Origin of the sequence: Streptomyces sp. NK08204, assembly GCF_020400585.1 — a bacterium.
Taxonomy (GTDB): domain Bacteria; phylum Actinomycetota; class Actinomycetes; order Streptomycetales; family Streptomycetaceae; genus Streptomyces.
The window spans coordinates 57,672-113,604 of sequence record NZ_JAINVF010000020.1 but is presented as its reverse complement, the minus strand read 5'-3'; the positions used below and the strand labels follow the sequence as shown (position 1 = coordinate 113,604).

The window sequence follows — 55,933 nt, the reverse complement described above, 5'->3', positions numbered from 1 at the left end:
GGGCCGGGTGGGCGCCCGCGCGCTCCAGGCGGGCCAGGACGCGGTCGTACGACCCGCCCCCGCGCCCCAGGCGCATCCCGCGCTCGTCCACCGCGAGCCCCGGCAGCAGGACCGCGTCGGCCGACGTCACCGCGTCCGGGCCGAGGCGCTCCCCCGAGGGCTCGAACAGCGCCATCTTCCCGCCGTGTTGAACCCTCGCGAGGGAGTCCGGGCCGGTGTACTCGCCCCAGTCCAGGTCGTTGTCGGGCAGGAGCGCGGGGAGCAGCACACGGACGCCCTGCGCGCGCAGCGCGTCCAGCAGGGCACGTGTGCCCGGCTCGCTGCCCACGGAGACGTACGCCGCCACCGTGCGCGCCCGCGCCAGCTCGGGCAGTTCCAGGGCCCGTACCGCCAGCGTTTCGCCCGCTTCCCGGACGACATCCTCCGTCAACCTGTTCCTCACCGCGAGGAGCTCCCGCCGCAACATTCGCTTGTCAGGCTCGGCCGTACGTCCGACGTGTTCCACAGGTCGTTCTCGCATCCTTCTCACTTTGTGCTCACACAGCGCTCACTGCCCGGAGCCACAGAATCCCCACAAAGGCACCGGATAAGGTTGCGGGCATGACTCAGTCGCACCCCAGGATCAGCAAGGCTGTCATCCCCGCAGCAGGGCTCGGTACCCGGTTCCTGCCGGCCACCAAAGCCACTCCCAAGGAGATGCTGCCGGTCGTGGACAAGCCCGCGATCCAGTACGTGGTCGAGGAGGCCGTGTCGGCGGGGCTCGACGACGTTCTCATGATCACCGGACGCAACAAGCGCCCTCTCGAGGACCACTTCGACCGCAACTACGAGCTCGAATCGGCGCTCGAGAAGAAGGGCGACGCCGAACGCCTCGCCAAGGTGCAGGAGTCCAGCGATCTCGCCACCATGCACTACGTGCGCCAGGGCGACCCCAGGGGCCTCGGCCACGCCGTGCTCTGCGCCGCCCCGCACGTCGGCCATGAGCCCTTCGCCGTGCTCCTCGGTGACGACCTGATCGACCCGCGCGACCCACTGCTCCAGCGCATGATCGAGGTACAGGAGCGCAGCGGCGGCAGTGTGGTCGCCCTCATGGAGGTGGCTCCCGAGCAGATCCACCTCTACGGCTGCGCGGCCGTGGAGGCCACCGCCGACGGTGATGTCGTCAAGGTGACCGGCCTGGTGGAGAAGCCGGACCCGGCCGACGCCCCCTCGAACTACGCGATCATCGGCCGCTACGTCCTCGACCCCCACATCTTCGACATACTGCGCACCACCGAGCCGGGCCGCGGCGGCGAGATCCAGCTCACCGACGCGCTCCAGCAGCTCGCTCAGGACGAGAAGGTCGGCGGTCCGGTGCACGGCGTCGTCTTCAAGGGCCGCCGCTACGACACCGGCGACCGTGGCGACTATCTGCGTGCCATTGTCAGACTCGCGTGCGAACGTGAAGACCTGGGCCCGGACTTCCGGACCTGGCTTCGCAGTTACGTAGCCGAGGAGATGCAGCAACGTTGAGCAGCGCCGCGACCCGCCCCGCCGGCCCGGACCACCTGTGGTCGGTGGACGAGCACCTGGAGGACATCCTCTCCACCGTCCGCCCCCTCGACCCGATCGAGCTGCAACTGCTCGACGCCCAGGGCTGTGTCCTGGTCGACGACGTCACGGTGCCGGTCTCCCTGCCGCCGTTCGACAACAGCTCGATGGACGGGTACGCGGTGCGGGTCGCGGACGTCGCCGGCGCCGGTGAGGAGTTCCCGGCCGTCCTGGAGGTCGTCGGGGACGTCGCGGCGGGCGCGGCCGACCTGGTCCGGGTCGGCCCCGGGCAGGCCGCCCGGATCATGACCGGCGCGCCGCTGCCGCCCGGCGCCGAGGCCGTCGTCCCCGTCGAGTGGACCGACGGCGGGCTCGGCGAGGGCCCGGTCAGCGGGATGCGGGCACGCAGCCTGGCCCCCGGGGGCGCCGCGGGGCACGTACGGGTGCACCGCCCCGCCGAGGCACGCGCGCACGTGCGCGCGAAGGGCAGCGACGTGAAGGCCGGAGACCTCGCCCTGGAGGCCGGGACGGTCCTCGGCCCGCCGCAGATCGCGCTGCTCGCCGCGATCGGCCGCGGCACGGTACGCGTGCGCCCGCGCCCGCGCGTGGTCGTCGTGTCCACCGGCAGCGAACTCGTCCCGCCCGGCGAGGAACTGGCGGGTGGACAGATCTACGACTCCAACAGCTTCGCGCTCACCGCCGCCGCGCGGGACGCGGGCGCCATCGCCTACCGGGTCGGTGCCGTCGCCGACGACGCCGACATCCTGCGCTCCACCATCGACGACCAGCTGGTCCGCGCCGACCTGTTGGTGACCTCGGGTGGGGTCAGCGTCGGCGCGTACGACGTCGTCAAGGAGGCGCTGGCGTACGTCGGTGACGAGGACGAGGCGGGCAGCGGCATCGACTTCCGCAAGGTCGCCATGCAGCCCGGCAAGCCCCAGGGCTTCGGCTCCATCGGCCCCGACCACACGCCGCTGCTGGCCCTGCCCGGCAACCCGGTGTCGTCGTACGTCTCCTTCGAGCTGTTCGTCCGCCCCGCGATCCGCGCCATGATGGGCCTGGAGGACGTCCACCGGCCCCGCGTGCGAGCCGCTCTCAGGGCCGACGAGGCGCTTCGCTCGCCCAAGGGGCGTCGGCAGTTCCTGCGCGGCAGGTACGCCGACGGGGAGGTGACCCCCGTGGGCGGCGCCGGCTCCCATCTGATCGCGGCGCTGGCGCACGCCGACGCGCTGATCGTGGTCCCGGAGGACGTGGAGTGCGTCGAGCCCGGCACCGAGGTGGAGGTCGTACTCCTCGGCTGACCCCGCACGCGTCATGCACCACAGCACCACGTGCACTGCGGGCACCGCACCACATGCACCACATGCACCGCACCACATGCACCGCGGGCACCGCGCCGCACGCAGGCGCGCGTGCCCCGTCCGCCCGGCCGGTCCTGGTCCGGTGCGCGCGCCGGCTTGGCGGTACCGTGTCGCGCACAGACAGGCCTGTGCACCGCACTGCAACGGGCCCGGACCGGGAGCGCCACACCATGACTGAGCCTCTCCGGGGGGAGACCCCCGGATCCCCTGTGCAGCAACGGCTGACGCACATCGACGAGGCGGGCGCGGCCCGCATGGTCGACGTGTCCGGGAAGGACGTGACCGCGCGCACCGCCCGCGCCGGCGGCCGGGTCCTCGTCTCGCCCCGCGTGGTCGAGCTGCTGCGCGGCGAGGGGGTACCCAAGGGCGACGCCCTGGCCACCGCGCGTATCGCGGGCATCATGGGCGCCAAGCGCACCCCGGACCTGATCCCGCTGTGCCACCCGTTGTCGGTGTCCGGTGTGAAACTGGACCTGACGGTCACGGACGACGCCGTGGAGATCCAGGCCACCGTGAAGACGACGGACCGGACGGGCGTCGAGATGGAGGCCCTCACCGCGGTGACGGTCGCCGCACTCACCGTGGTCGACATGGTCAAGGCGGTCGACAAGGGAGCGGTCATCACCGACGTACGGGTGGAGGAGAAGACGGGCGGCAAGTCGGGCGACTGGAGCCGGTCATGAGCTACCGCGCTCTCGTGGTCACCGCCTCCAACAGGGCTGCCGCCGGGGTCTACGAGGACCGGGGCGGCCCCCTGGTCGCGGACGGCCTGCGGCGCTTCGGGTTCGTCGTGGAGGGGCCCCGGGTCGTGCCCGACGGCGACCCCGTGGAGGCGGCCCTGCGCGCCGCCGTCGACGCCGGGTACGACGTCGTCGTCACCACCGGCGGCACCGGCATCTCGCCCACCGACCGCACGCCCGAGGCGACCCGCAAGGTGATCGACCGCGAGGTGCCGGGCGTGGCGGAGGCCATCCGGGCCTTCGGCCGGGAGAAGGTGCCGACCGCCGCGCTCTCCCGGGGGCTCGCCGGAGTCGCGGGATCGACGCTGATCGTCAACCTGCCCGGGTCCAGCGGCGGGGTGAAGGACGGGCTGGCCGTCCTGGAGCCGCTGCTGGTCCACGCCGTCGACCAGATCCGCGGCGGGGACCACCCCGGACCGAGCAGTGGGGGTGCGAGCTGAACAGCCCTTCCTGGCCCGTCGTGCTGGCGGACGGAGACATCGTCCTCCGGCCGATAAGGCTGCGCGACCAGGGGCCCTGGCGCGAGGTGAACCGGCGCAACCGGGACTGGCTGCGCCCCTGGGAGGCGACCATTCCGCCGCCCACGCCGAGCGGGCCGGTCACGCACCGGCCGACCTACCGCCAGATGGTGCGGCACCTGCGCGCCGAGGCCAACGCGGGCCGGATGCTGCCGTTCGTCATCGAGTACCAGGGGCGTCTCGTCGGGCAGTTGACGGTCGCCGGGATCTCCTGGGGATCGATGTGCTCGGGGCACATCGGCTACTGGGTGGACGAAGCGGTGGCCGGGCACGGGGTGATGCCGACGGCCGTCGCGCTCGTCGTGGACCACTGTTTCCGCACCGTCGGGCTGCACCGCATCGAGGTCTGCATTCGCCCCGAGAACAGGCCCAGCCGCCGGGTCGTGGAGAAACTCGGATTCCGCGAGGAGGGGCTCCGGCCGCGCTATCTGCACATTGACGGCGCCTGGCGCGACCACCTCGTCTTTGCGCTCACGGCGGAAGAGGTGCCCGAGGGGTTGCTCGCGCGCTGGCGGCGGGCACGCTCTCAACGGAATCCGCAGGGCACCGCGGGGAATGCCGGCTAGCCGGCTCCCGCCGACCCGGAAATTGAATACATGTTCGAAATTGACCGGCCGGTGACCGCCGCTCGGGGCTTTGAATTCGCGGCTCCGACGGTCCGCTGATCGCAGCGGTCGCAAAAAAGCTGGAAATATCAGCCAGATCGTGCGACACACCGGCGCAATTGGCAGATGGCCTCACGCAAACCCCTCTACCGTGTGAGACGTGAGCAGCAGCGGCCTCATCTACGCAGTCATTGTCGGGGCCTGGGCCGCCTACTTGGTGCCGATGTGGCTCCGTAGGCAGGACGAGCTGAACGAGGCCCGTCCGACTGAACGCTTCAGTACCGCCATCCGGCTGCTGTCCGGACGGGCGGGGATGGAGCGTCGGTACGCCAAGGACCTGCGGGCGCGCTCCGCCCAGGAGGGGGAGCCGGACGCCGTCGATCCGGACGCCGTCACCGATTCGGTGGACGTCCGGGCCTTCGCCGTGCCTCCGACCCGCCGTCAGGTCCGTACGGAGGCCGAACCGGAGGCGCCCGGGACGGCGGAACCGGCGCGCGAGCAGGACGCCGTCCCGGCGTCCCAGCCGCCCTCCGCCTCCGCGTCGCAGCGGGTGCCGTCGGCGCAGGCCGCCGCCGCGCGCGACCAGCGCTCGAAGGTGCTCGCACGCCGACGGCGCACCACCGTGCTGCTCTTCCTCGCCTTCACGCTCGGCGCGATCGTCGCCGCCGTCGGGGGGCTCGCCTTCCTGTGGGCGCCCGGCGTGCCCGCCGTGCTGCTCAGCGCGTACATCGCCCATCTGCGCTCGCAGGAGCGGCGCCGTTTCGCGTACCAGATGGACCGCCGTCGCGCCGAGGCCGCCGCGCAGCGCCTGCGCGAGCGCCAGCCGCGCCGGCGCGCGTCCCTCGACACGGACCCCGGCGCGGACGAAGCGGACGAGGGCGCAGAGCCCGCGACCGACCCCGGCCTCTCCGCGGCGCTCGCCGCGGACCGGCGCGCCCTCGTCGAGCAGACCGACCACGCCGAGTGGGTCGACCAGCAGCGCGAGCGGCAGCGGCGGCCCGGCCACGGGGACAGCTGGGATCCCGTGCCCGTGCCGCTGCCGACGTACGTGACCGCGCCGGTCGCCCCGCGGGCCACCTCCGACGTGGACCTGGGAGCACCCGGCACCTGGAGTTCGGCGCGGTCCAGTGCGGTTGCGCCGGAGCATGAGGCGGACCACGCGCCGCAGACCGAGGCGGACGAGCCGGCGCCCGCGTCCGGCGACAGGCCGGCGGACGGACGCAGCGACGCCCGCCGTGCCGCCTCCGCGCGCCGGGCACGTGAGCGCGGACGCACCCCTCTGTTCGACCAGTACGAGGACGGCGACCGCCCGCGCGCGGCCAACGAGTGATCGGCAGGTGACCGCCGTCACACCACTGGAGCCCGCCTCTGACCAGTCAGGGAACGGATTTCCAAGCACCCCGGCGGGGATGCTAGAGTTTCACTCGTTGCAAGGGCCTGTGGCGCAGTCCGGTAGCGCACCTCGTTCGCATCGAGGGGGCCAGGGGTTCAAATCCCCTCAGGTCCACGCAGCATGAAGCCCCGATCGGCGGAAGCCGACCGGGGCTTCATCGTGTCTACAGCTTCTTCGCGAAGCAGCGGCTCTCCGGGTAGTGGCGGTAGTAGCCGAAGGGCGTGCAGGGCTCGTAGCCGGACGAGGCGTACAGGGCGATGGCCTCCGGCTGCTTGGTGCCGGTCTCCAGGACCATGCGGACCCGGCCGGCCGCGCGGGCGTCCTCCTCCAGTGCCCCCAGGATGCGGCGGGCCAGTCCCCGGCCGCGCATCTCCGCCACGACGAACATGCGCTTCAGCTCGGCGTCCCCGTCCTCGTTGCCCTCCTCGTTGCGGTCCTGGCTGCGCCAGCCACCGGTGGCCACGGGGCGGTCGAACTCGTCATAGGCGATCAGGTAGACGCCACGGGGCGGGTCGAAGTCCATCGCGTGGAGGACGGTGGCATCGCCCTCGTCGCCGTAACGCTCGGCGTACTCGGCCTGGACCTCGTCGTTGAGCTTCACGGCGTCGGGGTGATCGAAACGGACACGGCGGATGTTCATGCTGGGTATCGAACCTCTGTGCAGCGGGTTGGCGGACTCAGACCAGTGTGCCGGTATCGTGCCCTGGTGCTGACTGTGACCTCCGTGAACGTGAACGGGCTGCGGGCCGCCGCCAGGAAGGGCTTCGTGGAGTGGCTCGCCCAGACCTCCGCGGACGTCGTGTGCCTGCAGGAGGTCCGCGCCGAGCCGCACCAGCTGCCCGAGGAGGTACGGCAGCCCGACGGCTGGCACGTCGTGCACGCCCCGGCCGCCGCCAAGGGCCGCGCCGGCGTCTCCCTCTACACCCGGCGCGAACCCGACCGGGTCCGGGTCGGCTTCGGCTCGGCCGAGTTCGACGGCAGCGGGCGCTACGCGGAGGCCGACCTGCCCGGGGTCACCGTCGTCTCCCTCTACCTGCCCTCCGGTGAGGTCGGCACCGAACGGCAGGACGAGAAGATGCGCTTCATGGGCGAGTTCCTCGCCCACCTCAAGCAGCTGCGCGAGCGGGCCGCCGCCGACGGGCGGGAGGTGGTCGTCTGCGGCGACTGGAACATCGCCCACCGGCAGGCCGACCTGAAGAACTGGCGCGGCAACACCAGGAACTCCGGCTTCCTGCCCGAGGAACGCGACTGGCTGACCCGGGTGTTCGACGCGCAGGACGGCGGCTACGTCGACGTCGTACGGGCCCTGCACCCCGATACGGAGGGGCCGTACACGTGGTGGTCGTACCGCGGACGGGCCTTCGACAACGATTCGGGATGGCGCATCGACTACCACGTGGCCACGCCCGGCCTCGCGGCCAAGGCGGTCAAGGGCTTCGTCGAACGCGCGGCCACACACGCCGAGCGGTGGTCCGACCATGCGCCGGTCACCGTGGTGTACGACCAGTAGGGCCGTCGGCCGGCAGGGAGGACGGGGCGGCTCAACCGCGCTTGCTCAGGCGGCGGTCCAGCGCCAGGGACAGCTCCGCCTCCACCACGCTGCGGGCGAGGGGGCGCAGGCGGTGCAGGTCCTCCTCGGGGGCGTGGCGCAGGATCAGGTCGGCGAAGAGTTCGGCGAGGGCGTCGGCGTGCTCGCGGACGCGGGCGCCGGCCGCGAGGACCTCCGCGAGCGGAATGCCCTCGCGGACCAGCGCGGAGGAGACGTCCAGCAGGCGGCGGCTGATGTGGACGATCTCGTCGCCGTCGGTGCCGAGGTAGCCCAGCTCCATGGCGGCGGCCAGGTTCTCCGGGGTGACCTCGCCCTCGAAGCGGGCGGCGAGTTCCTCGGGGGTGAGCCGGACCGGTTCCTCCTCGGTGGGGGTGCCGACGCCGAGGACGTCGGCGACGTCGCGGCCCTGGTCGAGGGCCTCCGCGAGTTCGGCGATGCCGCTGAGGGTGTGACCGCGCTCCAGCAGCGCCGCGATCGTGCGCAGGCGGGCCAGGTGGTGGTCGTCGTACCAGGCGATACGGCCCTCGCGGCGCGGTGGCGGGATCAGCTTGCGTTCGCGGTAGAAGCGCAGCGTGCGCACGGTGATGCCGGCCAGGCGCGCCAGCTCCTCCATCCGGTACTCGCGCCGTTCCCCCGGGTGTCCCGCTTCCTCTGCCACGTGCGCAGCCTATGTTGTACCGCCGGTAACTTTCCTTCCGTGACCCCTATCGCTCGGTACGGAGCTGCTCTACAGTCCCATTGCGCCAGTAATCACTGGCATGGTTTCTAGGTGATGCGTGGAGGCTTCGTCGATGGCCGAGCACGAGCATGTACGGGTGGCGGTGATCGGGTCCGGGTTCGGCGGGCTGGGAGCCGCCGTGCGGCTGCGCCGGGAAGGGATCACCGACTTCGTCGTCCTGGAGCGGGCGGACAGCGTCGGAGGCACCTGGCGGGACAACAGCTACCCGGGCTGCGCCTGTGACGTGCCCTCGCACCTGTACTCCTTCTCCTTCGCGCCCAATCCCGACTGGCCGCGGACCTTCTCCGGGCAGGAACACATCCGTGCCTACCTGGAGCACGTCACCGACGTCTTCGGCCTGCGCCCGCACATCCGCTTCGGCTCCGAGGTGAAGCTGATGAGCTGGGACGGAGGGAAGCTGCGCTGGAACATCGAGACCACCCGCGGGCCGCTGTCCGCCGATGTCGTGGTCTCCGCCACGGGGCCGCTGTCCGACCCCAAGGTCCCGCAGATCCCGGGGCTCGAGTCCTTCCCGGGCAAGGTGTTCCACTCCGCCCGCTGGGACCACGACTACGACCTGCGCGGCAAGCGCGTCGCCATGGTCGGCACCGGTGCCTCAGCCATCCAGATCGTGCCCGCCGTCCAGCGCGAGGCCGGCCGGCTCACCGTCTTCCAGCGCACGCCCCCGTGGGTGATGCCCCGCATGGACCGCGCCGTCAGCGGCGTCGAGCGCCGGCTGCACCGGGCGCTGCCCTTCACCACCCAGCTCCGCCGCGGGCTGCTGTGGGGCATCCGGGAGCTGCAGGTTCAGGCGTTCACCAAGCACCCCGACGAACTGGGCCTGGTCGAGAAGCTGGCCAGGCGGAACATGACCCGCGCGATCAAGGACCCGGTCCTGCGCGCCAAGCTCACCCCCGACTACCGCATCGGCTGCAAGCGCATCCTGCTGTCCAGCGAGTACTACCCGGCGCTCGCCAAGCCCAACGTGGATGTCGTCGCCAGCGGGCTGAGCGAGATCCGCGGCTCCACCGTCGTCGCCGCCGACGGCACCGAGGCCGAGGTCGACGCGATCATCTTCGGTACGGGCTTCCACGTCACGGACATGCCCATCGCCGAGCGCGTGGTCGGCGCGGCCGGCCACACCCTCGCGGAGTCCTGGAAGAACGGCATGCAGGCGCTGCGCGGCGTCTCGGCCGCGGGCTTCCCGAACTGGATGACGATCATCGGGCCCAACACCGGCCTCGGCAACTCCTCCATGATCCTCATGATCGAGTCCCAGCTGAACTACATGGCCGACTACCTGCGCCAGCTCGACGTCCTCGGAGGCCGTACCGCCCTCGACGCCCGGCCCGCCGCCGTGGACGCCTGGAACCACAGGGTCCAGGAGCGCATGAAGCGGACCGTGTGGAACACCGGCGGCTGCACCAGCTGGTACCTGGACGCGAGCGGCCGCAACACCACCATCTGGCCCGGCACCACGACCGAGTTCCGGCGTGCGACCCGGCATGTGGACCTGTCGGAGTACGAGGTCGTCCGCGAGCCGGAGGCGGACGAGCCCGAGGGGAAGAACGCGCGCACGGCCGGGAACACCGCCAGGAACTCGGCCGGGAAGAAGAGCGGGGCCGCCGCATGAGCCGTCCCGCCGCCGTCACCAGCGGGCCCTACGCCCCGCCCGCCCCCGCCCGGGAAATCACCGTCGTATCCGCCGACGGCGCACGGCTGCACGTGGAGGTGCACGGGCCCGACAACGCGCCGCCCGTCGTCCTCGCCCACGGGTGGACCTGTTCCACCGCCTTCTGGGCAGCCCAGATACGGGACCTGGCGACCGACCACCGGGTCATCGCATACGACCAGAGGGGGCACGGACGCAGTCCCGCAAGCCCCGTGTGCACCACCCAAGCGCTGGCGGACGACCTCGAAGCAGTGCTCGCCGAGACGCTCGGGCCCGGGGAGAAGGCCCTGATCGCCGGGCACTCCATGGGCGGCATGACGGTCATGGCCGCCGCCACGCGCCCGCGCCTGCGGGAACACGCCGCCGCCGTCCTGCTGTGCAGCACCGGCAGTTCACGGCTGGTCGCGGAGTCGAGCGTGGTGCCGATACGCGCCGGGCGGGTGCGCACCTGGATCACCGGGCGCATTCTCGGCTCGCGCGCCGCGCTCGGACCGGTCACGCCGGTCGCGAAGAGCATCCTCAAGAACGCGACCATGGGGGCCGGTTCGGCCCCGCACAGGGTGGAGGCGTGCGCCCGGATCGTGCACGCCTGCCCGCGCGCCGTGCGCCAGGCGTGGGCGCGCGTGCTGGAGGCGCTCGATCTCGACCACGGCGTACGGGAGTTGCACATGCCGACGGCGATCGTGCACGGCGCGTCCGACAGGCTCACGCCCCTCGTGCACGCCCGCACGCTGGCCGCCGCGCTGCCGCAGTGCGTGGGCCTGACCGAGCTGACCGGCGTCGGACACATGAGCCCGGTCGAAGCCCCCGAACTGGTGACCGGCAGGATTCGGGAGCTCGTCACCACGTACGTCGCCACCACCCGGTCCGCCCCGGGTTACACCCAGCCCCACCCCCGCCCCCAGCCCCACACCCAGTCCACCCCCGTGCACAGCGAGGAGAGCGCATGAGCAGGGTCAGCCTCGAAGGGCAGGTCGCCGTCGTCACCGGAGCGGCGCGCGGCGTCGGCGAGCTGCTGGCGCGCAAGCTCTCCGCGCGTGGCGCGAAGGTCGCGCTGGTCGGCCTGGAGGAGGAGGCGCTCAAGGACGTCTCCGGACGGCTCCACAGCGACAGCGCCTACTGGTACGCCGACGTGACCGACCACGAGACGATGAGCCGGGTCGCACGGGAGGTGAAGGAGCGCTTCGGGAAGGTCGACATCGTGGTCGCCAACGCCGGGGTGGCGGCCGGCGGGCCCTTCGTCGACTCCGATCCGCAGGCCTGGCGGCGGGTGATCGAGGTGAACCTGATCGGCTCGGCGGTGACGGCTCGCGCGTTCCTGCCGGCGCTGACCGACAGCCGCGGCTATCTGCTCCAGATCGCCTCGCTCGCCGCGATCACCCCGGCGCCGATGATGACGGCGTACTGCGCGTCCAAGTCGGGCGTGGAAGCGTACGCGCACAGTCTGCGCGCCGAGGTCGGCTACCAGGGCGTGCGCGTCGGCGTCGGGTACCTGTCCTGGACCGACACCGACATGGTGCGCGGCGCCGACCAGGACGACGTCATGCGGGAGCTGCGCCAGCGGCTGCCGTGGCCGTCGAACAAGACCTACCCGCTGGGCCCGGCGGTGGACCGGCTCGTCGCCGGGATCGAGCGGCGCTCCGCGCACGTGTACGGGCAGTGGTGGCTGCGCGGGATGCAGGGCGTGCGCGGGTACCTGCCGGGGCTCATCGGTGTCGTCGGGCAGCGCGAGGTGCGGCGGTTCGCGCCCCGTCTGAGGGGGATGAGTTCCGGACTCGTCGGCGCAGGTGGCGCCGCGGATGAGGCGGCGAGGGCTACGGACCGTAACTGATCCAGATGCGCCGCGTGTTCGCCCGTGTGAATCTGGTCGAGGCCCCGCCAAGGGGCCGATCCCCCTCACCCACCATGGAGTGAACCCACATGGGTACGAAGGACCAGTTCCAGGAGAAGGCCGGCGCGACGCGGGAACAGGGCCGACAGAAGGCCGACCAGGCCCGTGAGAAGGCCCAGCAGGGCGGTCAGCAGTCGCCGCAGCGCGGTCAGCAGTCGTCCCAGCGCGGTCAGCAGTCGCCGCAGCGTGGCCAGCAGTCGCCGCAGCGTGGCCAGCAGTCGCCGCAGCGTGGCCAGCAGCAGGGCCGTGGCCGCGAGAACCTGCGCGACATCGAGGACACCGAGCAGGAGATGCGGGAGCGCTTCGACCGCGACTACGACGCGTAGCCGTTGCGCTCGGCTCCGGCCGGTTTCCGTGGGGCGCCCTCCTTTCGAGGAGGGCGCCCTCCGTCCGTGGTGCTAGACCGGCCGGGGCGGAAGCTTGGGCCTGGAGCGGTTGGGGACCTCGCTGTAGTCCGGGGGGATGGCCGCGGGGTTGGTCTCCAGCAGTTCCAGGGCCAGTTCGACCGCGTCGGCCAGCTGGGCGTGGCGGCCCTCCGCCCAGTCCAGCGGGGTGCGCTGGATCTCCAGGTCGGGGGTGACCCCGCGGTTCTCCACGGACCAGCCGTACGCGTCGAACCAGGCCGCGTTCATCGGGACCGTGATCACCGTGCCGTCGCCGAGGCGGTGGCGGCCGGTCATGCCGACCACGCCGCCCCAGGTGCGCTGGCCCACGACCGGGCCCAGCTTGAGCAGCTTGAACGCGGCCGTGATCATGTCGCCGTCGGAGGAGGTCGCCTCGTCGGCGAGGGCCACGACCGGTCCCCGCGGGGCGTTGGAGGTGTACGACACCGGCTGGGCGTCCCGGGTCAGGTCCCAGCCCAGGATCGTCCGGGTCAGCTTCTCGATGACCAGCTCGCTGATGTGCCCGCCCGCGTTGCCGCGGACGTCGACGATCAGGGCCGGGCGGGACACCTCCATGCGCAGGTCGCGGTTGAACTGGGCCCATCCCGAGCCGCCCATGTCGGGGATGTGCAGGTAGCCGCACTTGCCGCCGCTCAACTCCCGTACGACGGCACGGCGTTTGGCCACCCAGTCCTGGTAGCGCAGCGGACGTTCCTCGACGAGCGGGACGACCGCGACCCGCCGCGGGTGCCCCGCCTCGCCCTCGGCCGGGGTGAAGGTCAGCTCGACGGTCGTCCCGCCCGAGCCCGCCAGCAGGGGGAACGGGCCGGTCACCGGATCGACCGGGCGGCCGTCGACGTGGGTGAGGACGGCGCCCTCGCGGATCCCCGTGCCGGACAGCGGTGAGCGCGCCTTGGGGTCGGACGATTCGCCGGGCAGGATGCGCTTGACCGTCCAGCGGCCCTCCCGGCGTACGAAGTTGGCGCCGAGCAGTCCCTGCCGGCGCTGGTAGTGCGGCGGCCCCTCGTTGCGGCGGGCGGCGGCGACGTAGGCGTGCGAGGTGCCCAGTTCGCCCAGGACTTCGCGCAGCAGGTCGGCGAACTCGTCGGGGGTGGCCACCCGTTCGACCAGGGGGCGGTACTGGTCGAGCACCGCGTCCCAGTCGATGCCACACATCCCCGGGTCCCAGAAGTAGGCGCGGATCAGGCGGCCGGCCTCGTCGTAGGCCTGGCGCCACTCGGCGGCCGGATCCACCTTGTGCAGGACGCGGCGCAGGTCGATCCAGACGGTCGTGTCGCTGTCGCCGGGCTCGGTGGAGGGCACGGCCCGCAGTTCGTCCTCGTCGACGACGACGAGCCGGGTGCCGTCGCCGCTCACCCCGAACCAGTCCAGGTCGCCGACCAGTTCGGACTTCTTCGCCTTGGCGATGTTGAAGTGCTCCAGGGTCGGCCGCCCGCTGATGTCGGCCGGGTTGGCGAAGGTCTCGCCGAGCGCGCCGGAGATCGGCCAGCGCAGCCAGACCAGTCCGCCGCCCGCGACCGGACACAGCGCCGAGTACTTGGAGGCGATGACCGGGAACGGCGTCACCCTGCTCTCCAGGCCCTCCACCTCGACCGTCACCGCGCCGCTCTCGCCGGCCTCCTCGTCCTCGACCGGGTCGAGCCCGCCGGCGGCCGGCCGCCCCTCCGGATTCAGGGCGAACGGGGACGGGGTGGCCGAGGACAGCGGCACCAGGTACGGGCGGCAGCCCAGCGGGAAGGACAGGTCGCCGGTGTGCACGTCGTACACCGGGTCGAAGCCGCGCCAGGACAGGAAGGCGAGGTAACGGCCGTCGCGTGTGAAGACGGGGTTCTCGTCCTCGAAGCGGCCGTTGGTGACGTCCACGACCAGCCGGTCCTTGATGCGGGCCAGCTTGATCTGCCGCAGGGAGCGCCCGATGCCCGGGTGGGACCAGGTGAGCCAGCAGCCGTCCGGGGAGAAGGCGAGGTCGCGGACGGGTCCGTTGACGGACCGGATCAGCTCGGTCACCGCGCCGCCCGGGTCCGCGCTGGTCGGGTCCGCGCTGCTCAGGGCCTCGCCGCCAGGGTCCGCGCTGCTCGGGGCCTCGCCGCCAGGGTCCGTGCTGCTCGGGGCCTCGCCGCCAGGGTCCTCGGCGCCCGCAGCGGCAGCCGCTTCCTCGGTCGCGTCCAGGAGCAGCAGCCGTCCGTCGTGCGAGGCGAGGGCCAGGCGCTCGCCGAGCGGGTCGCAGACCATCTCCAGGACCCGGCCCAGCTCGCCGGAGGCCAGCCGGCGCGGGGCGCGGTCGCCGCTGGCCCGGGGCAGATGGGCGATCTCGACGGCGTCCTCGCCCTCGGCGTCGGTCACGTACGCCACCTGCCCTGTCGAGCCCAGCATCTCCGGCAGCCGCACCCGCACGCCGGGCGGGTCGGTGATCGTCCGGGCGGGGCCGTCGCGGTGGGTGAGCCAGTACAGGCTGCCGCGCACGACGACGGCGCTGGCCCGGCCGGTCTCGTCCACCGAGATGCCGTCGACGTTCTGGGCGGCGGGCACGAGGTAGGGGCGCCGCCCGGCGCGCGGGCCGCTCAGCCGCACGTCCAGTCTGCGCGGGACCGAGTCCGGGGACAGGTCGTCGACGATCCACAGCTCGCCGGCGCACTGGTAGACCACGCGGGCACCGTCGGTGCTGGCCGCGCGCGCGTAGAAGGCGTCGTGGTCGGTGTGGCGGCGCAGATCGGAGCCGTCGTAGGCGCACGAGTACAGGTTGCCGGTGCCCTCGTGGTCGGAGAGGAAGGCGATCCGGCCGCCGACGAACATCGGCGACTCCAGGTGGCCGTCGATGTCTTCGAGCAGCCGCTGACCGTGCAGCCACAGCCGCCCCATGGCGCCGCCCCGGTACCGCTTCCAGGAGGCCGGTTCGTGCGGCGGGGTGCCGGTGAGGAGGAGTGTGCGGTGCCCGGCCTCGATGTCGGCGACCTGGATGTCGGAGACCGGGCCCCAGGGCAGCTTGCGGCCCGGGTCGCCGTCGGCGGACACCTTGTAGGCCCAGGTGAAGTACGAGAAGGGCTCCCCGTGCGAGGCGACGGCGAGGATGTCGCCGTCCGGTGTCCAGCCGCAGACCCGGGTGTCGGCGCTGCCCCAGTACGTCAGCTGTCGCGCGGGCCCGCCGTCGACGGCGACGACATGGATCTCCGGGACGAGGCTGCGCCAGCTCGTGTACGCGATGTGCCGCCCGTCGGGGGAGAAGCGCGGGGGGCCGGCCTTCGTGCGGTCCACGGTGAGCCGCCAGGCGCGGCCCGGGGTGTCGAGGGGCGCCAGCCAGAGGTCGTCCTCGGTCACGAAGCACAGCAGGTCGCCGATGAGGTGGGGAAGGCGCAGATAGCTCACTTTTCCATGCTTTTCCCGTGGCTGGAGCGCAGCAACTCGTGCGGCGCCGGCGCCGGGAACTTTTGCGGAGCGGCGTTCGTGCACCCGTTGCGCGACTCGGGAGTGACGTGCCGAGTGAGGCGTTGCGCGAGCTGCTGACGGGGTCGTGACCGAGGGCACGTACGAAACGGTTTCGTTTCGCTAGTGGGTGCGGTACATTCGGTCACGTACGAAACCGTGTCGTTCGGAGCAGGAGGTGAGCGGGATGATCGAGACCGCCTCGACCGCGACGTCGCGTCGCAGTCGTATCACCCCCGAGCGCGAGGCCGAGCTGTACGAGGCCGTGCTCGACCTGCTCCGGGAAGTCGGCTACGACGCCCTCACCATGGACGCCGTGGCCGCCCGCACCCGGTCCAGCAAGGCCACGCTCTACCGCCAGTGGGGCGGCAAGGCCCAGCTGGTCGTCGGGGCGCTGCGGCACAGCAAGAGAGGCCATGCCGGCGAGATCGACACCGGCTCCCTCTCCGGCGACCTGCACGCCGTGGTGGCGCTGCAGGACGACCGCGCCATGGAGCGGAACTCCGCGCTCATGCGGGGTATCGCCATGGCGATGCACCACAACGACGATCTGCGCCAGGTCTTCCGTGAGCAGATCGTGGAGCCCGAGATGGGAGGGTTCCGGCAGGTGCTGCAGCGCGCGGTCGACCGGGGCGAGGTCCGCCCCGACTGCCCGGCACTGGACTTCATGATGCACATGATGGTCGGCGGCTTCGTCACCCGGGCGCTGCTCGACGACCAGCCACCCACCCAGGCCTTCCTCACCTCGTACATCGACGCCGTGGTTCTCCCCGCCCTCGGCGTCAGCACCGACTGACAGCCCCCAGCTCACCCCGTTGTACCCAGCTCCACCTGACGTCACCGCTCACGTCGTCGGGCTGATCGCCCCTGCCCTGATGAACCCAACGACCTGACCGGGAGTACGACCCCGTGGCCACGTTCCTCTACAAACTCGGCCGGCTGGCTTTCCGGCGACGGCACGTCTTCGCCCTCCTATGGGTTGCGCTGCTCACCCTCGCCGGAGTGGGCGCCGCCTCCGCGCCGGCCCCCGGCAACTCGTCCTTCTCGGTCCCCGGTACCGAAGCGCAGAAGGCCTTCGACCTGCTGGAGCAGCGCTTCCCCGGCATGAGCGCCGACGGCGCGACCGCCCGCGTCGTCTTCAAGGCGCCGCGCGGCGAGAAGATGACCGACGTCCTCAACAAGGCCACCGTCGAGAAGACGGTGAAGGAACTGAAGGACGGCTCGGAGGTCGCCTCCGTCGCCGACCCCTACGCCGGGCACGCCGTCAGCAAGGACGGCGCGATCGCCTACACCTCCGTGAAGTACAAGGTCTCCGGCATGGAGCTGGAGGACTCCTCGCGCGACGCCCTGAAGAAGGCCGCACAGGACGCACGTGATGCCGGGCTGACCGTCGAGGTCGGCGGTGACGCGCTCAACACCAAGCCCGAGACCGGCAACAGCGAGGTCATCGGCATCGCCGTCGCCGCCGTCGTGCTCGTGATCACCTTCGGCTCGCTGCTCGCGGCCGGACTCCCGCTGCTGACCGCCGTCATCGGCGTCGGCATCGGCGTCTCCACGATCGCCGCGCTGGCCAACGCCCTGGACCTGGGCACCACTACCTCCACCCTCGCATCGATGATCGGCCTGGCCGTCGGCATCGACTACGCCCTGTTCATCGTCTCCCGCTACCGCGCCGAACTGGCCGCGGGCCGCGAGCGCGAGGAGGCGGTCGGACGGGCCGTCGGCACGGCGGGCTCCGCGGTGGTCTTCGCCGGCCTGACCGTCGTCATCGCGCTGGTCGGCCTGTCCGTCGTCAACATCCCGATGCTGACCAAGATGGGCGTCGCGGCGGCCGGCACGGTCGCGATCGCGGTCCTGATCGCCCTCACGCTCATCCCCGCGCTGCTCGGCTACGTGGGCCGCAAGGTCAAGCCGGCCGGTGAGAAGAGCAAGCTGCTCGGCGGCGGCCGCAAGCCCCAGCAGGCGGGCCGCCCGAACATGGGCACGCGCTGGGCGAGCTTCGTCGTACGGCGCCCGGTCGCCGTCCTCCTCCTCGGCGTCATCGGCCTCGGCGCGGCGGCGGTCCCGGCCGCATCCCTCGAACTGGGCCTGCCCGACGACGGCTCCCAGCCCGTCTCCACCACCCAGCGCCGCGCCTACGACCTCCTGTCCGACGGCTTCGGCCCCGGCTTCAACGGCCCGCTGATGGTCGTCGTCGACGCCAAGGGCAGCGCCCACCCCAAGGCCGACTTCACCAAGGTCGGCAACGAGATCAAGGGCCTCGAGGACGTCGTCACGGTCACCCCGGCCATGCCCAACAAGGCCGGCGACACCGCCACGATCACCGTCGTCCCCAAGTCCAAGCCGTCCTCGAAGACCACCGAGGACCTGGTGCACGCCATCCGCGACAAGGGCAGGGACATCGCCCGCGAGACGGACTCCGAGGTCCTGGTGACCGGTACGACGGCGATGAACATCGACGTCTCGCAGAAGCTGAACGACGCGCTGCTGCCGTACCTCGGCCTGGTGGTCGGCCTCGCCTTCCTGCTGCTGATCGTGGTGTTCCGCTCGGTCCTCGTCCCGCTGAAGGCGGCCCTCGGCTTCCTGCTCAGCGTGCTGGCGGCCCTCGGCGCCGTGGTCGCGGTCTTCCAGTGGGGCTGGCTGTCCGGCCTGATGAACGTCGAGCAGACCGGCCCGGTCATGTCGATGATGCCGATCTTCATGGTCGGCGTGGTCTTCGGTCTCGCCATGGACTACGAGGTGTTCCTCGTGACCCGTATGCGCGAGGCGTACGTCCACGGCGAGAAGCCGGTCCAGGCGGTGGTGACGGGCTTCCGCTACGGGGCGCGGGTGGTGACCGCCGCGGCCGTCATCATGATCGCCGTCTTCTCCGGCTTCATGGGCTCCAGCGAGTCCATGATCAAGATGATCGGCTTCGGCCTCGCCATCGCCGTCTTCTTCGACGCGTTCATCGTTCGCATGGCCATCGTCCCGGCGGTCCTCGCCCTGCTCGGCAAGCGGGCCTGGTGGCTGCCGGGGTGGCTGGAGCGCGTACTGCCCGACGTCGACGTCGAGGGCGAAGGCCTGCGCGCGGAGACCGAGCGCACGGACCTCGACGACGACAGGGAGCTGGTACGGGCCTGACGTACCGCTTCTGACGTCCGAGCCGGTGAGGGCGCCCCGTGCGGACGGGGCGCCCTCACCGGCTTCTTCCTCAGTGCCGCAGCCGCACCCGGAAGGCCGGGCAGGTGTCCGGGTCGTCCTCCTGATAGAGGTACGTGCGCTTGCCGTCCCCGGCGATCGACAGGGTGTCGAGGGTGTCGCCGGGCAGGAAGAACCGTGGTTCGGTGAGGCTGAGGCCGACCTGCGGATGTCCGCCCGCAGAGGCGCCGTGCTGCAGCTCCCAGGTGCCGGAACCGTCGAACGTGCCGCCGAGTTCGCCCCGGTAATAGCTGCCGGTCGGCCAGTGGTGCACGGTGACCCTGCCGCCGGGCTTGCCGTCCGTCGACGTGAGGGTGATCGTCGCACCCCTCGCTCTGCCCTCCCCCGCGTAAGTCCCGGTCAGATCCACGGAGCTGACGGAGGTCGCCTGCTTCCCCATGCAGGCCTCGACGGCCGTGGCCGCGGAGGAGCAGCCGGCCAGCGGGTACAGCAGCGCCGGCACGGCCACGGCGGTCACCCAGCGCGGACGCATGCCCTTGAGCAGGACTCGGAACACGGGGCTACTCTCCCTTCGCCGGAATGCGTTCGGTCCAGACGATCTCCTGGTCCACGGACGAGAAGACGCCTTCGTCGCGGTTGAACTTCTTCAACCAGTCGTAGTAGCCGACGTAGTGCAGGAACGACTCGTTGCTCGTGGTGTTGCGCAGCTTGTACTCGACGACCAGGGAGCCGTCGGGGTCCTGGCCCTTGACCGCGTAGTTCAGGTTGTACGAACCGGTGAACGCCTCTCCCAGGTGGTCCTCGTCCCCGGTGACGATCGCGGGCAGGTCCGTGGTGACGAGCTTCTCCAGCGCGCCCAGCTTGCCGCTCTCCGAGATCGAGTACGCCACGCTGCCCTCGGGCTGCCCCGTGTTCTGCCACTGCTGCAGCGTGTCCAGCCGCAGCTTCTTCATGCTCTCGCTGGACCGGATCAGCTCGGTCAGCTCGTCGCCGCTGTGGTACTCGCGGTGCCGGGGGCCGTCGCCGGTCACCCAGTCCCAGCCGAGCGAGTACGGGTCGTCCGAACTCGTGCCCGGGTAGGGGTCCTTGTTCTGCATGGCGAGACCGAGCGCGTTGTACTCGTCCTCCCCGATCCCGCCGGTGTGGTCGATGTCCTTGAACCTGGGGTTGTCGTTGAACCACTGGCCGAGGCCGAGGTCCGACACCAGGCTGAAGGCGAGGTCGCGGTCGGCCGCGACACCGCGCTTCAGGATCTGCGCGATCTCGTGCTGCGCCGCCTCGATGATCTTGTCGTCGTCCTTGGTGGTGTCGACCTTGCAGACACCGACGACGTCGGTGGACACGGTCCCGTCCGAGCCGATGGAGAGCCCCTTGTCCGTGGCCCGCCCAACGGCGTCCCTGAGATCGCGCTGGGCGGCCTTCAGATCGCCCACCGCGTCCTGGACCACGCGCTGCGCCGCGTCCGCCACGGCAGCGGCGTCCTCCAGCTGCCGCTGGATGTCGTCGATCATCTTCCAGGCGTACGGGGCCGCGGCCCCTTCCCAGTAGCCCTTGTTGCGCAACGGCGCGAGGACCTCGTCGTGCATCTGCTTGCCGAGACCCTTGATCTTGCCGTGGATGCTCTTCCAGCGGTCCGCCAGATCGTCCAGGACCGTGAGATCCGCGCCCATCAGGGCCTGGTAGAAGGTGATCGCCATCAGTAGTCCTCCAGCGCCGAGCGGACCCGCACCTGCCGCGCCGACTCCTCGACGGCGGCGTCGGTCTTCTTGTAGGTGCCGTCGGTCGACCGCAGGCTCTCGGCGATGTGGGCCAGCCATGCCGTGACCGTGCCGGCCTGCCGCTCCCACTGCCGGTGGGCCAGCCGGATGGCCGGCGCCGACTCCATGCCCGCCAGCTCGCGCACGGCCTCCAGCGCCGGCTCCTCCAGGGTGGCGGCCGGCTTGTAGAAGGCGTCGTAGATGTCGTCCACGTGCCCGGCGGCCGTCTTCAGCACCGACGGGGCGATCTTCAGCCGGTCTCCCGGCCTGCCGGACTTCCCCGGCGGCTTGATCACGCCGGGCGGATCCGGCTGGAGCGGCGGCCGGTCCAGCGGGTCCACGGTGCTGCCGGCGGGCGGGGCCGTGTAGTGCCCCTCCCAGCCCGGAAGGATGCCGTGCCGCCTGATCTCGTCCGGCGACAGTGGCAGTTCCGACTGGTCCGGTTCCGGCAGCTTGCCGTCGGCCTGTACGCCTTTGCGTTCGCTCACGAGCGGTCCCCCGAAGGCCCGGGCGGCCATGCGACCGGGCCGTGTTCTCACATCTCTTTTCCTGCACGATCGTTGTGGTGCAGGGCCAGGTAATCATGATCCGTACCGCAACTGCGAAGTGGCGGGTGAAAACTGCGTGAGCGCGCCCCGGCGATGTCGTAGCGTGCCCCCATGACGACGACAGCCGCCGCCACCGACGCCGAAGGATCCGGAGCCCACCCGCGGTTCGCCGAGGCGCTGCGCGCGCTCGGCCTGGACGAGGTGCTCGCGCGCACGCGGCGCTTCCCGGAGGCCACCCGGACCGCCGCCGAGGCCGCCGCCGCGATCGGGTGCGAACTGAGCCAGATCTGCAAGTCGTTGGTCTTCGCCGCCGACGGGGTCCCGGTGCTGGTGCTGATGGACGGGGCCTCACGCGTGGACGTGGAGCGGGTACGGCGGGAACTGGGCGCGGAGAAGGTCACCCGGGCCGACGCCGCTGTCGTGCGCGAGACCACCGGTTACGCCATCGGCGGCGTACCGCCCTTCGGGCACCGCACCCGCACCCGGGTGCTCGCCGACCGCTCCCTGCTCGCGCACGACACGGTGTGGGCGGCGGCCGGAACCCCCCACACCGTCTTCCCGATCGAGCCGGAGGACCTCCTCACCCACGCCGGTGCCGCACTGGTGGACGTGCGCGAGCGGACCGCGTGACGCCGCTGGTGGCCGGAGCCGTCCTGGCCGCGGCGGTCACCCATGCCAGCTGGAACGCCATCGCCCACCGCATCACCGACAAACTGGTCGGGTTCACGCTGATCCTGGCCGGCGGGGTGCTCATCGGCCTGCTGCTGGCGCCGTTCACGGCGTTCCCGGCGGCGCGCGCATGGCCGTACCTGCTCGTCTCGGCCGCCGTCCACATCGTCTACGTCCTGCTGCTGATGACGTCGTTCCGGCTCGGGGACTTCGGGCAGGCCTATCCGATCGCCCGGGGCAGCGCCCCGCTGGTGGTCACCGTGTTCGCGGCCGTCTTCGCGCACGAGGTGCCCGGAACCTGGGGCGCCGCCGGCATCGTGCTGTGCTGCACCGGCCTGACCGGCGTCGCCCTGTGGGGGCTGCGCGGGCACCGGCCGCAGTGGGCGGCGATCGGGGCCGCGCTCGCGACGGGGCTGTCCATCGCCTCCTACACGGTCATCGACGGGCTCGGCGTACGCGCCTCCGGCTCGCCGCTCGGCTACACCGGCTGGCTGATGGCGGTGCAGGGCGTGGCGATCCCGGCGTACGCCGTCTGCTTCCGCTGGGGGCGCGCGTCGGTGGCCGTGCTGCGCCCTTTCGCCGCCCTCGGGCTGCTGGGTGCGGCGCTGTCCGTCTGCGCGTACGGCCTGGTGCTGTGGGCGCAGACCCGCGCCGAACTCGCCCCCGTGGCCGCGCTGCGCGAATCCTCGATCATCGTCGGCGCGGCCATAGGCGCCCTGTTCTTCAAGGAGCGTTTCGGCGCGCCCCGCATCGCGGCGGCGGGCCTGCTGGTCGTGGGCATCGGACTGATGCTGCACACGGGCTGATGCCGCACACGGGCGGTGCCGCCCACGTGCTGATGCCGCACGCCGGGTGACTGTACGAAAAGCCGAACCAAGGAGCCGTCATGACCGACAAACCGACCGTCAGCGTCCTGGGCACGGGCATCATGGGAGCCGCCATGGCCCGCAATCTGTGCCGCGCCGGACTGCCCGTGCGGGCCTGGAACCGTACGCGCGACAAGGCCGAACCCCTGGCCGCCGAGGGCGCCCGGGTCACCGAGACGCCCGCCGAGGCCGTCGAGGGCGCCGACGTCGTCCTGACCATGCTCTACGACGGTGGCGCCGTCCTGGAGGTCATGCGCGAGGCCGCGCCGGCGCTGCGTCCGGGAACCGTGTGGGCGCAGTGCACCACCGCCGGGATCGAACTGACCCCTTACCTCGCCGCCTTCGCCCGCGACCACGGCCTGGTCTTCTACGACGCCCCCGTCCTCGGCACCCGCGAGCCGGCCGAGGCGGGCCTGCTGACCGTGCTGGCGGCCGGGCCGGAGGAGGGCCGGGAGACGGTCACGCCGGTGTTCGACGCGGTCGGCGCCCGCACCGTGTGGACCGGCGAGGACGGCGCGGCCGGCAGCGCCGGCCGGCTGAAGCTGGTCGCCAACAGCTGGGTCCTCGCGGCCACCGCGGCGACCGGTGAGGTACTGGCCCTGTCCCGGGCCCTCGGCGTCGACCCGCAGCGCTTCTTCGACGTGATCGAGGGCGGCCCGCTCGACATGGGGTACCTGCGCGCCAAGGCGGCCCTGGTGCTGGAGGGCCGGCTGTCCCCGCCGTCGTTCGCGGTGGCCACCGCGGAGAAGGACGCCCGGCTCATCGTCGAGGCGGGCGAGCAGGGCGGCGTACGGCTCGACATCGCCGCGGCCACCGCCGAACGCCTCGCCCGCGCGGCGGCCCAGGGGCACGCGGACAAGGACATGGCCGCCGCGTACTTCGCGAGCTTCGACGACGGCGAGCAGGCCGGCTGAGGCAACCGTGCCGGAGCCGATGTGCCGTTCCGGGTGTGGGGGAGCACCCTGGAATCAGCAGTCTTCGGAGGTGATCGTCATGATGCACACCGCTGTGGGATGGCACGTCGAACTCGAATTCCAGGAGGATGATCAGCACACGCGCGCGGTGGCGCTGCTGCGCCTGCCCGACGGCAGCGAGGTACGGGCGCACGGGCACGCCACCCGGCACCACATCGACCCCAACCAGCCACGAGTGGGCGAGGAGATAGCGGGGGCCCGTGCTCTCAACGAACTGGCCATGCAGCTGCTGACCAAGGCCCACACGGAGATCGACGAGGTGTCCGGCCGGACCTCGCATCCGATCAACGTGTGAGCCGTCGGCGGGGAAGCAGTCGGCGGGTCAGCGGTCAGCGGGTGAGAGGGCGCAGCGCGCGTACCAGTGCCTGCGCCCGCGGGTCCGCCGTCACGCTCTTGTGGAAGCCGTTGGTGACATAGCCGAAGGCGATTCCCGTCTCCGGGTCGGCGAACGCGAGCGCGCCGCCGCGGCCCGGGTGGCCGAAGGAGGCGGGGGTCAGCAGGGGGGAGGCGCTGCCGTGCAGCATGTAGCCGAGGCCGAAGCGGGTGCCCACGACCAGCACCCGGTCCGCTCCGGCGGACTGCTCGCCCCGGGCCAGTTCCATGGTGTCCGCGGTGAACAGGCGGCGGCCGCCGTCCACTTCGCCGATGAGGGAGGCGTAGAAGCGGGCCAGGCCGTCGGCGGTGGCGATGCCGTTGGAGGCGGGCAGCTCGGCGGCCCGGTAGACCGGGTCGTTCTCGTCCGGGAGCGGGGTGAGCGCGGCGAAGGCGCGGCGGGTGAGGGAGTCCGGGTCGGCGTAGGCGTCGGCGACCGACCGCTTGGGGCGGGTTCTCAGCGCGCCGGCCGACTGCGGGGGCTGCACCGGACCGACTCGGCCCGCGCGCGACTGCTCCGCCTCCGGCAGCCCGAGCCACAGCTCGGCGCCGACGGGTGCGGCGATCTCGGTGGCTATCCACTCGCCGATGGTGCGTCCGGTGATCCGCCGGACCAGCTCGCCGGTGAGCCAGCTGTAGGTCTGCGCGTGGTAGCCGTGGTCCGTGCCCGGTTCCCACACCGGCGCCTGCGCCGCCACGGCCGCCGCGCCGAGGTCGGGGTCGGCGGCCTCCGCAGGCGTCAGCGGGCGGTCCAGCACGGGCACGCCCGCGCGGTGCGCGAGCAGGTGCCGGACGAGGGTGTGTTCCTTGCCGGCGGTCTTGTACTCCGGCCAGTACGCGCCGACCGGGGCGTCCAGGTCCAGCTCGCCGCGCTGGTGCAGGAGCAGCAGTGCGGCGGCGGCGACGCCCTTGGTCGCGGAGCGCACGACCTGCGCGGTGCCGTGCTCCCAGGGCGCGGTGCCGTCCACGTCCTTGGTTCCGGCCCACAGGTCGACGACCTTGTGCCCGTCGCGGTACACGGCGACAGCGGCGCCCCGCTCCCCGAGCAGCGCGAAGTTCGCCGCGAACGCCTCCCTGACCGGTTCGAAGCCCTCGGCCACCACGCCGTTCACGTCCACGTCCGCTCATCCCCTCAGCTTGCCTTCGACAGCGGGTGCAACACCCACTGTCGGCCTGGGATTCCTTTGCCGCACTACCCGAGGAGGATCGTTACATCGATGTTGCCGCGGGTCGCGTTCGAGTACGGGCACACCTCGTGCGCGGCGTCCACCAGCTGCGCCGCGATCTCCCGGTCCAGGACCGGCAGGGAGACGCTCAGGGCGACCGCGAGGCCGTAGCCGCGGTGCCGGTTCGGGCCGATGCCGACCTTCGCGGCGACCGTCGAGCCGGTGAGGTCGTAGCCCGCGCGGTTGCCGACCAGGATCAGGGCGTTGTGGAAGCAGGAGGCGTAGCCGGCGGCGAACAGCTGCTCCGGATTGCTGCCGTTGCCGTCCCCGCCCAGCTCCGGCGGCATGGCGACCTTCAGCTCGATCCGGCCGTCCTGGCTGGTGACATAGCCGCTGCGGCCGCCGTGGGCGGTGGCCTCGGCGACGTACATGATCTTCGTCGGACGGGTGTCGGCACCGGTGCCGACCGCGGTGGCGTCGCTCAAGACTGCCCTCCCAGATCAAGTGGCGCACAAGTACATCGTGCACAAGGTACTGGCTGGTAGGAAGGCTCTGTCATCGGGGTGGCACTCGGGGGCGGGCGGGGGATCGGGCGCGGGATCAGGGGCGGGTGGCAGCTGCGGGATCGGGCGCGGGATCAGGGGCGGTCGGAGGCCGCGTCGGCGCGCTCGGTGAGTTGCCACAGCGCCTCGCGCAGCCGCGCCACCTCCTGCGCACCCAGCCCCGTCGTGGTGAGCAGGGCGCCGGGCACGCGCGCCGCGCGCTCCCGTAGTTCCTCCCCGCGCCCGGTGCAGGCCACGAGCACCGAGCGCTCGTCGTTCGCCGCGCGCTCCCTGCGCACCAGACCCGCCCCCTCCAGCCGCTTCAGCAGCGGCGACACGGTGCCGTAGTCCAGGCGCAGGGCGCGGGCCAGCTCCTTCACGCTGGTCTCGCCGCGCTCCCACAGCACGAGCAGGACCAGGTACTGCGGGTAGGTGAGCCCGAGATCGTCCAGCAGCGGACGGTATGCGGCGGTCACGGCGCGCTGTGCGGCGTACAGCGCGAAGCACAGCTGGTCGTCCAGCAGCAGCGACCCGGCGGCCCCGTCGCGGTGCCGGTCGTCTCGGTCCTCTTCAGGCGTCACGCGCCCATTGTCACGGACTTCGGGGCGAAGCCGAAGGGCAGCTCCAGGCGGTGGGTCCGCATCAGCTCCTCGTCGCACAGCAGCTCGCCGGTCGGGGCGTCCGCCGCGATCACGCCCTCGCTGAGGACCAGGGAGCGCGGGCACAGCTCCAGGGCGTACGGCAGGTCGTGCGTGACCATGAGCACCGTGACGTCCAGGGAGCGCAGGATGTCGGCGAGCTCGCGCCGGGAGGCCGGGTCCAGGTTGGAGGACGGCTCGTCCAGCACGAGGATCTCCGGTTCCATCGCGAGCACCGTCGCCACCGCGACCCGTCGGCGCTGCCCGAAGGAGAGGTGGTGCGGCGGGCGGTCCGCGAAGTCCAGCATGCCGACCCGCTCCAGGGCGGTGCGCACCCGCTCCTGCAGGGCCGTGCCCCGGATCCCGGCCGCCGCCGGACCGAACGCCACGTCCTCCCGCACCGTCGGCATGAACAGCTGGTCGTCGGGGTCCTGGAAGACGATGCCGACCTTCTGCCGGATCTCGGCCATGTGCCGCTTGCCGACCGGCAGCCCGGCCACGGTCACCGTGCCGCTGCCGCCGCTCAGGATGCCGTTGAGGTGCAGCACGAGGGTGGTCTTGCCGGCGCCGTTCGGGCCGAGCAGCGCGACGCGTTCGCCGCGCGCGATGCGGAAGTCCACGCCGAACAGGGCCTGGTGGCCGTCGGGGTAGGCGAAGGCGAGGCCGGAGACCTCCAGGGAGGCGGGTGCGGGTGCGGTCACAGGATCCATCCCAACAGGCAGACGAGGAGGGCGCAGAAGGGGAGCGCGAGGGCGTACGACCACTGGGCGCGCGAGGCGGTGACCTCGTCGATGACCGGCATCGAACCGGCGTACCCGCGGCTCACCATGGCCAGGTGCACCCGCTCCCCGCGCTCGTAGGAGCGGATGAACAGCGCGCCCGCGGACTTGGCGAGCACGCCCCAGTGGCGTACGCCGCGCGCCTCGAAGCCGCGCGACTCGCGGGCGATCCGCATCCGGCGCATCTCGTCGGTGATGACGTCGCCGTAGCGGATCATGAAGGAGGCGATCTGCACGAGCAGCGGCGGCAGCTTCAACCGCTGGAGCCCGAGCAGCAGTTCGCGCAGTTCGGTGGTGGCGGCCAGCAGCACGGACACGGCGACGCCGAGGGTGCCCTTGGCGAGCACGTTCCAGGCGCCCCACAGTCCGCCGACGCTCAGCGACAGGCCGAGCACCTGCACCCGCTCGCCCTGGGCGACGAACGGCATCAGCACCGCGAACGCCACGAACGGCACCTCGATCAGCAGCCGCTTGAGCAGGAAACCGGCGGGCACGCGCGCCTGGCGGGCGACCGATGCGAGCAGGACGGCGTACAGCGCGAACGCCCACACCGCCTCGCGCGGGGTGGAGACGACGACCACCACGAAGGCGAAGGCGGCGGCGAGTTTGGTGTGCGGCGGCAGGGCGTGCACGGGGGAATGGCCGTGCCGGTAGAGCCGGTGTGCGTGTCCCGCTCCCATGTCACAGACCCGTTCCGGCCGGGGACACGTCGTCCGTGCGTCGTCTGCGCACCGCCCAGAACACCGCGCTGCCCGCGACGACCGTGACGCCGACGCCGATCACCCCTGCCAGACCGCGCGACACCCGGGCGCCGGAGACGTCCTTGACGCCGTAGCCGGCGAGCGGGGAGCCGTCGCTCGCATGCGGGTGAGCCTTCTTGTCGATGCCCTTGTCGTGGGCGACCTTCATCAGGCCGTCCGGGTCGGCGGAGGCGTAGAAGCTCACGAACCCGGCGAGCACCAGGGAGGCGACCAGCCCGCCGAGCCACAGCGTGCGCCGGGAGGCGCGCACCGCCACGGGTGCCCCGGCAGAGGGCGGAGCGTCCACGAGTTCGCCGTTCACGCGCAGTTTGAGGCGCTGGTGCAGGCCGCGCGCGCCGTGCACCAGGTCCGGGCGTACGGCGACGACCGCGCTCACCGTGAGCGCGGTGATCACGGCCTCGCCGATGCCGATCAGGACGTGGACGCCGATCATCGCGGTGGCCACCTTGCCGAGGGCGACGTCCGTCGTGCCGCCGATCGCGTACAGGAGTGTGAAGGTGACGGCGGCGGCCGGCACGGAGACCAGCGCGGCGACGAAGGAGGCGACGTTGACCGAGCGCCGCTTGCGGGGCAGGACGGCGAGCAGCGCCCGGAAGACGGCGTACGAGACGACCGTGGTGACGATCGCCATGTCGGTGATGTTGACGCCGAGCGCGGTCAGCCCGCCGTCGGCGAACAGCACGCCCTGCATGAGCAGTACGACCGACACGCAGAGCACGCCGGTGAAGGGCCCGACCAGGATCGCGGCGAGCGCCCCGCCGAGCAGATGGCCGCTCGTTCCGGCCGCGACGGGGAAGTTGAGCATCTGGACGGCGAAGATGAACGCCGCCACCAGACCGGCCAGCGGCGCTGTCTTCTCATCGAGTTCGCGGCGGGCGCCGCGCAGGCTCACGGCGAGCGCGCCGGCGGCGGCCACGCCGGTGACGGCGGAGGTGGGGGCGTCGATGAATCCGTCGGGTACGTGCACGGTCCGATCTTAGACGCTTGTTGCGAGTCTTTTGCAATAACTAGTCGTTCGCCAGGTCGGTGGCCGGAGCGGTTTCCGGGCGGCGCGAATCGGAAAATATGCGACATTGGTAGCAGCGGATGCACTGCATGACCTGCACGACTTTCGCACGCGTCACGCAGCGTGAAAGGGTGTACCGATGTCCGTAGTCGAACAGACCGCCCGTGCCCACATCGTCACGGACGAGGAGGACCCGGGGGCCGTATCCGTGGTGCTGCGGTACGACCCCGACATCGATCCCCGGTCGGTACGGGTCGGGCTGCCGGGGCCGCACGAGTGGACGTTCTCCCGCGCGTTGCTCGAACGGGGACTGCGGGTACCCGCCGAGAGCGGGGACGTACGCGTGTGGCCGTGCGGACGGGTACAGGCCGTCGTGGAGTTCCACTCCGCGCAGGGCGTCGAGGTGGTGCAGTTCGAGTCGAAGGCGCTGCTGAGATTCCTGCGCCGTACGTACACGGCGAAGCCGGTACGGACCTGATCAGCCGCCCATCCTCAGCAGGGCCGCCACGATCGGGCCGGCCGTGTCGCCGCCGTGGCCGCCCGCCTGCACCACGCCCGCGGCCGCGAGGTCGCCCCGGTAGGCGGTGAACCAGCCGTTGGGCTTCTTCTGCCCGTCGACCTCGGCCGAGCCGGTCTTGGCACCCACGTCACCACCCAGGCCCGCCATCGCCTTGGCGGCCGTGCCGTACGCCGCCGTGTACCGCATGACCTCCTTCACCTGGGCCTGCGTCGTGGAGGACATCGTGCGCGAGGCCTTCGCCAGGGTGCGGTGGTCCACCGACGCGGACACCAGGTAGGGCTGGTGGAAGACGCCCGCCTCCACCGTCGCCGCCACCGACGCGATGTTCAGCGGGTTCATCCGCACCCCGCCCTGCCCGATCAGCGAGGCGCCCATCTGCGCGCCGCTCTGCACCGGGACGGAGCCGTCGAACGAGGGCACGCCGATGGCCCAGTTGTTCATGCCCAGGCCGTAGACCTCCTGGGCCTCCCGCGTCAGATCGCTGTTGGACAGCTTCGGCGCGAAGTTGATGAAGGCGTTGTTGCAGGAGGCCCCGAAGCTCTGCTCGAACGTGCCCTTCTTGATCTCGGAGTCCGCGTCGTTGTGGAACGTCCAGCCGGCGAGCTTGTACTTCTTGGGGCACGGGTGGGAGGCGCCCGGGGTGACGAGCTTCTTCTCGAACAGCATCGTCGACGTCACGATCTTCATCGTGGAGCCGGGAGCGAGGGAGCCCTGGAAGGCCACGTTGAAGCCGTGCTCGCTGTTGGCGACCGCGAGGATCTCGCCGGTCGAGGGCCGCAGGACGACGACGGCGGCGCGCGCCCGCCGCCCCACCTGCCGCTCGGCCTCCGCCTGGAAGGCGGGGCTCAGCGTGGTCTTCACCGTGCCCGGCGTGCCCTTGCTCAGCTCCAGCAGCGTCTTGTCGGACAGCTTCGCCGCCCTCGACGCCCTGCCGCGCACCACGCGCAGCTCGACGCCCGCCCTGCCGCCGGCCTGCTTGCCGAACTTCTCCCGCAGCCCGTCCAGCACCGTGCCCAGCGACGGGTACTTCGCGGCGGTCAGCACGCCCCCGTCGCGATCCAGCGCGGTGACGGGCGGGGCGCCGGACTCCCCGGTGACGAGCGTGTCACCGTCCTTCAGATCCGGGTGGACGACGGAGGAGTGCCAGCGGACCACCGGCATGCCGTCGCTCGACCGCCGCACCACGGTGAGCGAACTGTCGTAGGCCAGCGGCTTGCTGATGCCCTTGTAGGCCACCGTGGCCTTGACGGCGAACGGGACCTTGGCGCCGGTGGCCACGGCCGGGGTGAGCGTGACGCCCTTCAGACGGGCGTCCTTGGAGACGCCGGTGAGCAGTGCCGAGGCGGCGGACGGGTCGTCGGTGGCGGAGGCCGCATCGGCGGCACGGCCCTGCTGCCAGGCGGTCAGAAAGCGCGCGGAGGCGGTGCGGACCTCGGTGGCGGTGAGCGGGCCGGTCTTAATCTCTTTGTGGTCGGCCGTGGTGGCCGTCTCCTCGGCGGAGGCCCCGCCGTCGTAGAGCACGTAGACGCCGAACCCGGCACCGGCGACGACGGCGGCGATCATCCCGCCGAGCACGGCGGGTCTGGTCTTCCGTCTCTCGGCGACACGTCTTCTCTTGCCCACAGCCTCAGTCCTCCGCGCTCTCCCCAGGGTCCCCGCAGCCCTCGCACTCCTCAACGTCGGCACTCACCCTAAAGTCCTCGGCCCGGAGGGAAACATCGGCCCGGGATTCGTAGCACGCCTGCGACATTCGACCGGCAGCCGGACGGCGGCACGCCGACCTGTCCCGCTACACCCAGGTGTCCAGCCACATCCGCGACCGCCACGAGTCGATCGGGATCGCGGTGCCCGTGTACAGCGGCCAGAAGTAGATGAAGTTCCAGGCGATCAGCAGGACCAGCACGCCCGCCGTGGACGCGCCGAGTACCCGGCGGGTCTCGCTGGAACCCGCCGGGCCGATGACGGCGCCGATCAGCATCGCCACCGCGAGGCACAGGAACGGCACGAAGACGACCGCGTAGAACAGGAAGATGGTCCGCTCCTGGTAGTGGAACCAGGGCAGATAGCCCGCCGCGATCCCGCAGGCGATGGCGCCCGCCCGCCAGTCGCGGCGCAGCAGCCAGCGCCACAGGACGTACAGGATCGCGAGGCAGGCAGCCCACCACAGCAGCGGGGTGCCGATCGCCAGCACCTCCCGGGCGCACTTCTGGCCGGCGTCGGCCGGGCAGCCGTCGGTGCCGGGGGAGGGTGACTCGTAGAAGTACGACACCGGGCGGCCCAGCACGATCCAGCTCCACGGGTTGGACTGGTAGGTGTGCGGGGACGTGAGCCCGACGTGGAACTTGTACACCTCGTGCTCGTAGTGCCACAGGCTGCGCAGCCAGTCCGGCAGGAAGGTCCAGTGCCCGCCCTTGCCGTCGGTGGCGGCCCAGTTGCGGTAGTAGCCGCCGGTGCCGTCGGCCGGGGAGAGGATCCAGCCCGTCCAGGAGGCGAGGTAGACGCCGACGGCGACCTGGGTCATGGCCACATAGGTGATGACCGCGTCGGCCCAGAACAGGCCGGGGAAGCGGCGTCGGGCGCCGGCCACCTTGCGGGCGCTGACGTCCCACACGACGGCCATCACGGCGAAGGCGATCAGGAAGTACAGGCCGTTCCACTTCGTGCCGATCGCGAGGCCCATCAGTACGCCTGCCGCCCAGCGCCAGGGGCGCCACCCGAGCCACGTGGTCTCCGCGACGTGCGCGTCGGGGCGGACCCGGCCGTCCGCGTCGACCGGCAGCGCGGCGGCCAGTCTCGCGCGCGCCTTGTCCCGGTCGATGAGCAGACAGCCGAACGCCGCCAGCACGAAGAACATCAGCACGCCGTCGAGCAGCGAGGTCCGGCTCATCACGAAGTGCAGCCCGTCCACGGCCATCAGCGCGCCCGCCAGGCAGCCGAGGAAGGTGGAGCGGAACATACGGCGCCCGATCCGGCACAGCAGGAGCACGCTCAGTGTCCCCAGCAGCGCCGTCATGAACCGCCAGCCGAACGGGTCGAACCCGAACATCAGCTCGCCGAGCCCGATCACGTACTTGCCGACCGGCGGGTGCACCACGTACGCCGCGTCCGAGGGGATCGTGAGATGCCCGTGTGTCTGCAGGACCGAGTCGTTGGCGTTCTTGTCCCAGTTGACCTCGAAGCCCCGGTGGACCAGCGCCCAGGCGTCCTTCGCGTAGTACGTCTCGTCGAATATCACCGCACGCGGACTGCCCAGGTTGTAGAACCGCATCAGGCCCGCCATCAGCGTCACCAGCAGCGGCCCGCCCCAGCCCGACCAGCGCGTGATCCGCTCGGCCAGGGCCGGCGGCACGCCCAGCACCTGCCACAGCCGGGGGCTCGGCTTCGCATACGGCGGCACGAGCCGCTCCCGTACGTCGCCCACGGGCGCCCCGTCGGCCGGTGCGTAGCCGAATCGGCGCAGCCGCTGCTGCCACGACGGCCGCTGGTCGTGCGGTGCCTGGCCCTGCCGGAGGTCCGTGGAGGACGCGGTACTGGTCACCGCGCCATCGTAGGGAACCCTTCTGTGTGAGTCCCGTGCATAGGGCGTACGAGGCGGGGTGCGTTGCGTTCCGGCGCCGCTGCGAGGCTCTCCCGCGGCCTGGGAGGATGGGGGCGTGACTGGAACCCTTGTCCTGGCAGGTACCCCCATCGGTGACATCGCGGACGCGCCGCCCCGGCTGGCCGAAGAGCTGGCGGGCGCCGACGTCGTGGCCGCCGAGGACACCCGGCGGCTGCGCCGGCTCACCCAGGCGCTGGGGGTGACGCCCAAGGGCCGCGTGGTGTCGTACTTCGAGGGCAACGAGGCCGCCCGCACCCCCGAACTGGTCGAGGAACTGCTCGGCGGCGCCCGCGTGCTCCTGGTGACCGACGCCGGGATGCCGTCGGTCTCCGACCCCGGGTACCGACTGGTCGCGGCTGCCGTCGACAAGGACGTCCGCGTCACCGCCGTGCCCGGCCCCTCCGCCGTCCTCACCGCGCTCGCCCTGTCCGGGCTGCCCGTCGACCGCTTCTGCTTCGAGGGCTTCCTGCCGCGCAAGGCGGGCGAGCGGCTCTCCCGGCTGCGGGAGGTCGCCGCCGAGCGGCGGACCCTGGTCTACTTCGAGGCCCCGCACCGGCTGGACGACACCCTCGCCGCCATGGCCGAGGTCTTCGGCGCCGACCGGCGCGCCGCCGTGTGCCGGGAGCTGACCAAGACGTACGAGGAGGTGCGGCGGGGCCCGCTCGGCGAACTGGCGAGCTGGGCCGCCGAGGGGGTGCGCGGGGAGATCACCGTCGTGGTCGAGGGCGCCGGGGAGGCGGGGCCGGAGGAACTGGACGACGCCGAGCTGGTGCGCCGGGTCCGCGTGCGCGAGGAGGCCGGGGAGCGGCGCAAAGAGGCGATCGCTGCGGTGGCGGTGGAGGCGGGGGTGCCGAAGCGGGTGGTGTTCGACGCGGTGGTCGCGGCGAAGCGCGCCGGGGAGTGACGTACGCAGACGCTCTGAGCAGGGGCATTCTCGTGTGAGCGTGCGCCCCATGTGACGGCAAAAGCGCGGGGCCGTTTCGGCAAGGAAGGCTCAAAACGGCTCCAACACTCGACAGGACTGCTGCGTTCGCGGTGGTGAAGGCGTCCACTGGTCGAAGGGACGCACCCGTCCCTTGTCCAGCGGACAAGAGGAGCTGGCATGAGTGAGATCGCAGGACAGACCGGCCACCGCGGTACCGCCACCGCCGTCGTTCACGAGTCGTACGCGTTCGCCTGCATGCGCTGCGGGCACGGCTGGGAGCAGTCGTACGAGATAGAGCACCACACGGACGCCGACGGCAAGGAGTTCGTGGTGTACGTGGCCGACGGCCGCATCGTGCCGTCCCCGCTGAGCCGGCCCGTGTGCCACAACTGTGACGGCCACGTGGTACGCATCATGCGCGCGGGGCAGGTGTCCTCCGTACGCAGCGCGGTGGGGGTCGCGGAGCAGGCCAAGGAGCACCACCACTGGCACCTGTCCGATCTCCTGCATCCCTTCCAGCGCAAGGCACACTGAGCGGATCACCGGCGTCCGAGGGCATGCCGCTTCCGTAGGATCGGAACATGTCTTCGAACGCCGGCCGCACCTCCAAGGACGCCAAGGACGCCAAGGGCTCCAAGGGCTCCAGGGACTCCAAGGACGAAAAGAACGCGGCGCCGCCGCTCCCCGCCCCCCTGCGGGTGCCCGTGGCCGACTCCCACACCCACCTCGACATGCAGTCCGGCACGGTCGAGGAGGGCCTGGCCAAGGCCGCTTCGGTGGGCGTGACGACCGTCGTCCAGGTCGGCTGCGACGTCAAGGGCTCGCAGTGGGCGGCGCAGACCGCCGCCGCGTACGGCAACGTCCACGCGGCCGTCGCCCTGCACCCCAATGAGGCTCCGCGCATCGTCCATGGCGACCCCGACGGGTGGTCCCGGCAGGGGGCTCGTGAGCCCGGTGGTCATGCCGCGCTGGACGAGGCCCTCGCCGAGATCGACCGGCTCGCCGCGCTGCCCCACGTCAAGGGCGTCGGCGAGACCGGCCTCGACTTCTTCCGCACCGGGCCCGAGGGCATGGCCGCCCAGGAGCGGTCCTTCCGCGCCCACATCGAGATCGCCAAGCGGCACGACAAGGCCCTCGTCATCCACGACCGTGACGCCCACGCCGACGTCCTGCGCATCCTGAAGGAGGAGGGCGCCCCCGCGCGCACCGTCTTCCACTGCTACTCCGGCGACGCCGACATGGCCGAGATCTGCGCCCGCGAGGGCTACTTCATGTCCTTCGCCGGCAACGTCACCTTCAAGAACGCCCAGAACCTGCGAGACGCCCTCGCCGTCGCCCCGCTGGAACTCGTCCTGGTGGAGACCGACGCGCCGTTCCTCACCCCGGCGCCGTACCGCGGACGGCCCAACGCGCCGTATCTCGTACCGGTCACGGTGCGCGCCATGGCCGCCGTGCGCGGCATTGACGAAGACGAGCTGGCAGGAGCCCTGGGCGCCAACACGGCCCGCGCCTTCGGCTACTGAGCGCCACTGTACGTAGCCGCGCCGCTTTGGAGAGTGACGGCCGCTCCGCTAGGTTCTGGGGGCCCGATCCGGACCCCTCTGGCCTTCTGGAGCGTGTCGGCGTGAGCAAGTCGCCGTACGAGACGTACCTGTACCAGGACCCCTGCCGCCCCGCCTACGAGTCCGCGGCGACGCTGCCGCTGCCGGGACAGGCGGGCACGGGCAGCGAAGACGGCACGGGCGGGCGGGGCACGCACCGGCGCAGGACGCGCCACCCCGAGCGCCCGGAGTCCGCCGTGCGCCGTCTGCTGCCGCAGGCGCTGGTCGTGGCCTTCCTGGCCGGGGGGACCACGGCGTTCGTCGCCAAGGACAAGGCGGTCGAGCTGAGCGTCGACGGCAGGACCCGCATGCTGCACACCTTCGCCGACGACGTGAGCGAGCTGCTCGCCGAGGAGGGCGTGCACGTGGGCGCGCACGACATGGTCGCGCCCGGCCCCGGCGCGGCGCTCGCCAGCGGCGACGAGATCGGCGTGCGCCACGGGCGTCCCCTGCGGCTCACCCTGGACGGCGAGCGGCGCGAGGTGTGGACGACGGCGCGCACGGTGGAAGGGGCGCTCCAAGAGCTGGGGGTGCGCGCGCAGGGCGCGCACCTGTCGGCCTCGCGCTCCCGGAGCATCGGACGTGCCGGGCTCGCCCTCGACGTGCGCACCGAGCGCGTCGTCACGATCATGGCGGACGGCCGCAGCCGGACCATCCGCACCAACGCCGCCACCGTCCGCGAGGCGGTCGCGGACGCCGGGATCACCCTGCACGGCCAGGACATCACCTCCGTGCCGCCGGACAGCTTCCCGCGCGACGGGCAGACGGTGACCGTGCTGCGGGTGACCGGCAGCCGGGAGGTCCGCGAGGAGCAGATCCCCTTCGAGGTCGAACGGACCGACGACCCCTCCCTCTTCAAGGGCACAGAAGTCGTCGAACAGTCCGGGCGGCCCGGCCTGCGCCGGATCACCTATCTGCTGCGCACCGTCAACGGCGTGCGGCAGAAGCCTCGCCAGGAGCGGTCCGAGGTGGTGCGCCGGCCGCGCAAGCAGCTGATCAGGGTGGGTGCCAAGCCGCTGCCCCCCTCGGTGCACGGCGTCGACCACCTCAACTGGCAGAGCCTCGCCGTCTGCGAGTCCGGCGGCCGCCCCCACGCCGTCGACCCCTCGGGCACGTACGGCGGGCTCTACCAGTTCGACACCCCCACCTGGCACAGCCTCGGCGGCAGCGGGCGCCCGCAGGACGCCCCGGCGCAGGAGCAGACGTTCCGCGCGAAGAAGCTGTACCTGCAACGGGGGGCGGCCCCCTGGCCGCACTGCGGGGCGCGGTTGCACTCCTGAAACCCGCCCCGCCCCAGCCGGGGCGCAGGGCACCTGGCGATCCCGCCCGGTTCACACCCGTACCCTTGTCCCGTGAGCAGCCCCACCCCCGACGCCCTCCTCGGCCCCGCCGACATCCGTGAGCTCGCGGCAGCGCTCGGTGTCCGCCCCACCAAGCAGCGCGGTCAGAACTTCGTGATCGACGCCAACACGGTCCGCCGTATCGTCCGCACCGCCGAGGTCCGCCCCGAGGACGTGGTCGTCGAGGTCGGGCCGGGGCTCGGCTCCCTCACCCTCGCGCTGCTGGAGGCCGCCGACCGGGTCACCGCCGTCGAGATCGACGACGTCCTGGCCGCTGCGCTGCCCACGACCATCGGGGCGCGCATGCCGGAGCGGGCCGACCGGTTCGCGCTCGTCCACTCCGACGCGATGCACGTCACCGAACTGCCCGGCCCCCCGCCTACGGCGCTGGTGGCGAACCTCCCCTACAACGTCGCCGTGCCCGTGCTGCTGCACATGCTCGACACGTTCCCCAGCATCGAGCGGACGCTCGTGATGGTGCAGTCCGAGGTCGCCGACCGGCTCGCCGCCGCGCCCGGCTCCAAGGTGTACGGCGTGCCGTCCGTGAAGGCCAACTGGTACGCCGAGGTGAAGCGGGCCGGCGCCATCGGACGCAATGTCTTCTGGCCCGCGCCGAACGTCGACAGCGGGCTCGTCTCCCTCGTCCGGCGGGCCGAGCCGATCAAGACGACGGGCTCCAAGCGGGAGGTCTTCGCCGTCGTCGACGCGGCGTTCGCCCAGCGCCGCAAGACCCTGCGGGCCGCCCTCGCGGGCTGGGCCGGATCCGCGGCGGCGGCCGAGGCGGCCCTGGTCGCCGCCGGGGTCTCGCCGCAGGCGCGCGGCGAGTCGCTGACGGTGGAGGAATTCGCGCGGATCGCCGAACACAAGGGAACGCAGGGAGAGCGGTAAGTGAGCGTCACGGTACGGGTACCGGCCAAGGTCAACGTCCAGCTAGCCGTCGGCGCCGCCCGCCCGGACGGCTTCCACGACCTCGCCAACGTCTTCCTCGCCGTCGGCCTGTACGACGAGGTCACCGTCGCCCCGGCCGACGAACTGCGCGTCACCTGCGAGGGCCCGGACGCCGCTCAGGTCCCCCTGGACCGCACCAACCTCGCCGCCCGTGCCGCCCTCGCGCTCGCCGAGCGCCGGGGCGTCGAACCGGCCGTGCACATCCACATCGCCAAGGACATCCCGGTCGCCGGCGGCATGGCGGGCGGCAGCGCGGACGGCGCCGGGGCGCTGCTCGCCTGCGACACGCTGTGGGGTACGGGTGCCTCCCGCGACGAACTCCTCGCGCTCTGCGCCGACCTGGGCAGCGACGTACCGTTCAGCCTGGTGGGCGGGGCCGCCCTCGGAGTGGGGCGCGGCGAGCGGCTCACCACCCTCGACGTCGGCGGCACCTTCCACTGGGTGTTCGCGATGGCCGACCGCGGACTGTCGACCCCGGCGGTCTTCCGGGAGTTCGACCGGCTGGCGCAGGGACGGGACATCCCGGAGCCGACGGCATCGCCCGAGGTACTGGAGGCGCTCGCGAAGGGTGACCCCGAAGCGCTGGCCGCGGTTGTCTCCAACGATCTCCAGCCCGCGGCGCTGTCCCTGTTCCCTGAGCTGGCCGACACGCTGGACGCGGGGCGCGGGGCCGGTGCGCTCGCCGCGCTCGTGTCCGGCTCGGGGCCGACGACGGCGTTCCTCACGCGGGATGCCGAGTCGGCGCAGAAGGTGGCGGCCGTGCTGCGGGCGTCCGGGAGGTGCCGGTCGGTGCGGACGGCGCAGGGGGCGGTGGCGGGGGCGACGGTGGTCTGAAGGGCTCAGTACTGGCCGATGGCGGTCAGGTCGATGTCGATGTCGTACGGAACGCCGACCTTGACGTGGTCGTGGTAGATGCCGGTCAGCGCGTAGGTACCAGTGGCCTCGCCGCGTTCGTACACCTGGACGACAGGGTGGTTGTCCTGGCCCGCCATGTCGACCAGCCAGAAGTGGGGGATACCGGCCGCGGCGTACTTGTGTGGTTTGGTGTCGCGGTCCCGGGCCTCGGAGTCCGGTGAGACCACCTCCACGGCGAGCAGGACGTCGCCCGCCTCGAATCGGGTCTGACACAGGCCGGTGACGGCTGCGGCACGGACCACGGAGATGTCCGGTTCCGGGCCGTTGCGCCGGTCCAACACCACTGTCATCTCACATGCGACCTTGAAGTCGGACGGCACGGTGCTGCGCAGCCCGTTCGCCAGAAGGTGGATCGTGGCGAAGTGGAAGTAGCGCTGCGGGCTCACGAAAACCAGGCTCCCGTCGATCAGCTCGGTGTGCGGCGGGAGATCCGGCAAGGTGAACAGGTCGTCCACGGTGTAGCCGTCCGGGGGCGGCACCGGCCAGTGGCGACGGTGCTCTACGGACTCGGCGGCGGTCATGGTTCCTCCCATGGACGGGATCCTGCTGCCTGTCCTCCACGGTAGCGGGCGCATCCCGATCACGTCATCACAAAGAGTGACCACTCCCACGCGCCCCGCCCCCGCCCTCCGAAGCCCTACGCTAGAAGGCTGAGATCCCCGCGCACAGGAGTGAAATGGCCGTCAACCTGGTCAATGTCGAGAACGTCAGCAAGGTGTACGGCACCCGTGCCCTGCTGGACGGTGTCTCGCTCGGTGTCTCCGAGGGCGACCGGATCGGCGTGGTGGGCCGCAACGGCGACGGCAAGACCACCCTGGTCCGGATGCTCGCCAAGCTGGAGGAGGCCGACACCGGCCGGGTCACCCACTCCGGCGGGCTGCGCCTGGGCGTGCTCACCCAGCACGACTCCCTGGACCCGGCCGCCACCGTCCGCCACGAGGTCATCGGCGACATGGCCGACCACGAGTGGGCCGGCAACGCCAAGGTCAGGGATGTTCTGACCGGGCTGTTCGGGGGCCTGGACCTGCCGGGCTTCCCGAAGGGGCTCGACACCGTCATCGGACCCCTCTCCGGTGGCGAGCGGCGCCGCATCGCGCTCGCCAAGCTGCTCATCGAGGAGCAGGACCTGATCGTCCTCGACGAGCCCACCAACCACCTCGACGTCGAGGGCATCGCCTGGCTCGCCCAGCACCTGCAGAACCGGCGCTCGGCGCTGGTCTGCGTCACCCACGACCGCTGGTTCCTCGACCAGGTCTGCACCCGCATGTGGGACGTGCAGCGCGGAACCGTCCACGAGTACGAGGGCGGCTACTCCGACTACGTCTTCGCGCGTGCCGAGCGCGAGCGGATCGCCGCCACCGAAGAGGCCAAGCGGCAGAACCTGATCAGGAAGGAGCTGGCCTGGCTGCGCCGCGGCGCCCCCGCCCGTACCTCCAAGCCGCGCTTCCGCGTCGAGGCCGCCAACGAACTGATCGCCGATGTGCCGCCGCCGCGGGACAGCAGCGAACTGATGAAGTTCGCCTCCTCCCGGCTGGGCAGGACGGTCTTCGACCTCGAGGACGTCACCGTGCAGGCCGGGCCCAAGGTGCTGCTCAAGCACGTCACCTGGCAGCTCGGCCCCGGCGACCGCATCGGCCTGGTCGGCGTCAACGGCGCCGGCAAGACCTCCCTGCTGCGCGCCATGGCCGAGGCGGCGCGGACCGAGGGCGAGGCGCAGCCCGCCGGCGGCCGGATCGCCGTCGGGAAGACCGTCAAGCTCGCCTACCTCTCCCAGGAGGTCGCCGAACTCGACCCCGCCTGGCGGGTCCTGGAGGCCGTGCAGCGCGTCCGCGAGCGCGTCGACCTCGGCAAGGGCCGGGAGATGACGGCGGGACAGCTGTGCGAGACGTTCGGCTTCACCAAGGACAAGCAGTGGACGCCGGTGGGGGACCTCTCCGGTGGTGAGCGCCGTCGGCTCCAGCTGCTGCGCCTGCTGATGGACGAGCCCAACGTCCTCTTCCTCGACGAGCCCACCAACGACCTCGACATCGAGACCCTCACCCAGCTGGAGGACGTCCTCGACGGCTGGCCCGGCTCGATGATCGTCATCTCCCACGACCGGTTCTTCGTCGAGCGCACCACCGACCGCGTCTTCGCCCTCCTCGGTGACGGCACCCTGCGCATGCTGCCGCGCGGCATCGACGAGTACCTGGAGCGGCGCCGGCGCATGGAGGAGGAGGTCGCCGCACGGGCCACCGCGGCGCCCAGGCCGGCCACGGCCGAGAAGAGCGCCGCCGACCAGCGCGCCGCCAAGAAGGAACTCCAGAAGATCGAGCGGCAGTTGGACAAGATCTCGGAGAAGGAGTCCAGGTTGCACGCTCAGATCGCCGACAACGCAACCGACTTCGCGAAGGTGGCCGAACTCGACGCCCAGCTGCGGGATCTGGCCGCGGAGCGCGAGGAACTCGAGCTGCGCTGGCTGGAGATGGCCGAGGACGCGTAGCGGGCGACGGCGGCGGCTCCAGGGCGCGCGACGGGCTTGCGTGCGCTCCGTGAAGGGGGCGTGAAGGCGCATAACGGGGGCGTCACGGGCCGGTCCTTCCTTGGGAACAGGGGAGGATCCGGCCCCGTGTGCTGTCGGTGCCGGGTGATAGAAAGAGCCGTCTGAGAACTGTCTGAGAATGACCCTTTGGGTCCGTCACGAACCTCTCAGGGCGTGGCTAAAAATCAGTGAACGAGGGGGAAGAGCGCTGATGACTCAGCCGCCCGACCAGCCGCCACAGGGTGGTTTCGGACCGCCGCAGGACCAGTCGCCGCAGGGCGGCGGATTCGGGCCCCCGCAGAGCCCGCCGGCGCAGGGAGGGTTCGGCGCCCCCCAGGGCGCCCCGGGGACGCCTGCGCCGCAGCCCGGGCCCGGTTACGGCTACCCCCAGCAGCCCGGCCCGTACGGCGCCGCTCCCGGCGCCCAGGGCGCCTCCCCCGGCCCTTACGGCTACCCGCAGCAGGGCCCGTACGCACCCCAGCCCGGCTACGGCTACCCGCAGCAGCCGCAGTACGCGGGCACGCCCGGCACCGAGCCGGGCGGCAGGTCCCGCCTCAAGGGCAGGCCCGCGGTGATCATCGGCGCCGCCGTGGCCGCGCTGCTCGTCATCGGCGGCACTGTCTTCGCGGTCACGGGCGGCGGCGACGGCGGCGGCAAGAAGAAGCCGGTCGCCCAGAAGAGCGGCGACAGCAAGCCCTCCGCGTCCATGCCGGTCAACCCCGGCGACGGCAGCGGCGACGGCGGCTCGGACCCGGACAACCTCAACGACGGCCGCAAGCCGGGCGAGGCCAAGGTCCTGTGGTACAAGTCGGCTCCCGACGCCCCCGGTTCCGGCGCCGACGCGCCCGGCATGTGGATAACCGACAAGACCGCGGTGAAGGCGGCGTACAAGCAGGTCTTCGGCTTCCGTGTCGGTAACGGCAAACCGGCCTGGAGCCCGGTCGATTTCCCGCAGAAGATCTGCGCGGTCACCCCACGGCCGTCGGCGGACGACAAGGTCGTCGTGGCCTACATGAACGGCGTCAGCGACAACGCCAAGTGCAACCAGCTCCAGCAACTCGACCTGAACACGGGCGAGAAGGGCTGGAGCGCCGAGGTCGCCGACGGCGGGCTGTTCGACAGCGCGCTCAACGTCGAGCTGACCATCAGCGGCAAGACGCTGATGGTGGGCCGCACCGAGTCCGGGACGGCGTACGACATCGACAGCGGCAAGAAGCTGTACGACAAGGAGAAGTACGGCAACGCCTGCTTCCCGGCCGCGTTCGCGGGCACTCCCAGCAAGCTGATACAGGTGGCCTCCTGCGGCGCGGGCGGCAGCGACGAGCACGACGAGATCTCCGAACTCGACCCCGCCACCGGCAAGGTGAAGTGGACCCAGCCGGTCAAGAAGGGCTGGAAGGTCGAGCGCACGTACTCCCTCAGCCCGCTCGTGGTCTATCTGACCAACGAGGACAAGAACGCCTGGAACATCTCCACCCTGACCAAGGACGGAAAGTTCCGTTCGCAGGTCGTGGTCGACGAGAAGTTCGGCCCCCAGTGCGGCTGGGCGCTCCTCCAGCGCGACCTGCAGGGCTGCCAGGGTGTCGTGGTGCGCGACGGCATGCTCTACCTGCCCACGGACGCGAAGGGCGGCGCCAACGAGATCGTCGCCATCAGCCTCGCCACCGGCAAGGCCGCGTGGCGGGTCAAGTCCCCGGCCGACGAGCCGATGGCCCCGATGAAGGTCAAGGGCGGCAAGCTCATCGCGTACGTGCAGCCGTCCTACGACACGGGCGGCCAGGTGGTGTCGATCCCGACCACCGGTTCCTCCCACAAGGTGACCAAGCTGCTGCAGAACCCCTCGGGCACCGCCGAGATCGAGAACGACTTCTTCGACGGTGCGGTCGACTGGGTCGACGGGCGCTTCTACATCTCCTCCACCCGGCTGAACGGCAACGACCAGTCGAAGGAGAAGCTGATGATGGCCTTCGGCAACTGAGCCCGGCCGGGCCCGGCCCGCTTCCGCCCTCTTCCTCCTTCCCGCATCTCCCGAGGTACCCCTGCCATGACTCAGCCGCCTCCGCCGCCGAACCAGCCCCCGCAGCAGGGCGGTTTCGGCCCGCCGCAGGACCAGGCCCCGCAGCCCCCGCAGCCCCAGCCCGGCTACGGCTACCCGCAGACCCACCAGCCCCCGCAGGCTCCGCCGGCCCCGCCCGCTCAGGCACCCCAGCCGCCGCAGCCCGGTTACGGCTACCCGGGTGCCCAGCAGAACCCGTACGCCCCGCAGCCCCCGGCCTACGGCCAGCCGCCCACCGCGCCGATGCAGCCGCAGCCGGGATACGGCCAGCCCGTGCAGCCGGCGTACGGGCAGCCCACGCAGCCGGGGTACGGGCAGCCCGCGCAGCCGGGGTACGGCTACCCGGGCCAGCCGCCGACCGTCCCGATGCAGCCGCAGCAGGGGCAGTCCGGCGGCGGGCGGAGCAACAGCACCGTGATCATCGTGGTCGCTGCGGTCGTCGCCATCGTGCTGATCGTCGTCGCCGGCATCTGGTACTCCTCCTCGTCCGGGGGCGACGACAAGAAGCACGAGACCGCCGGCTCCACCGGCGGCACCGGCGGCACCGGCGGCAAGGACGACAAGGGTGGCTCCGGCGGCACGGGCGGCGGCAAGGAGAAGGTGCCGGCGAACACCGCCGCTGACGTCCTCTTCCAGGTCCCGATGCCCAAGACGGACGACACCGTCGTCACCTCGGGTTCCTGGCTGACCGACAAGGTGTACGCCAAGAGCGGCATCGCCGAGATCGTCGGCTACGACCCCGCCAAGGGCACCAAGCTGTGGACGAGCAAGCTGCCCGGCCCGGTGTGCGCGGCCAGCGAACACGTCACCACGGACAACAGGACGGCGATCGTCTTCCAGCCGAAGATGCCGGCGAAGGACTCCTCCGCGGGGTGCAGCAAGGTCGGTGCGATCGACCTCGACACCGGCAAGCTGCTGTGGTCGAAGTCGGTCAACAGCGGTGACTCCCCGATCACCTGGGACAATGTGACGGTCGCTCAGCACACCGCGGCGGTCGGCAGCACCTACGGCGGCGCCGCCTTCGACATGGACTCCGGCAAGCTGCTCTGGCAGCCGAAGCCGGACGACACCTGCTACGACGCCGGCTACGGCGGCGGCGCGAAGCTGGTGGCGGTCCGCAAGTGCGGCGAGTACGACAACCGGCAGCTGCACATCCAGAACATCGACCCGAAGACCGGGAAGGTCATCTCCGAGTACAAGATGACCCGGGGCATCGAGTACGCCTCCATCGTCTCCACCGACCCGCTGGTCGTGGCGGCCGACGTCGGCGACAGCGCGGGCGACGGCAGCGGCGTCTCGGACTACTTCTCCATCGACGCCAAGACCGGCAAGCTGCTGACCCGCATCTCCGCGCCCGGCGACACCTACGCCGGCCACTGCGACGGCATCACCCGGATGGAGGACTGCAGGCAGATCGTCGCGGGCAACGGCAAGCTGTACCTGTCCACCGAGGACCATGACGGCACCGGTGACTACAGCGAGACGAACGAGATCATCGCCTTCGACCTGACCACCGGGAAGCAGACCGGCCAGCGCGCCGAGGCCGGCGACGGCTACTCACTCTCGCCGCTGCGCATGGACGGCCCCAACCTGATCGCCTACAAGCGGCCGCCGTACGACAAGGGCGGCCAGATCGTCAGCATCGACGGCGGCTCCTTCAAGGTGACCAAGCTGCTGGAGAACCCGGCCCAGGAGAGCGTGCGCGACGTCGAGACCAGCATGCTGCCGGAGTACTCGGAGATCCTCTACACGCAGGGCCGCCTGTACATGTCGGCGGCATACGCCCACAAGTCCGACGGCCCGGACGAGAAGGAGTACCTGGTGGCGGCGTTCGGCACGAGCGGCTGACCGCAGGCGCCCCACCCCGGCCGCGCCCAGCGGCACTGGTCACGAGAAGTGCCCCGGATTTCATCGGTCCGGGGCACTTCTGCTGCGTAGGGGCAGCGCGATGTCGAACAAGCGTGTAGCTTCCGGGGGCATGAAGGGCGGGGGTTGCTGGGGGGTTGCTCTATGGGAGTGCGGCTCATGGTCGTCGACGACCACCGCTTGCTCGCGGAGGCGCTGGCGTCGGCGCTGAAGCTGCGCGGGCACCGGGTGCTCGCGGCGGCGGCACCGGCCGCGGGCGCGGCCGAACTGGTCGTCGCGCGGGCGCCGGAGGTGTGCTTGCTGGGTACGGCGGCACCGGCCGAGCCGGGGGTCTTCGACCCGGTGGTGCGGATCAAGCGGGAGCGGCCCCAGGTGGCGGTGCTGGTGCTGGGCCCGGTGCCGTCCCCGCGGGGGATCGCGGCGGCCTTCGCCGCGGGGGCGTCGGGGTACGTACGGCACGACGAGCGCATCGAGGGCGTCGAGCGGGCCATCATGAAGGCCCGGGCGGGGGAGGCGGCGGTGGCCCCGCAGCTGCTCCAGGGCGCGTTCGGTGAACTGCTGAACCCCGCCGCGCAGCCGGACGACGAGGGTCAGCGGCTGCTCCAGATGCTGACGCCGCGTGAGGTGGAGGTCCTGGTCAGGGTCGCCGAGGGCGAGGACACCCGCGGGATCGCGGCCGGTATGGGCATCGCCCCCAGCACCGCCCGCACCCACGTCCAGCGGGTCCTGATGAAGCTGGGCGTGGGCTCCCGGCTGGAGGCAGCGGCGCTGGCGGCACGGACGGGCTTGCTGGACAGGGCGGGACCGCTGGGCAGTGGGAGCTAGCGGAGCAACCGGAGCCGGCGGAGCAACGGGATCCGGCGGAGCAGCCGTCCGCACTACGCCCTCGGCCCTTCCGCCTCCTGCGGCAACCCCTCCGGAGGCGGCGGCGGCGGTGTGGGCCGCAGCCACAGCCAGGCCAGGAAGAACACGCCCAGGGCCAGCATGCCGATGCCGGTCCACAGGTTGATGTTGACTCCCTGGGCCTTGTCGATCGCGGACCGGGTGTCGGTGACGCCGGTGACCGTGATGATGACGCCGTACACGACGAACAGGCCGCCGATGATGCGGCGCAGGTCGAAGATGCGCGCCGCGGTCGCCGACCTGTGCTCCAGCTCGGTGACCTCCTCCTGGATCTCCTCCTCGGAAGAGGCGGAGAAGTCGAACTGCTCGGAGTGCTCGGATGGCTCGGTCATGGTTTTTCCCTTCTCTCGTGGTCAGAACGAGAACGGGACGTAGCAGGCGGCGGCCAGGATCACGGCACCCCAGCCCAGCAGGGCGGGCCTGCGGTACCAGGCCTCGTCGCCGGGGGCGGGCGGCTCGGCCATGCCGGGGGAACGGGTGCCGTAGACCAGGCCCTGGAGCTGCTCGGCCGGCTTCGGCTTCGTGAACAGGGACACCGCGACCATCACGACCGCGCCGGCGATGAAGCCCGCGATCGCGGAGACGAAGTTGGCGCCCTGGTCGGTGGGGATCGCGATGATGCCCTTCTTGTAGACCACGAAGTAGTTGACCATCGCGGTCACGGTGCCGGCGAGCAGTCCCCAGAAGCCGGACTTCGCGGACGCCCGCTTCCAGAACATGCCGACGACGAAGACGACGAACATCGGCACGTTGAAGAAGGAGAACAGCGTCTGCAGGTAGCTCATGATGTTCGAGAACGACGACGCCAGGAACGCGGTGCCGACGGAGGCGCAGACACCGATGACGGTGATCAGGCGGCCGAACCGCACGTAGTACTCGTCCTCGCGGTGCCGTACGGCGTACTTGGCCCAGATGTCGTTGGTGAACACCGTGTTGAAGGACGAGACGTTCGCCGCCATGCCGGCCATGAACGCGGCGAGCAGGCCCGTCACCGCGATGCCGAGCACGCCGTTGGGCAGCAGCTCCTGCATCAGGTAGGGGATCGCGTCGTTGTACTGGTAGCCGGATGCGGAGGTGCCGAACTTCGGGACGAGCGCGGCGGCGACCAGCCCGGGGATCATCACGAGGAAGACGATGAAGATCTTCGGGTACGCGGCGATCAGCGGGGTGCGCTGTCCGGCGGAGAGGTTCCTCGCGGACAGGGCGCGCTGCACCTCGGCGAAGTTGGTGGTCCAGTAGCCGAAGGACAGCACGAAGCCGAGGCCGAGGACGATGGTCAGCCAGTTGGCGCCCAGCGGGTTGACGCTGCCGATGCCGGTGCCGCCCCAGGCGGTGGTGAAGTCGTGGCCGTGGTCGGCGGTGAGCTTGTCGGTCAGGCCGCTCCAGCCGCCGGCCTTCTTCAGGCCGAGGACGGTGATCGGGATGAGGGCGGCCAGGATCACGAAGAACTGGAGCACCTCGTTGTAGATCGCCGAGGACAGACCGCCCAGGGTGATGTACGCCAGCACGAAGGCGCCGGCGACCACGATCGCCACCCACTGCGGCCAGCCGAGCAACGCCTCGACGACGATCGAGAGGGCGTACAGGTTCACACCGGCGATCAGGATCGCCGCGAAGGCGAACAGGATCGAACTGAACAGGTGGGCGCCCCTGTCGAAGCGCAGCAGCAGGAACTCGGGGACCGATCGGACCTTGCTGCCGTAGTAGAAGGGCATCATCACCAGGCCCAGGAAGACCATCGCGGGGATGGCGCCGATCCAGTACCAGTGCACGGTGTATGCGCCGTACTGGGCGCTGTTCGCCGCCATGCCCAGGATCTCGGTGGCCGCCAGGTTCGCCGAGATGAAGGCGAGGCCGGTGATCCACGCGGGCAGCGAGCGCCCGGAGAGGAAGAAGTCGAGGCTGGTCTTCACCGAGCGGCGGGCCCCGAAGCCGATGCCGAGGACGACGACGAAGTAGATCCCGAGGATCGTGTAGTCCAGCCCGTTCGTGGGGAGCCGTAGCCCCGCCGCCAGCAGAGGGGCGTGTGTGGGGGTGTGCATGACGAACTCGCTTCGTTGCGCGAACTGATCAGAGCGGAACCTATGCCTCCGCGTTTAGAAACTGAACACTTCTGATGGTTTTCTTTGTTCGATCGTGATCGCTCGAGATATTGTCGAATTGTGGTCTGTTATGTTTGATTGTGTTGAGTGATTGCTGCGGGACCTAGAGGAGTCCGCGTGAAGAAGACCTCGACCCGGCTGGCCGACGGTCGTGAGCTGATCTACTACGACCTGCGCGACGACGCCGTGCGCGACGCCGTGGACCGCCGCCCGCTGGAGCGGACCCACACCACGTCCCAGACCCGCCGTGACGTACTGCTCGGTGACGCGGTCGCCGTCGCCTCGCATCGCCAGGGCCGCACCTACCACCCGCCGGCCGACGAATGCCCGCTGTGCCCGACGCGGGGCGAGCGGCTCAGCGAGATCCCCGACTCCTCGTACGACGTCGTCGTCTTCGAGAATCGTTTCCCCTCGCTGGCCGGCGACTGCGGACGCTGCGAGGTCGTCTGCTTCACCTCCGACCACGACGCGTCCTTCGCCGGCCTCACCGAGGAGCAGGCGCGCCTGGTGCTGGACGCGTGGACGGACCGGACGTCGGAGCTGTCGCATCTGCCCTCCGTGGAGCAGGTGTTCTGTTTCGAGAACCGCGGTGCCGAGATCGGTGTGACCCTCGGCCATCCGCACGGGCAGATCTACGGATACCCCTTCACCACCCCCCGCACCGCCCTGATGCTCCGCTCGCTCGCCGCCCACAAGGAGGCGACCGGCGGGGAGAACCTGTTCGACGCCGTTGTGGAGCGGGAACTCGCCGGTGAGCGGGTCGTCCTTGAGGGTGAACACTGGGTGGGCTTCGTGCCCTACGCGGCGCACTGGCCGTACGAGGTCCATCTCTACCCCAAGCGTCGCGTCCCCGACCTGCTCGCGCTCGACGAGGGGGCACGCACAGAATTCCCCCAGCTCTATCTGGAACTCTTGAGGCGCTTCGACCGGATCTTCGGCGAGGGTGAGCCTCCGACGCCGTACATCGCGGCCTGGCACCAGGCCCCCTTCGGCAGGCTGGAGGAGTTCGACGGCGTCACGCGTGGCGACTTCGCGCTCCACCTCGAGCTTTTCACCATTCGCCGCACTTCCGGCAAGCTGAAGTTCCTCGCGGGTTCCGAGTCCGGCATGAGCGTGTTCATCAACGATGTGCCGCCGGAGCGCGCGGCCGAGCGACTGCGAGAGGTAGCGAGTTCATGAAGTACCTGGTGACGGGCGGGGCGGGGTACGTCGGCAGCGTGGTGGCCCAGCATCTGCTGGAGGCCGGCCACGAGGTCACGGTCCTCGACAACCTCTCCACCGGCTTCCGTGAGGGCGTGCCCGCCGGGGCGGCCTTCGTTGAGGGCGACATCCGCGACGCCGCCAAGTGGCTCGACTCCTCCTACGACGGCGTGCTGCACTTCGCCGCCTCCTCCCAGGTCGGCGAGTCGGTGGTGAAGCCGGAGAAGTACTGGGACAACAACGTCGGCGGCAGCATGGCCCTGCTCGGCGCGATGCGCGAGGCGGGCGTGCGCAGGCTGGTGTTCTCCTCCACGGCGGCCACGTACGGCGAGCCGGAGCAGGTCCCGATCGTCGAGAGTGCACCGACGAAGCCGACCAACCCCTACGGCGCCTCCAAGCTCGCCGTCGACCACATGATCACCGGCGAGGCGCACGCCCACGGTCTGGCGGCGGTGTCCCTGCGCTACTTCAACGTCGCGGGCGCGTACGGCGCCCACGGCGAGCGCCACGATCCCGAGTCGCACCTGATCCCGCTGGTCCTCCAGGTCGCCCAGGGCCGCCGCGACGCGATCTCGGTCTACGGCGACGACTACCCCACCCCCGACGGCACCTGCATCCGCGACTACATCCACGTCGCCGACCTGGCCGAGGCCCACCTCCTGGCCCTGACGGCCGCCCGGCCGGGCGAGCACCTGATCTGCAACCTCGGCAACGGCAACGGCTTCTCGGTCCGCGAGGTCATCGAGACCGTCCGCTCGGTCACCGGGCACCCGATCCCCGAGGTGGTCGCCCCGCGCCGGGGCGGCGACCCCGCCGTCCTGGTCGCCGCCGCCGACCGTGCCCGCGAGGAGCTGGGCTGGAACCCGTCCCGCGCGGACCTCGCCGGGATCGTCGCGGACGCCTGGGAGTTCGCACAGAGCGTCGCAAGGGAGCAGTAGTGGGGGCACAGCAGGTCCGGGAGCGCTTCGCCGAGCTGTACGGGGCCGAGCCGGAAGGGGTGTGGGCGGCGCCGGGCCGGGTCAACCTCATCGGCGAGCACACCGACTACAACGACGGTTTCGTCATGCCGTTCGCCCTCCCGCACCGGGTGACGGCGGCACTCTCGCGCCGGGACGACGGCGTCCTGCGCCTGCACTCGGCGGACGTCGAGGACGGGATCGTCGAGCTGCGCGTGGACGCCCTGACCCCGCAGAGCGACCAGGACTGGACGGCGTACCCGGCGGGCGTGGTCTGGGCGCTGCGCGCGGCGGGCCATGCGGTGACCGGCGCGGACATCCATCTGACCTCGACGGTCGCCACGGGTGCGGGCCTGTCCTCCTCGGCCGCCCTGGAGGTCGTGATCGCGCTCGCGCTGAACGACCTCCACGGCCTCGGCCTGCAGCGCTGGCAGCTGGCCCGCCTGTGCCAGCGCGCGGAGAACATCTACGTCGGCGCGCCGACCGGGATCATGGACCAGACGGCGTCGGCCTGCTGCGAGCAGGGCCATGCCCTGTTCCTCGACACCCGCGACCTGTCCCAGCAGCAGATCCCCTTCGACCTGGCCGCCGAGGGCCTGCGCCTGCTGGTCGTCGACACCCAGGTCAAGCACGCCCACAGCGGCGGCGAGTACGGCAGGCGCCGGGCGGGCTGCGAGAAGGGGGCCGCGCTGCTCGGCGTGGACGCCCTGCGGGACATTCCCTACGCCGAGCTGGACGCGGCGCTGGCCCGCCTGGGCGACGAGGAGGAGGTACGCCGCCTGGTCCGGCACGTCGTCACCGAGGACGAGCGGGTCGAGCGCGTCGTGTCCCTGCTCCGGTCCGGGGACACCCGCGCCATCGGCCCGGTCCTCACCGAGGGCCACGCCTCCTTGCGTGACGACTTCCGCATCTCCTGCCCGGAGCTCGACCTGGTCGTCGACACGGCCCTCGCCGCCGGCGCCCTCGGCGCCCGCATGACCGGCGGCGGCTTCGGCGGCTCGGCGATCGTCCTGGCGGAGGCGGCGGACGTCGACACGCTCACGAAGGCGGTCGAGGAAGCCTTCGCCACGGCCGGCTTCCGGGCACCGCGCGTCTTCGAGGCGGTGCCGTCGCCGGGGGCGCGGCGGCTCGTCTGACCTTCCGCTAGCCTCGTCAGCCCCGCCTCCTGTGCGGGGCTGACGGTCGTTGCGGAGGTGGGGCGACGTGCACGACGACGAGATACGGTCCCGGTTCAACGGCCGTGGCCAGGTCGAACTGCGGCTCGGTGTGGCGGCGAGACCCAGGGCCGAGGAGATCGCGCACGCGCTCGGATACCGGCTGCTCTCCGTCGAACGCCGTCGTAGCCCCCGCTATGTGCTGCTCGGCTTTCACGGTCCCGTCACCCTGCATCTGCTCTTCCAGCGCGACGACGACCCGCGGGCCCGCCGCAGGGCCGAGCAGACCCTCGAGCGGCTGCGGGCAGGTGGCCCGGTGCTGGCGGACGGCGGACTTACCCCGCCCCCGCCGCCCCCGTCCGCGCCCCCGCCCTTCACACCCCGGCCGCCGGCACCTCGCCCCCGCCGGTCGATGGAGCCTCCGCCGCCCCCGCCGGTGGGCTCGCCCGCGCCACGGATCCCGCCCCGGCCGCCGTACCCGCCCCCGCCGCCCCCGCCGCCGTCGGAGTGAGCCCCTGTCAGCCCAGGCGCTTGGTCAGGATGTACTCCGTGATCCCCGGGGGATAGTCCGGGATCACGCCCGCCACCTCGTAGCCCTGCTTCTTGTAGAACTCGGGGGCCTGGAAGTCCCAGGTCTCCAGGCGGGCGGCCGTGCAGGCGCGGTCGGCGGCGGCGATGCGTTCGGCCTCCGCAAGGAGCTGGGATCCGAGGCCGGTGCCCCGGTGGACGGCGTCGACCCACAGGTAGGTGATGTGCAGCCAGGCCGTCCACGTGTGGCCGACCAGGCCGCCGGCCAGGTCGCCGGTCTCGCCCAGTGCCCAGACGTGGAGGGGGACCTGTCGCTCCTCGGGCGTGCCGCGTAGGGCCGCCAGGGCCGGGGAGGCAGCGTTATTGGTCTCCCGCAGCCGCGAGCGCAGCAGATCGCGTCGTTCCTTGTCGACTCCCGCCTCAATTCGAAACATGCGCCACACCATAAACGCGCCGGAGTGCCAGTTCTGTAAATTTCCTTCCGCTGTGTGCTCCCGTCCGTACTCTGAGGAACAGCATCGGTGGGGGCCGGTGCCGATCAGGGGGCGAGACAGGCGGGTACGGCGCTCGCGGTGGGGTAGCAGTCTGCGCAACGGCGGCGGCCGTGCGGTGGGCGAACTTTCCGCGGGTGCCGTCCTCGCACGGGTCGTCGTTCTCCGGAGCATTCCGGGCTTTTCCGGACCTGGATATCCCCTGCTCCATGCGGAGTCTGGGGAAGGGGGTTTCGTGGTTCGCATCCGAGTCCTGGTCGTCGACGACCACCGCATCTTCGCCGAGTCGCTCGCCGCGGCCCTGGCCGCCGAGCCCGACGTCGACGTCTTCGCCGCCGGCAGCGGTCCGGCCGCGATGCGCTGCCTGGAGCGGGCGGCGGCGGACGGCCGCCGCTACGACGTCCTCCTGGTCGACGCCGACCTGGGCTGCGACCGGCCCGGCGCCCGCCCGGCCGTGCCCGTGCAGGAGGGGGACGAGGAGGGGCTGGTCGACGGGATCTCCCTGGTCGCGGGGATCCGGGCGGCGCAGCCCGGGGTGCGGACCGTGGTGCTCGCCGATAAGGACGACCCCCGGCGTGCGGCGCTCGCGCTCCAGGCCGGCGCCTCCGGCTGGGTCGCCAAGGACTGCTCGCTGTCCCGGCTGCTGACGGTGATACGCGGGGTGCTGCGCGACGAGACCCATCTGCCGCCCGCCCTGCTCACCGCGGTCCTGAAGGAACTGACGACCGCGCGCAGGCACCGCACCGAGAGCGAGCGGCTGGTGGAGTCCCTGACCCCGCGCGAGCGAGAGGTGCTGCGCTGCATGGTCGCGGGGCTGGGCCGCAAGGCCGTGGCCGAACGGCTCTACCTCTCCCCGCACACCGTGCGCACCCATATGCAGAACGTCCTCGGCAAACTGGGCGTCCACTCCACCCTCGCCGCCGTCGCCCTCGCCCGCCGGGCCGGGGTGGGGCCCGCCGACCTAGCCGGGGATGTTGTCGAACGGGGCGGTCAGCTGGCGTAGCAGGTCCGCCAGTTCGGCCCGCTGGCTACGGGAGAGTTCGGCGAGGAGCGCTCGTTCCTGGTCCAGCAGCCCGGCCAGCGCCTGGTCCGCGCGGTCCCGGCCCGTGTCGGTCAGCCGGACCAGCACACCCCGCCGGTCGCTGGGGTCGGGCAGCCGCTCCACCAGGCCCTTCTTCGCCAACCGGTCGATCCGGTTGGTCATCGTGCCCGAGGTGACGAGGGTCTGCGTCAGCAACTGCCCGGGGGAGAGCTGGTAGGGCGTGCCCGCCCGCCTGAGCGCGGTCAGCACATCGAATTCCCAGGGCTCGAGCTGGTGCTCGGAAAAGGCGAGCCGGCGCGCGCGATCCAGGTGCCGGGCCAGTCTGCTCACCCGGCTGAGCACTTCCAGCGGCTCCACGTCGAGGTCCGGACGCTCCCGGCGCCACGCTGCCACCAGCCGATCGACCTCGTCCTCCATGCGATCAGTGTAGTGGTTGTGTCGATGTGAAGTCTCTTGACCTCAAGCTTCTTGACATCGAGATAACTGGGGGCGACAGTGGAGTCATGACCAAGCCGAACTGGGATCCCGGCCAGTACCTGCGCCACGCCGGTCACCGCGCCCGCCCCTTCGCCGACCTGCTCGCCCGTGTCCCCGAACTGCCGGCGGAACCGCCCGCAAGGCGTCCCCGGATCGCCGACCTGGGCTGCGGCCCCGGCAATGTCACCGCCCTGCTCGCCGACCGCTGGCCCACCGCGCACATCACCGGGTACGACAACTCGCCCGAGATGCTCGACCGGGCGCACGTGGACTTCGCCGGGCCGACCGCCGGCGGGGGGCGCCTCGACTTCGCCTCCGCGGACGTACGCACCTGGCGGCCCCAGGAGCGTTACGACCTCATCATCAGCAACGCGACCCTGCACTGGGTGCCCGGCCACGCCGACCGCTTCGCCGACTGGACCGCCGCCCTCGAGCCCGGCGGCACCTTCGCCTTCCAGGTCCCCGACAACGTCGACGCCCCGCTGCACGCCCTGCTGCGCGACCTGGCCGCCACTCCCCGCTGGAAGACCCGCCTCGCCGGTGTCCTGCGCCGCGAGGACTCCGTCCACGAACCCGGCGCCTACCTGGACCGCATCGCCCGGCTGGGCTGCGCCGTAGATGTCTGGCAGACGACGTACCTGCACGTCCTGACCGGCGAGGACCCGGTCCTGGACTGGGCGAAGGGGACGGCGCTGCGCCCGGCCCTCACCGTGCTCGCCGACGACCCCGAGGCGCGCGACGCGTTCCTCGCCGAGTACCGGGACCTGCTGCGGGATGCCTACCCGAGCGCCCCCTACGGCACCGTCCTGCCGTTCCGCCGGCTCTTCGCCGTGGCCGTGAAGGAGGCCTGACCATGCTCGTCGCCCTCGACCATGTACAGCTGGCGGCCCCGCCCGGCTCGGAGGACATGCTGCGGGCGTACTACGTGGACGTCCTCGGGATGACCGAGATCCCGAAACCGCCGGTGCTGGCGGCCCGCGGCGGCTGCTGGTTCGAGGCGGGCCCGGTCCAGCTCCACGTGGGTGCCGAGGACGCCTTCCGCCCTGCGAGGAAGGCCCACCCCGGGCTGCGCGTGACGGACATCGAGGCGTTCGCCGCCCGGCTCGCGGCCCGCGGGGCGCCCGTCACCTGGGACGACAACCTCCCGGGCCACAGGCGCTTCTACTCGGAGGATCCGGTGGGCAACCGGCTGGAGTTCCTGGAGCCGGTGGCTACAGGGGCCTCATCAGAGGGTCCAGAGTGATGTCGATGTCGAAAGGCACGGAGAGTTCGAGCTTGTCGTGGTGGATGCCCGTGAGCGCGTACGCCCTGGTCACCGGGTCCAACTCGTAGGTCCGGACCACGGGGTGCTGATTGCCCTCGGCCATGTCGACCAGCCAGAAGTGGGGAATTCCGGCGGCTGCGTACTTGGAAGGCTTGGTGTCGTGATCACGGGCCTCGGAGTCCGGGGAGACGACCTCGACGGCGAGCACCAGGTCCTCCGCCTCGAACCGGGTCTGCTCAAGGCCGGTGACAGCTTCCGTACGGACGACACTGATGTCCGGTTCAGGAGCATTGCGGCGGCCCAGGACCACGGTCATCTCCCGCTCGACACTCAGATCGCTCGGCAATGTCGAGCGCAGTCCGTTCACCAGCAAGTCGACCATCAGCATATGGAAACGTCGCTGCGGACTCACGAAGACCAGGCTCCCGTCGATCAACTCGGTGTGCGGCGGGAGGTCCGGCAGGCTGAACAGGTCGTCCACCGTGAAGCCTTCGGGCGGCGGCACG

General features: G+C 71.5%; 56 protein-coding genes and 1 tRNA gene (2 of these 57 only partly in view). 36 read left to right on the top strand and 21 right to left on the bottom strand.

The annotated features are described in order from the left end of the window. Window positions 1-466, bottom strand: partial view of a 5-formyltetrahydrofolate cyclo-ligase gene (locus tag K7G59_RS25750; protein ID WP_263976769.1) — the 5' portion only. 116 nt of this gene lie to the left of the window's left edge; the window shows 466 of its 582 coding nt (coding positions 1-466); the start codon lies at window positions 464-466; its stop codon lies beyond the left edge, outside the window. A 134-nt stretch (window positions 467-600) separates the two neighbouring features. On the opposite strand from K7G59_RS25750, the gene galU reads away from it, so the two are divergent. The 7 genes from galU (at window position 601) to K7G59_RS25715 (ending at window position 6,261) form a co-directional block, all read left to right on the top strand. Beyond that, on the top strand, window positions 601-1,512 hold the full coding sequence (galU, locus tag K7G59_RS25745) for a UTP--glucose-1-phosphate uridylyltransferase GalU (protein WP_225838156.1): 912 nt from the start codon (window positions 601-603) through the stop codon (window positions 1,510-1,512). Then, window positions 1,509-2,831 (top strand): gephyrin-like molybdotransferase Glp, encoded by a 1,323-nt coding sequence (gene glp, locus K7G59_RS25740; protein ID WP_225838155.1) that lies wholly within the window; start codon window positions 1,509-1,511, stop codon window positions 2,829-2,831. The genes galU and glp overlap by 4 nt, the downstream gene beginning before the upstream one ends. 230 nt (window positions 2,832-3,061) lie before the next feature. Further along, window positions 3,062-3,574 (top strand): cyclic pyranopterin monophosphate synthase MoaC, encoded by a 513-nt coding sequence (gene moaC, locus K7G59_RS25735; RefSeq protein WP_225838152.1) that lies wholly within the window; start codon window positions 3,062-3,064, stop codon window positions 3,572-3,574. Then, window positions 3,571-4,071, top strand: a complete 501-nt coding sequence (locus tag K7G59_RS25730) for a molybdenum cofactor biosynthesis protein B (RefSeq protein ID WP_225838151.1) — start codon at window positions 3,571-3,573, stop codon at window positions 4,069-4,071. The genes moaC and K7G59_RS25730 overlap by 4 nt, the downstream gene beginning before the upstream one ends. Before the next feature lie 20 nt (window positions 4,072-4,091). Beyond that, the gene (locus K7G59_RS25725) at window positions 4,092-4,715 is read left to right on the top strand and encodes a GNAT family N-acetyltransferase (protein ID WP_225838149.1); all 624 of its coding nucleotides are present in this window, start codon (window positions 4,092-4,094) and stop codon (window positions 4,713-4,715) included. Window positions 4,716-4,914: 199 nt separating this feature from the next. Beyond that, window positions 4,915-6,084 (top strand): gephyrin-like molybdotransferase receptor GlpR, encoded by a 1,170-nt coding sequence (gene glpR / locus K7G59_RS25720; RefSeq protein ID WP_225838147.1) that lies wholly within the window; start codon window positions 4,915-4,917, stop codon window positions 6,082-6,084. Between the two features lie 103 nt (window positions 6,085-6,187). Beyond that, window positions 6,188-6,261, top strand: a tRNA-Ala gene (locus K7G59_RS25715). A 49-nt stretch (window positions 6,262-6,310) separates the two neighbouring features. On the opposite strand, the gene K7G59_RS25710 is transcribed toward K7G59_RS25715, so the two are convergent. Continuing rightward, window positions 6,311-6,787 (bottom strand): GNAT family N-acetyltransferase, encoded by a 477-nt coding sequence (locus tag K7G59_RS25710; protein ID WP_225838145.1) that lies wholly within the window; start codon window positions 6,785-6,787, stop codon window positions 6,311-6,313. Window positions 6,788-6,853: 66 nt separating this feature from the next. Between K7G59_RS25710 and K7G59_RS25705 the strand changes: the two genes are divergently transcribed. After that, window positions 6,854-7,657, top strand: coding sequence for an exodeoxyribonuclease III (locus K7G59_RS25705; protein ID WP_225838144.1), 804 nt, complete (start codon window positions 6,854-6,856; stop codon window positions 7,655-7,657). A gap of 31 nt (window positions 7,658-7,688) precedes the next feature. On the opposite strand, the gene K7G59_RS25700 is transcribed toward K7G59_RS25705, so the two are convergent. After that, on the bottom strand, window positions 7,689-8,309 hold the full coding sequence (locus K7G59_RS25700; protein WP_225838183.1) for a MerR family transcriptional regulator: 621 nt from the start codon (window positions 8,307-8,309) through the stop codon (window positions 7,689-7,691). Between the two features lie 178 nt (window positions 8,310-8,487). On the opposite strand from K7G59_RS25700, the gene K7G59_RS25695 reads away from it, so the two are divergent. From K7G59_RS25695 to K7G59_RS25680, 4 genes are all read left to right on the top strand, one after another. After that, a complete protein-coding gene (locus K7G59_RS25695; protein WP_225838143.1) occupies window positions 8,488-10,047 on the top strand; it encodes an NAD(P)/FAD-dependent oxidoreductase in 1,560 nt (519 codons plus the stop codon). Further along, on the top strand, window positions 10,044-11,036 hold the full coding sequence (locus K7G59_RS25690; RefSeq protein WP_225838142.1) for an alpha/beta fold hydrolase: 993 nt from the start codon (window positions 10,044-10,046) through the stop codon (window positions 11,034-11,036). Before K7G59_RS25695 ends, K7G59_RS25690 begins: the two co-directional genes overlap by 4 nt. Beyond that, entirely contained in the window at window positions 11,033-11,917 is an 885-nt protein-coding gene (locus K7G59_RS25685) for an SDR family oxidoreductase (RefSeq protein WP_225838141.1), read from the top strand. Before K7G59_RS25690 ends, K7G59_RS25685 begins: the two co-directional genes overlap by 4 nt. A gap of 89 nt (window positions 11,918-12,006) precedes the next feature. Further along, complete coding sequence (locus K7G59_RS25680; RefSeq protein WP_225838140.1) at window positions 12,007-12,303, top strand: hypothetical protein; 297 nt, start codon at window positions 12,007-12,009, stop codon at window positions 12,301-12,303. 72 nt (window positions 12,304-12,375) lie between these two features. Here the strand turns inward: K7G59_RS25680 and K7G59_RS25675 are convergent, their stop codons facing one another. After that, complete coding sequence (locus K7G59_RS25675; RefSeq protein ID WP_225838137.1) at window positions 12,376-15,744, bottom strand: S41 family peptidase; 3,369 nt, start codon at window positions 15,742-15,744, stop codon at window positions 12,376-12,378. A gap of 244 nt (window positions 15,745-15,988) precedes the next feature. On the opposite strand from K7G59_RS25675, the gene K7G59_RS25670 reads away from it, so the two are divergent. Beyond that, the gene (locus K7G59_RS25670; RefSeq protein ID WP_225838135.1) at window positions 15,989-16,597 is read left to right on the top strand and encodes a TetR/AcrR family transcriptional regulator; all 609 of its coding nucleotides are present in this window, start codon (window positions 15,989-15,991) and stop codon (window positions 16,595-16,597) included. A 113-nt stretch (window positions 16,598-16,710) separates the two neighbouring features. Continuing rightward, the gene (locus tag K7G59_RS25665; RefSeq protein WP_225838133.1) at window positions 16,711-18,924 is read left to right on the top strand and encodes an MMPL family transporter; all 2,214 of its coding nucleotides are present in this window, start codon (window positions 16,711-16,713) and stop codon (window positions 18,922-18,924) included. Window positions 18,925-18,994: 70 nt separating this feature from the next. On the opposite strand, the gene K7G59_RS25660 is transcribed toward K7G59_RS25665, so the two are convergent. The 3 genes from K7G59_RS25660 to K7G59_RS25650 are packed head-to-tail and all read right to left on the bottom strand — an operon-like array spanning window position 18,995 to window position 21,187. Beyond that, window positions 18,995-19,498 carry a hypothetical protein gene (locus tag K7G59_RS25660; protein ID WP_225838131.1) on the bottom strand — a complete coding sequence of 168 codons (504 nt, stop codon included), beginning with the start codon at window positions 19,496-19,498 and terminating at the stop codon, window positions 18,995-18,997. Between the two features lie 4 nt (window positions 19,499-19,502). Beyond that, window positions 19,503-20,639, bottom strand: a complete 1,137-nt coding sequence (locus K7G59_RS25655; protein WP_225838130.1) for a hypothetical protein — start codon at window positions 20,637-20,639, stop codon at window positions 19,503-19,505. Beyond that, window positions 20,639-21,187: a hypothetical protein gene (locus tag K7G59_RS25650; RefSeq protein WP_225838128.1), complete on the bottom strand. Its 549-nt coding sequence runs from the start codon at window positions 21,185-21,187 to the stop codon at window positions 20,639-20,641. Before K7G59_RS25650 ends, K7G59_RS25655 begins: the two co-directional genes overlap by 1 nt. A 171-nt stretch (window positions 21,188-21,358) precedes the next feature. Between K7G59_RS25650 and K7G59_RS25645 the strand changes: the two genes are divergently transcribed. From K7G59_RS25645 to K7G59_RS25630, 4 genes are all read left to right on the top strand, one after another. Next, complete coding sequence (locus K7G59_RS25645; RefSeq protein ID WP_225838126.1) at window positions 21,359-21,877, top strand: YbaK/EbsC family protein; 519 nt, start codon at window positions 21,359-21,361, stop codon at window positions 21,875-21,877. Continuing rightward, window positions 21,874-22,722, top strand: a complete 849-nt coding sequence (locus tag K7G59_RS25640; RefSeq protein ID WP_225838125.1) for a DMT family transporter — start codon at window positions 21,874-21,876, stop codon at window positions 22,720-22,722. The genes K7G59_RS25645 and K7G59_RS25640 overlap by 4 nt, the downstream gene beginning before the upstream one ends. Before the next feature lie 80 nt (window positions 22,723-22,802). Continuing rightward, window positions 22,803-23,696, top strand: coding sequence for an NAD(P)-dependent oxidoreductase (locus tag K7G59_RS25635; protein ID WP_225838123.1), 894 nt, complete (start codon window positions 22,803-22,805; stop codon window positions 23,694-23,696). A gap of 79 nt (window positions 23,697-23,775) precedes the next feature. Then, on the top strand, window positions 23,776-24,051 hold the full coding sequence (locus K7G59_RS25630) for a DUF1876 domain-containing protein (protein ID WP_225838121.1): 276 nt from the start codon (window positions 23,776-23,778) through the stop codon (window positions 24,049-24,051). Between the two features lie 34 nt (window positions 24,052-24,085). On the opposite strand, the gene K7G59_RS25625 is transcribed toward K7G59_RS25630, so the two are convergent. The 6 genes from K7G59_RS25625 to K7G59_RS25600 form a co-directional block, all read right to left on the bottom strand. After that, window positions 24,086-25,246: a serine hydrolase domain-containing protein gene (locus K7G59_RS25625; RefSeq protein ID WP_225838120.1), complete on the bottom strand. Its 1,161-nt coding sequence runs from the start codon at window positions 25,244-25,246 to the stop codon at window positions 24,086-24,088. A gap of 74 nt (window positions 25,247-25,320) precedes the next feature. Beyond that, the gene (locus K7G59_RS25620; RefSeq protein ID WP_225838182.1) at window positions 25,321-25,725 is read right to left on the bottom strand and encodes an organic hydroperoxide resistance protein; all 405 of its coding nucleotides are present in this window, start codon (window positions 25,723-25,725) and stop codon (window positions 25,321-25,323) included. 206 nt (window positions 25,726-25,931) lie between these two features. Further along, window positions 25,932-26,417 (bottom strand): MarR family winged helix-turn-helix transcriptional regulator, encoded by a 486-nt coding sequence (locus K7G59_RS25615; protein WP_225838118.1) that lies wholly within the window; start codon window positions 26,415-26,417, stop codon window positions 25,932-25,934. After that, window positions 26,414-27,184 carry an energy-coupling factor ABC transporter ATP-binding protein gene (locus K7G59_RS25610; protein ID WP_225838116.1) on the bottom strand — a complete coding sequence of 257 codons (771 nt, stop codon included), beginning with the start codon at window positions 27,182-27,184 and terminating at the stop codon, window positions 26,414-26,416. Before K7G59_RS25610 ends, K7G59_RS25615 begins: the two co-directional genes overlap by 4 nt. Further along, window positions 27,172-27,933 (bottom strand): cobalt ECF transporter T component CbiQ, encoded by a 762-nt coding sequence (cbiQ, locus tag K7G59_RS25605; RefSeq protein ID WP_225838114.1) that lies wholly within the window; start codon window positions 27,931-27,933, stop codon window positions 27,172-27,174. Before cbiQ ends, K7G59_RS25610 begins: the two co-directional genes overlap by 13 nt. 1 nt (window position 27,934) lies before the next feature. After that, window positions 27,935-28,981, bottom strand: coding sequence for an energy-coupling factor ABC transporter permease (locus K7G59_RS25600; RefSeq protein ID WP_225838112.1), 1,047 nt, complete (start codon window positions 28,979-28,981; stop codon window positions 27,935-27,937). Window positions 28,982-29,159: 178 nt separating this feature from the next. Here K7G59_RS25600 and K7G59_RS25595 point away from each other — a divergent pair, with 178 nt between their 5' ends. Further along, window positions 29,160-29,498: an SsgA family sporulation/cell division regulator gene (locus K7G59_RS25595; protein WP_225838110.1), complete on the top strand. Its 339-nt coding sequence runs from the start codon at window positions 29,160-29,162 to the stop codon at window positions 29,496-29,498. Here K7G59_RS25595 and K7G59_RS25590 read toward each other — a convergent pair whose 3' ends face one another. Together K7G59_RS25590 and K7G59_RS25585 are read right to left on the bottom strand one after the other, a co-directional pair. Continuing rightward, the gene (locus tag K7G59_RS25590) at window positions 29,499-31,163 is read right to left on the bottom strand and encodes a penicillin-binding transpeptidase domain-containing protein (RefSeq protein WP_225838109.1); all 1,665 of its coding nucleotides are present in this window, start codon (window positions 31,161-31,163) and stop codon (window positions 29,499-29,501) included. Window positions 31,164-31,329: 166 nt separating this feature from the next. Next, entirely contained in the window at window positions 31,330-33,078 is a 1,749-nt protein-coding gene (locus K7G59_RS25585; protein WP_225838108.1) for a dolichyl-phosphate-mannose--protein mannosyltransferase, read from the bottom strand. Between the two features lie 115 nt (window positions 33,079-33,193). Between K7G59_RS25585 and rsmI the strand changes: the two genes are divergently transcribed. The 6 genes from rsmI (at window position 33,194) to K7G59_RS25555 (ending at window position 38,786) form a co-directional block, all read left to right on the top strand. Further along, complete coding sequence (gene rsmI / locus K7G59_RS25580) at window positions 33,194-34,042, top strand: 16S rRNA (cytidine(1402)-2'-O)-methyltransferase (protein WP_225838107.1); 849 nt, start codon at window positions 33,194-33,196, stop codon at window positions 34,040-34,042. A gap of 198 nt (window positions 34,043-34,240) precedes the next feature. Then, window positions 34,241-34,597, top strand: a complete 357-nt coding sequence (locus K7G59_RS25575; protein WP_225838106.1) for a hypothetical protein — start codon at window positions 34,241-34,243, stop codon at window positions 34,595-34,597. A gap of 47 nt (window positions 34,598-34,644) precedes the next feature. After that, entirely contained in the window at window positions 34,645-35,586 is a 942-nt protein-coding gene (locus K7G59_RS25570) for a TatD family hydrolase (protein ID WP_225838105.1), read from the top strand. A gap of 101 nt (window positions 35,587-35,687) precedes the next feature. Next, complete coding sequence (locus K7G59_RS25565; RefSeq protein WP_308295088.1) at window positions 35,688-36,944, top strand: ubiquitin-like domain-containing protein; 1,257 nt, start codon at window positions 35,688-35,690, stop codon at window positions 36,942-36,944. Between the two features lie 72 nt (window positions 36,945-37,016). Then, on the top strand, window positions 37,017-37,892 hold the full coding sequence (gene rsmA / locus K7G59_RS25560) for a 16S rRNA (adenine(1518)-N(6)/adenine(1519)-N(6))-dimethyltransferase RsmA (RefSeq protein WP_225838104.1): 876 nt from the start codon (window positions 37,017-37,019) through the stop codon (window positions 37,890-37,892). Next, the gene (locus K7G59_RS25555; RefSeq protein WP_225838103.1) at window positions 37,893-38,786 is read left to right on the top strand and encodes a 4-(cytidine 5'-diphospho)-2-C-methyl-D-erythritol kinase; all 894 of its coding nucleotides are present in this window, start codon (window positions 37,893-37,895) and stop codon (window positions 38,784-38,786) included. It abuts the gene before it with no gap. A gap of 5 nt (window positions 38,787-38,791) precedes the next feature. Here K7G59_RS25555 and K7G59_RS25550 read toward each other — a convergent pair whose 3' ends face one another. After that, window positions 38,792-39,400: a Uma2 family endonuclease gene (locus tag K7G59_RS25550; protein ID WP_225838101.1), complete on the bottom strand. Its 609-nt coding sequence runs from the start codon at window positions 39,398-39,400 to the stop codon at window positions 38,792-38,794. 143 nt (window positions 39,401-39,543) lie between these two features. Here K7G59_RS25550 and K7G59_RS25545 point away from each other — a divergent pair, with 143 nt between their 5' ends. The 4 genes from K7G59_RS25545 to K7G59_RS25530 all read left to right on the top strand — a co-directional run bounded on the left by K7G59_RS25545 (window position 39,544) and on the right by K7G59_RS25530 (window position 46,135). Then, window positions 39,544-41,349, top strand: coding sequence for an ABC-F family ATP-binding cassette domain-containing protein (locus K7G59_RS25545; protein ID WP_225838098.1), 1,806 nt, complete (start codon window positions 39,544-39,546; stop codon window positions 41,347-41,349). Between the two features lie 250 nt (window positions 41,350-41,599). Then, the gene (locus K7G59_RS25540; protein WP_225838096.1) at window positions 41,600-43,366 is read left to right on the top strand and encodes a PQQ-binding-like beta-propeller repeat protein; all 1,767 of its coding nucleotides are present in this window, start codon (window positions 41,600-41,602) and stop codon (window positions 43,364-43,366) included. 66 nt (window positions 43,367-43,432) lie between these two features. Next, a complete protein-coding gene (locus K7G59_RS25535; protein ID WP_225838093.1) occupies window positions 43,433-45,292 on the top strand; it encodes a PQQ-binding-like beta-propeller repeat protein in 1,860 nt (619 codons plus the stop codon). Between the two features lie 162 nt (window positions 45,293-45,454). Then, window positions 45,455-46,135 (top strand): response regulator transcription factor, encoded by a 681-nt coding sequence (locus K7G59_RS25530; RefSeq protein ID WP_225838090.1) that lies wholly within the window; start codon window positions 45,455-45,457, stop codon window positions 46,133-46,135. Between the two features lie 53 nt (window positions 46,136-46,188). Here the strand turns inward: K7G59_RS25530 and K7G59_RS25525 are convergent, their stop codons facing one another. Then, complete coding sequence (locus K7G59_RS25525; RefSeq protein ID WP_225838088.1) at window positions 46,189-46,545, bottom strand: hypothetical protein; 357 nt, start codon at window positions 46,543-46,545, stop codon at window positions 46,189-46,191. A 21-nt stretch (window positions 46,546-46,566) separates the two neighbouring features. Continuing rightward, a complete protein-coding gene (locus K7G59_RS25520) occupies window positions 46,567-48,255 on the bottom strand; it encodes a sodium:solute symporter family protein (protein WP_225838085.1) in 1,689 nt (562 codons plus the stop codon). Between the two features lie 177 nt (window positions 48,256-48,432). On the opposite strand from K7G59_RS25520, the gene galT reads away from it, so the two are divergent. From galT to K7G59_RS25500, 4 genes are all read left to right on the top strand, one after another. Further along, entirely contained in the window at window positions 48,433-49,494 is a 1,062-nt protein-coding gene (gene galT / locus K7G59_RS25515) for a galactose-1-phosphate uridylyltransferase (RefSeq protein WP_225838083.1), read from the top strand. Continuing rightward, complete coding sequence (galE, locus tag K7G59_RS25510; RefSeq protein WP_225838081.1) at window positions 49,491-50,453, top strand: UDP-glucose 4-epimerase GalE; 963 nt, start codon at window positions 49,491-49,493, stop codon at window positions 50,451-50,453. The genes galT and galE overlap by 4 nt, the downstream gene beginning before the upstream one ends. Continuing rightward, the gene (gene galK, locus K7G59_RS25505; RefSeq protein WP_225838079.1) at window positions 50,453-51,607 is read left to right on the top strand and encodes a galactokinase; all 1,155 of its coding nucleotides are present in this window, start codon (window positions 50,453-50,455) and stop codon (window positions 51,605-51,607) included. The genes galE and galK overlap by 1 nt, the downstream gene beginning before the upstream one ends. A 67-nt stretch (window positions 51,608-51,674) precedes the next feature. Beyond that, the gene (locus K7G59_RS25500; RefSeq protein WP_225838078.1) at window positions 51,675-52,136 is read left to right on the top strand and encodes a hypothetical protein; all 462 of its coding nucleotides are present in this window, start codon (window positions 51,675-51,677) and stop codon (window positions 52,134-52,136) included. Window positions 52,137-52,143: 7 nt separating this feature from the next. Here K7G59_RS25500 and K7G59_RS25495 read toward each other — a convergent pair whose 3' ends face one another. Beyond that, window positions 52,144-52,587, bottom strand: a complete 444-nt coding sequence (locus tag K7G59_RS25495; RefSeq protein ID WP_225838077.1) for an N-acetyltransferase — start codon at window positions 52,585-52,587, stop codon at window positions 52,144-52,146. A gap of 292 nt (window positions 52,588-52,879) precedes the next feature. Between K7G59_RS25495 and K7G59_RS25490 the strand changes: the two genes are divergently transcribed. After that, window positions 52,880-53,647, top strand: coding sequence for a response regulator transcription factor (locus K7G59_RS25490; protein WP_225838076.1), 768 nt, complete (start codon window positions 52,880-52,882; stop codon window positions 53,645-53,647). Here the strand turns inward: K7G59_RS25490 and tamR are convergent. Continuing rightward, entirely contained in the window at window positions 53,606-54,103 is a 498-nt protein-coding gene (gene tamR / locus K7G59_RS25485; RefSeq protein ID WP_225838075.1) for a MarR family transcriptional regulator TamR, read from the bottom strand. The genes K7G59_RS25490 and tamR overlap by 42 nt on opposite strands. Before the next feature lie 86 nt (window positions 54,104-54,189). On the opposite strand from tamR, the gene K7G59_RS25480 reads away from it, so the two are divergent. Both K7G59_RS25480 and K7G59_RS25475 read left to right on the top strand, forming a co-directional pair. Next, window positions 54,190-55,014, top strand: a complete 825-nt coding sequence (locus K7G59_RS25480) for a trans-aconitate 2-methyltransferase (RefSeq protein ID WP_225838074.1) — start codon at window positions 54,190-54,192, stop codon at window positions 55,012-55,014. Between the two features lie 2 nt (window positions 55,015-55,016). Next, entirely contained in the window at window positions 55,017-55,406 is a 390-nt protein-coding gene (locus tag K7G59_RS25475) for a VOC family protein (RefSeq protein ID WP_225838073.1), read from the top strand. Here K7G59_RS25475 and K7G59_RS25470 read toward each other — a convergent pair. Then, window positions 55,375-55,933 carry the 3' portion of a Uma2 family endonuclease gene (locus tag K7G59_RS25470; RefSeq protein ID WP_225838072.1) on the bottom strand. The gene runs 38 nt beyond the window's last position, so 559 of the gene's 597 nt are visible here — the last part of the coding sequence; the start codon falls outside the window, past its right edge — the gene reads right to left on this strand; its stop codon occupies window positions 55,375-55,377. The genes K7G59_RS25475 and K7G59_RS25470 overlap by 32 nt on opposite strands.

Coding starts and splice junctions, on each gene's coding strand:
- galU (WP_225838156.1), top strand. CDS start 601: ATGACTCAGTCGCACCCCAGGATCAGCAAGGCTGTCATCCCCGCAGCA.
- moaC (WP_225838152.1), top strand. CDS start 3,062: ATGACTGAGCCTCTCCGGGGGGAGACCCCCGGATCCCCTGTGCAGCAA.
- K7G59_RS25730 (WP_225838151.1), top strand. CDS start 3,571: ATGAGCTACCGCGCTCTCGTGGTCACCGCCTCCAACAGGGCTGCCGCC.
- K7G59_RS25710 (WP_225838145.1), bottom strand. CDS start 6,787: ATGAACATCCGCCGTGTCCGTTTCGATCACCCCGACGCCGTGAAGCTC.
- K7G59_RS25700 (WP_225838183.1), bottom strand. CDS start 8,309: ATGGAGGAGCTGGCGCGCCTGGCCGGCATCACCGTGCGCACGCTGCGC.
- K7G59_RS25695 (WP_225838143.1), top strand. CDS start 8,488: ATGGCCGAGCACGAGCATGTACGGGTGGCGGTGATCGGGTCCGGGTTC.
- K7G59_RS25690 (WP_225838142.1), top strand. CDS start 10,044: ATGAGCCGTCCCGCCGCCGTCACCAGCGGGCCCTACGCCCCGCCCGCC.
- K7G59_RS25685 (WP_225838141.1), top strand. CDS start 11,033: ATGAGCAGGGTCAGCCTCGAAGGGCAGGTCGCCGTCGTCACCGGAGCG.
- K7G59_RS25680 (WP_225838140.1), top strand. CDS start 12,007: ATGGGTACGAAGGACCAGTTCCAGGAGAAGGCCGGCGCGACGCGGGAA.
- K7G59_RS25670 (WP_225838135.1), top strand. CDS start 15,989: ATGATCGAGACCGCCTCGACCGCGACGTCGCGTCGCAGTCGTATCACC.
- K7G59_RS25655 (WP_225838130.1), bottom strand. CDS start 20,639: ATGGCGATCACCTTCTACCAGGCCCTGATGGGCGCGGATCTCACGGTC.
- K7G59_RS25645 (WP_225838126.1), top strand. CDS start 21,359: ATGACGACGACAGCCGCCGCCACCGACGCCGAAGGATCCGGAGCCCAC.
- K7G59_RS25635 (WP_225838123.1), top strand. CDS start 22,803: ATGACCGACAAACCGACCGTCAGCGTCCTGGGCACGGGCATCATGGGA.
- K7G59_RS25630 (WP_225838121.1), top strand. CDS start 23,776: ATGATGCACACCGCTGTGGGATGGCACGTCGAACTCGAATTCCAGGAG.
- K7G59_RS25620 (WP_225838182.1), bottom strand. CDS start 25,725: ATGTACGTCGCCGAGGCCACCGCCCACGGCGGCCGCAGCGGCTATGTC.
- K7G59_RS25610 (WP_225838116.1), bottom strand. CDS start 27,184: ATGGATCCTGTGACCGCACCCGCACCCGCCTCCCTGGAGGTCTCCGGC.
- cbiQ (WP_225838114.1), bottom strand. CDS start 27,933: ATGGGAGCGGGACACGCACACCGGCTCTACCGGCACGGCCATTCCCCC.
- K7G59_RS25595 (WP_225838110.1), top strand. CDS start 29,160: ATGTCCGTAGTCGAACAGACCGCCCGTGCCCACATCGTCACGGACGAG.
- K7G59_RS25575 (WP_225838106.1), top strand. CDS start 34,241: ATGAGTGAGATCGCAGGACAGACCGGCCACCGCGGTACCGCCACCGCC.
- K7G59_RS25570 (WP_225838105.1), top strand. CDS start 34,645: ATGTCTTCGAACGCCGGCCGCACCTCCAAGGACGCCAAGGACGCCAAG.
- K7G59_RS25550 (WP_225838101.1), bottom strand. CDS start 39,400: ATGGGAGGAACCATGACCGCCGCCGAGTCCGTAGAGCACCGTCGCCAC.
- K7G59_RS25545 (WP_225838098.1), top strand. CDS start 39,544: ATGGCCGTCAACCTGGTCAATGTCGAGAACGTCAGCAAGGTGTACGGC.
- K7G59_RS25540 (WP_225838096.1), top strand. CDS start 41,600: ATGACTCAGCCGCCCGACCAGCCGCCACAGGGTGGTTTCGGACCGCCG.
- K7G59_RS25535 (WP_225838093.1), top strand. CDS start 43,433: ATGACTCAGCCGCCTCCGCCGCCGAACCAGCCCCCGCAGCAGGGCGGT.
- K7G59_RS25530 (WP_225838090.1), top strand. CDS start 45,455: ATGGGAGTGCGGCTCATGGTCGTCGACGACCACCGCTTGCTCGCGGAG.
- K7G59_RS25525 (WP_225838088.1), bottom strand. CDS start 46,545: ATGACCGAGCCATCCGAGCACTCCGAGCAGTTCGACTTCTCCGCCTCT.
- K7G59_RS25520 (WP_225838085.1), bottom strand. CDS start 48,255: ATGCACACCCCCACACACGCCCCTCTGCTGGCGGCGGGGCTACGGCTC.
- galE (WP_225838081.1), top strand. CDS start 49,491: ATGAAGTACCTGGTGACGGGCGGGGCGGGGTACGTCGGCAGCGTGGTG.
- K7G59_RS25495 (WP_225838077.1), bottom strand. CDS start 52,587: ATGTTTCGAATTGAGGCGGGAGTCGACAAGGAACGACGCGATCTGCTG.
- tamR (WP_225838075.1), bottom strand. CDS start 54,103: ATGGAGGACGAGGTCGATCGGCTGGTGGCAGCGTGGCGCCGGGAGCGT.
- K7G59_RS25480 (WP_225838074.1), top strand. CDS start 54,190: ATGACCAAGCCGAACTGGGATCCCGGCCAGTACCTGCGCCACGCCGGT.
- K7G59_RS25475 (WP_225838073.1), top strand. CDS start 55,017: ATGCTCGTCGCCCTCGACCATGTACAGCTGGCGGCCCCGCCCGGCTCG.